The 55476-nt window shown below is 50.3% G+C and carries 55 protein-coding genes, 12 tRNA genes, 1 rRNA gene, 3 pseudogenes and 2 riboswitches (1 of these 73 only partly in view); of the genes and pseudogenes, 60 read left to right on the top strand and 11 right to left on the bottom strand.

The window, feature by feature from the left end:
* The 5 genes and pseudogenes from cdaA to ant(6) form a co-directional block, all read left to right on the top strand.
* Nucleotides 1–543, top strand: the 3' portion of a protein-coding gene (gene cdaA, locus QQZ12_RS16105; RefSeq protein WP_022738691.1) for a diadenylate cyclase CdaA. Its footprint begins 276 nt before the window's first position; only the last 543 of its 819 coding nucleotides appear in the window; the start codon falls outside the window, past its left edge; the stop codon is at nt 541–543.
* Nucleotides 536–1735 carry a CdaR family protein gene (locus tag QQZ12_RS16100; protein WP_102991354.1) on the top strand — a complete coding sequence of 400 codons (1200 nt, stop codon included), beginning with the start codon at nt 536–538 and terminating at the stop codon, nt 1733–1735. The genes cdaA and QQZ12_RS16100 overlap by 8 nt, the downstream gene beginning before the upstream one ends.
* A 31-nt stretch (nt 1736–1766) precedes the next feature.
* Complete coding sequence (gene glmM, locus QQZ12_RS16095) at nt 1767–3110, top strand: phosphoglucosamine mutase (protein WP_102991355.1); 1344 nt, start codon at nt 1767–1769, stop codon at nt 3108–3110.
* A gap of 374 nt (nt 3111–3484) precedes the next feature.
* Complete coding sequence (gene glmS, locus QQZ12_RS16090) at nt 3485–5311, top strand: glutamine--fructose-6-phosphate transaminase (isomerizing) (RefSeq protein ID WP_102991356.1); 1827 nt, start codon at nt 3485–3487, stop codon at nt 5309–5311.
* Between the two features lie 121 nt (nt 5312–5432).
* Nucleotides 5433–6288 (top strand): annotated as a pseudogene (ant(6), locus tag QQZ12_RS16085) (aminoglycoside 6-adenylyltransferase).
* A 46-nt stretch (nt 6289–6334) separates the two neighbouring features.
* On the opposite strand, the gene QQZ12_RS16080 reads toward ant(6), so the two are convergent.
* Nucleotides 6335–6940 (bottom strand): LysE family translocator, encoded by a 606-nt coding sequence (locus tag QQZ12_RS16080; RefSeq protein WP_181353111.1) that lies wholly within the window; start codon nt 6938–6940, stop codon nt 6335–6337.
* Nucleotides 6941–7225: 285 nt separating this feature from the next.
* A riboswitch (Lysine riboswitch) is annotated at nt 7226–7414 on the top strand.
* Between the two features lie 114 nt (nt 7415–7528).
* Here QQZ12_RS16080 and QQZ12_RS16075 point away from each other — a divergent pair.
* Nucleotides 7529–8974, top strand: a complete 1446-nt coding sequence (locus QQZ12_RS16075) for an amino acid permease (RefSeq protein WP_102991358.1) — start codon at nt 7529–7531, stop codon at nt 8972–8974.
* A 253-nt stretch (nt 8975–9227) separates the two neighbouring features.
* Here the strand turns inward: QQZ12_RS16075 and QQZ12_RS16070 are convergent, their stop codons facing one another.
* Entirely contained in the window at nt 9228–9683 is a 456-nt protein-coding gene (locus QQZ12_RS16070) for a DUF2269 family protein (RefSeq protein WP_102991359.1), read from the bottom strand.
* 52 nt (nt 9684–9735) lie between these two features.
* Entirely contained in the window at nt 9736–10023 is a 288-nt protein-coding gene (locus QQZ12_RS16065; protein WP_102991360.1) for an antibiotic biosynthesis monooxygenase family protein, read from the bottom strand.
* 187 nt (nt 10024–10210) lie between these two features.
* Between QQZ12_RS16065 and acpS the strand changes: the two genes are divergently transcribed.
* The 13 genes from acpS to QQZ12_RS16000 all read left to right on the top strand — a co-directional run bounded on the left by acpS (nt 10211) and on the right by QQZ12_RS16000 (nt 20201).
* Nucleotides 10211–10594, top strand: a complete 384-nt coding sequence (acpS, locus tag QQZ12_RS16060; RefSeq protein ID WP_054095631.1) for a holo-ACP synthase — start codon at nt 10211–10213, stop codon at nt 10592–10594.
* Nucleotides 10595–10789: 195 nt separating this feature from the next.
* The gene (locus QQZ12_RS16055) at nt 10790–11818 is read left to right on the top strand and encodes a LolA family protein (protein WP_054095632.1); all 1029 of its coding nucleotides are present in this window, start codon (nt 10790–10792) and stop codon (nt 11816–11818) included.
* A gap of 118 nt (nt 11819–11936) precedes the next feature.
* A complete protein-coding gene (locus tag QQZ12_RS16050; protein ID WP_054095633.1) occupies nt 11937–12365 on the top strand; it encodes a hypothetical protein in 429 nt (142 codons plus the stop codon).
* 4 nt (nt 12366–12369) lie between these two features.
* Entirely contained in the window at nt 12370–13578 is a 1209-nt protein-coding gene (alr, locus tag QQZ12_RS16045; protein WP_102993734.1) for an alanine racemase, read from the top strand.
* Between the two features lie 158 nt (nt 13579–13736).
* Nucleotides 13737–14033 carry a CopG family ribbon-helix-helix protein gene (locus tag QQZ12_RS16040; RefSeq protein ID WP_035952874.1) on the top strand — a complete coding sequence of 99 codons (297 nt, stop codon included), beginning with the start codon at nt 13737–13739 and terminating at the stop codon, nt 14031–14033.
* Between the two features lie 5 nt (nt 14034–14038).
* On the top strand, nt 14039–14389 hold the full coding sequence (locus QQZ12_RS16035; RefSeq protein WP_054095634.1) for a type II toxin-antitoxin system PemK/MazF family toxin: 351 nt from the start codon (nt 14039–14041) through the stop codon (nt 14387–14389).
* A 204-nt stretch (nt 14390–14593) separates the two neighbouring features.
* On the top strand, nt 14594–15598 hold the full coding sequence (locus QQZ12_RS16030) for a PP2C family protein-serine/threonine phosphatase (protein WP_102991361.1): 1005 nt from the start codon (nt 14594–14596) through the stop codon (nt 15596–15598).
* A 22-nt stretch (nt 15599–15620) separates the two neighbouring features.
* Entirely contained in the window at nt 15621–15956 is a 336-nt protein-coding gene (locus tag QQZ12_RS16025; protein WP_022738669.1) for an STAS domain-containing protein, read from the top strand.
* A complete protein-coding gene (rsbW, locus tag QQZ12_RS16020) occupies nt 15953–16438 on the top strand; it encodes an anti-sigma B factor RsbW (protein WP_022738667.1) in 486 nt (161 codons plus the stop codon). The genes QQZ12_RS16025 and rsbW overlap by 4 nt, the downstream gene beginning before the upstream one ends.
* Nucleotides 16404–17189, top strand: coding sequence for an RNA polymerase sigma factor SigB (gene sigB, locus QQZ12_RS16015; protein ID WP_102991362.1), 786 nt, complete (start codon nt 16404–16406; stop codon nt 17187–17189). The genes rsbW and sigB overlap by 35 nt, the downstream gene beginning before the upstream one ends.
* Nucleotides 17190–17200: 11 nt before the next feature.
* Nucleotides 17201–17398, top strand: coding sequence for a hypothetical protein (locus tag QQZ12_RS16010; protein ID WP_102991363.1), 198 nt, complete (start codon nt 17201–17203; stop codon nt 17396–17398).
* A gap of 137 nt (nt 17399–17535) precedes the next feature.
* Nucleotides 17536–19701: a Tex family protein gene (locus QQZ12_RS16005; RefSeq protein ID WP_102991364.1), complete on the top strand. Its 2166-nt coding sequence runs from the start codon at nt 17536–17538 to the stop codon at nt 19699–19701.
* Nucleotides 19702–19817: 116 nt separating this feature from the next.
* Nucleotides 19818–20201, top strand: a complete 384-nt coding sequence (locus QQZ12_RS16000) for a hypothetical protein (RefSeq protein ID WP_102991365.1) — start codon at nt 19818–19820, stop codon at nt 20199–20201.
* 83 nt (nt 20202–20284) lie between these two features.
* Here QQZ12_RS16000 and cmpA read toward each other — a convergent pair whose 3' ends face one another.
* Nucleotides 20285–20407: a cortex morphogenetic protein CmpA gene (cmpA, locus tag QQZ12_RS15995; protein WP_102991366.1), complete on the bottom strand. Its 123-nt coding sequence runs from the start codon at nt 20405–20407 to the stop codon at nt 20285–20287.
* A gap of 74 nt (nt 20408–20481) precedes the next feature.
* Between cmpA and QQZ12_RS15990 the strand changes: the two genes are divergently transcribed.
* From QQZ12_RS15990 to QQZ12_RS15980, 3 genes are read left to right on the top strand one after another with little or no spacing between them, the layout of a single operon-like run.
* Entirely contained in the window at nt 20482–20979 is a 498-nt protein-coding gene (locus QQZ12_RS15990) for a SprT family protein (protein ID WP_189319043.1), read from the top strand.
* Nucleotides 20966–21523, top strand: a complete 558-nt coding sequence (locus QQZ12_RS15985; RefSeq protein WP_102991367.1) for a thioredoxin family protein — start codon at nt 20966–20968, stop codon at nt 21521–21523. Before QQZ12_RS15990 ends, QQZ12_RS15985 begins: the two co-directional genes overlap by 14 nt.
* A 51-nt stretch (nt 21524–21574) precedes the next feature.
* Nucleotides 21575–22477 (top strand): NAD(P)-dependent oxidoreductase, encoded by a 903-nt coding sequence (locus QQZ12_RS15980; RefSeq protein ID WP_102991368.1) that lies wholly within the window; start codon nt 21575–21577, stop codon nt 22475–22477.
* 60 nt (nt 22478–22537) lie between these two features.
* On the opposite strand, the gene QQZ12_RS15975 is transcribed toward QQZ12_RS15980, so the two are convergent.
* The gene (locus QQZ12_RS15975) at nt 22538–23572 is read right to left on the bottom strand and encodes a ThiF family adenylyltransferase (protein ID WP_431606318.1); all 1035 of its coding nucleotides are present in this window, start codon (nt 23570–23572) and stop codon (nt 22538–22540) included.
* A gap of 112 nt (nt 23573–23684) precedes the next feature.
* Between QQZ12_RS15975 and QQZ12_RS15970 the strand changes: the two genes are divergently transcribed.
* From QQZ12_RS15970 to QQZ12_RS15920, 11 genes are all read left to right on the top strand, one after another.
* Nucleotides 23685–24008 carry a hypothetical protein gene (locus QQZ12_RS15970; RefSeq protein ID WP_102991369.1) on the top strand — a complete coding sequence of 108 codons (324 nt, stop codon included), beginning with the start codon at nt 23685–23687 and terminating at the stop codon, nt 24006–24008.
* A gap of 218 nt (nt 24009–24226) precedes the next feature.
* Nucleotides 24227–24928, top strand: coding sequence for a Bax inhibitor-1/YccA family protein (locus tag QQZ12_RS15965; protein ID WP_189318951.1), 702 nt, complete (start codon nt 24227–24229; stop codon nt 24926–24928).
* A 271-nt stretch (nt 24929–25199) separates the two neighbouring features.
* Nucleotides 25200–25274 (top strand) — tRNA-Asn (locus tag QQZ12_RS15960).
* 4 nt (nt 25275–25278) lie between these two features.
* Nucleotides 25279–25371: transfer RNA gene (locus tag QQZ12_RS15955), tRNA-Ser, on the top strand.
* A gap of 12 nt (nt 25372–25383) precedes the next feature.
* Nucleotides 25384–25460: transfer RNA gene (locus tag QQZ12_RS15950), tRNA-Glu, on the top strand.
* A gap of 4 nt (nt 25461–25464) precedes the next feature.
* Nucleotides 25465–25540: transfer RNA gene (locus QQZ12_RS15945), tRNA-Val, on the top strand.
* A gap of 8 nt (nt 25541–25548) precedes the next feature.
* Nucleotides 25549–25625 (top strand) — tRNA-Asp (locus QQZ12_RS15940).
* A 9-nt stretch (nt 25626–25634) separates the two neighbouring features.
* Nucleotides 25635–25710, top strand: a tRNA-His gene (locus QQZ12_RS15935).
* A gap of 3 nt (nt 25711–25713) precedes the next feature.
* Nucleotides 25714–25788 (top strand) — tRNA-Gln (locus tag QQZ12_RS15930).
* Nucleotides 25789–25798: 10 nt separating this feature from the next.
* Nucleotides 25799–25874, top strand: a tRNA-Lys gene (locus tag QQZ12_RS15925).
* 213 nt (nt 25875–26087) lie between these two features.
* Nucleotides 26088–26582, top strand: coding sequence for an SgrR family transcriptional regulator (locus tag QQZ12_RS15920; protein WP_181353109.1), 495 nt, complete (start codon nt 26088–26090; stop codon nt 26580–26582).
* A gap of 93 nt (nt 26583–26675) precedes the next feature.
* On the opposite strand, the gene QQZ12_RS15915 is transcribed toward QQZ12_RS15920, so the two are convergent.
* On the bottom strand, nt 26676–27656 hold the full coding sequence (locus QQZ12_RS15915) for a glycerophosphodiester phosphodiesterase family protein (protein WP_102991372.1): 981 nt from the start codon (nt 27654–27656) through the stop codon (nt 26676–26678).
* Nucleotides 27657–27884: 228 nt separating this feature from the next.
* Nucleotides 27885–29558, bottom strand: a complete 1674-nt coding sequence (locus tag QQZ12_RS15910; protein WP_284724661.1) for a glycosyl hydrolase family 18 protein — start codon at nt 29556–29558, stop codon at nt 27885–27887.
* Nucleotides 29559–30064: 506 nt separating this feature from the next.
* Between QQZ12_RS15910 and QQZ12_RS15905 the strand changes: the two genes are divergently transcribed.
* From QQZ12_RS15905 to QQZ12_RS15855, 11 genes are all read left to right on the top strand, one after another.
* Nucleotides 30065–30148, top strand: a tRNA-Leu gene (locus tag QQZ12_RS15905).
* A 13-nt stretch (nt 30149–30161) separates the two neighbouring features.
* Nucleotides 30162–30247, top strand: a tRNA-Leu gene (locus QQZ12_RS15900).
* Between the two features lie 15 nt (nt 30248–30262).
* Nucleotides 30263–30339 (top strand) — tRNA-Pro (locus tag QQZ12_RS15895).
* Nucleotides 30340–30367: 28 nt separating this feature from the next.
* Nucleotides 30368–30438: transfer RNA gene (locus QQZ12_RS15890), tRNA-Gly, on the top strand.
* A gap of 209 nt (nt 30439–30647) precedes the next feature.
* Entirely contained in the window at nt 30648–31106 is a 459-nt protein-coding gene (tsaE, locus tag QQZ12_RS15885) for a tRNA (adenosine(37)-N6)-threonylcarbamoyltransferase complex ATPase subunit type 1 TsaE (RefSeq protein ID WP_102991373.1), read from the top strand.
* The gene (gene tsaB / locus QQZ12_RS15880) at nt 31103–31828 is read left to right on the top strand and encodes a tRNA (adenosine(37)-N6)-threonylcarbamoyltransferase complex dimerization subunit type 1 TsaB (protein WP_102991374.1); all 726 of its coding nucleotides are present in this window, start codon (nt 31103–31105) and stop codon (nt 31826–31828) included. Before tsaE ends, tsaB begins: the two co-directional genes overlap by 4 nt.
* The gene (rimI, locus tag QQZ12_RS15875) at nt 31821–32321 is read left to right on the top strand and encodes a ribosomal protein S18-alanine N-acetyltransferase (protein WP_102991375.1); all 501 of its coding nucleotides are present in this window, start codon (nt 31821–31823) and stop codon (nt 32319–32321) included. The genes tsaB and rimI overlap by 8 nt, the downstream gene beginning before the upstream one ends.
* Entirely contained in the window at nt 32290–33303 is a 1014-nt protein-coding gene (tsaD, locus tag QQZ12_RS15870) for a tRNA (adenosine(37)-N6)-threonylcarbamoyltransferase complex transferase subunit TsaD (RefSeq protein WP_102993738.1), read from the top strand. The genes rimI and tsaD overlap by 32 nt, the downstream gene beginning before the upstream one ends.
* Before the next feature lie 258 nt (nt 33304–33561).
* Nucleotides 33562–34314 carry a 5-oxoprolinase subunit PxpB gene (gene pxpB / locus QQZ12_RS15865; RefSeq protein WP_102991376.1) on the top strand — a complete coding sequence of 251 codons (753 nt, stop codon included), beginning with the start codon at nt 33562–33564 and terminating at the stop codon, nt 34312–34314.
* Entirely contained in the window at nt 34298–35068 is a 771-nt protein-coding gene (locus tag QQZ12_RS15860) for a LamB/YcsF family protein (protein ID WP_284724660.1), read from the top strand. The genes pxpB and QQZ12_RS15860 overlap by 17 nt, the downstream gene beginning before the upstream one ends.
* Nucleotides 35065–36009 (top strand): 5-oxoprolinase subunit C family protein, encoded by a 945-nt coding sequence (locus tag QQZ12_RS15855; RefSeq protein ID WP_102991378.1) that lies wholly within the window; start codon nt 35065–35067, stop codon nt 36007–36009. The genes QQZ12_RS15860 and QQZ12_RS15855 overlap by 4 nt, the downstream gene beginning before the upstream one ends.
* A 54-nt stretch (nt 36010–36063) precedes the next feature.
* Here the strand turns inward: QQZ12_RS15855 and QQZ12_RS15850 are convergent, their stop codons facing one another.
* Complete coding sequence (locus tag QQZ12_RS15850; protein ID WP_223248090.1) at nt 36064–37983, bottom strand: ABC-F family ATP-binding cassette domain-containing protein; 1920 nt, start codon at nt 37981–37983, stop codon at nt 36064–36066.
* A gap of 157 nt (nt 37984–38140) precedes the next feature.
* Here QQZ12_RS15850 and QQZ12_RS15845 point away from each other — a divergent pair, with 157 nt between their 5' ends.
* From QQZ12_RS15845 to QQZ12_RS15810, 8 genes are all read left to right on the top strand, one after another.
* Nucleotides 38141–38716 (top strand): 5-formyltetrahydrofolate cyclo-ligase, encoded by a 576-nt coding sequence (locus tag QQZ12_RS15845; RefSeq protein WP_189318952.1) that lies wholly within the window; start codon nt 38141–38143, stop codon nt 38714–38716.
* Nucleotides 38717–38855: 139 nt separating this feature from the next.
* Nucleotides 38856–39521, top strand: coding sequence for a redox-sensing transcriptional repressor Rex (locus QQZ12_RS15840; protein WP_022738638.1), 666 nt, complete (start codon nt 38856–38858; stop codon nt 39519–39521).
* Between the two features lie 33 nt (nt 39522–39554).
* Entirely contained in the window at nt 39555–40298 is a 744-nt protein-coding gene (gene tatC, locus QQZ12_RS15835; RefSeq protein ID WP_284724659.1) for a twin-arginine translocase subunit TatC, read from the top strand.
* A 120-nt stretch (nt 40299–40418) separates the two neighbouring features.
* Entirely contained in the window at nt 40419–40766 is a 348-nt protein-coding gene (locus QQZ12_RS15830) for a hypothetical protein (RefSeq protein WP_102991381.1), read from the top strand.
* 294 nt (nt 40767–41060) lie between these two features.
* Nucleotides 41061–41345 carry a co-chaperone GroES gene (gene groES / locus QQZ12_RS15825; protein WP_022738634.1) on the top strand — a complete coding sequence of 95 codons (285 nt, stop codon included), beginning with the start codon at nt 41061–41063 and terminating at the stop codon, nt 41343–41345.
* 67 nt (nt 41346–41412) lie between these two features.
* Nucleotides 41413–43050 carry a chaperonin GroEL gene (gene groL, locus QQZ12_RS15820; RefSeq protein ID WP_102991383.1) on the top strand — a complete coding sequence of 546 codons (1638 nt, stop codon included), beginning with the start codon at nt 41413–41415 and terminating at the stop codon, nt 43048–43050.
* A 327-nt stretch (nt 43051–43377) separates the two neighbouring features.
* Nucleotides 43378–43764 (top strand): MarR family winged helix-turn-helix transcriptional regulator, encoded by a 387-nt coding sequence (locus QQZ12_RS15815; protein WP_154986548.1) that lies wholly within the window; start codon nt 43378–43380, stop codon nt 43762–43764.
* Nucleotides 43736–44929: an MFS transporter gene (locus QQZ12_RS15810; RefSeq protein WP_284724658.1), complete on the top strand. Its 1194-nt coding sequence runs from the start codon at nt 43736–43738 to the stop codon at nt 44927–44929. The genes QQZ12_RS15815 and QQZ12_RS15810 overlap by 29 nt, the downstream gene beginning before the upstream one ends.
* On the opposite strand, the gene QQZ12_RS15805 is transcribed toward QQZ12_RS15810, so the two are convergent.
* Nucleotides 44907–45152, bottom strand: a complete 246-nt coding sequence (locus QQZ12_RS15805) for a hypothetical protein (protein WP_284724657.1) — start codon at nt 45150–45152, stop codon at nt 44907–44909. The two genes, QQZ12_RS15810 and QQZ12_RS15805, sit on opposite strands and share 23 nt — an antisense overlap.
* Before the next feature lie 44 nt (nt 45153–45196).
* On the opposite strand from QQZ12_RS15805, the gene QQZ12_RS15800 reads away from it, so the two are divergent.
* The gene (locus QQZ12_RS15800) at nt 45197–46225 is read left to right on the top strand and encodes a murein hydrolase activator EnvC family protein (RefSeq protein WP_284724656.1); all 1029 of its coding nucleotides are present in this window, start codon (nt 45197–45199) and stop codon (nt 46223–46225) included.
* A 363-nt stretch (nt 46226–46588) separates the two neighbouring features.
* Here QQZ12_RS15800 and QQZ12_RS15795 read toward each other — a convergent pair.
* Nucleotides 46589–47287: pseudogene (locus tag QQZ12_RS15795) on the bottom strand (phosphotransferase enzyme family protein); the annotation flags it as partial.
* A 246-nt stretch (nt 47288–47533) separates the two neighbouring features.
* On the opposite strand from QQZ12_RS15795, the gene QQZ12_RS15790 reads away from it, so the two are divergent.
* A complete protein-coding gene (locus tag QQZ12_RS15790) occupies nt 47534–48433 on the top strand; it encodes a cation diffusion facilitator family transporter (protein ID WP_102991388.1) in 900 nt (299 codons plus the stop codon).
* A 114-nt stretch (nt 48434–48547) separates the two neighbouring features.
* Here QQZ12_RS15790 and namA read toward each other — a convergent pair whose 3' ends face one another.
* Nucleotides 48548–49567: an NADPH dehydrogenase NamA gene (namA, locus tag QQZ12_RS15785; protein WP_102991389.1), complete on the bottom strand. Its 1020-nt coding sequence runs from the start codon at nt 49565–49567 to the stop codon at nt 48548–48550.
* A 149-nt stretch (nt 49568–49716) separates the two neighbouring features.
* Here namA and QQZ12_RS15780 point away from each other — a divergent pair, with 149 nt between their 5' ends.
* From QQZ12_RS15780 to QQZ12_RS15755, 6 genes and pseudogenes are all read left to right on the top strand, one after another.
* Nucleotides 49717–49890 carry a hypothetical protein gene (locus tag QQZ12_RS15780; protein ID WP_181353106.1) on the top strand — a complete coding sequence of 58 codons (174 nt, stop codon included), beginning with the start codon at nt 49717–49719 and terminating at the stop codon, nt 49888–49890.
* A 282-nt stretch (nt 49891–50172) separates the two neighbouring features.
* Nucleotides 50173–50382, top strand: a pseudogene (locus tag QQZ12_RS17135) (AAA family ATPase); the annotation flags it as partial.
* Between the two features lie 113 nt (nt 50383–50495).
* A riboswitch (purine riboswitch) is annotated at nt 50496–50597 on the top strand.
* A 127-nt stretch (nt 50598–50724) separates the two neighbouring features.
* The gene (gene guaA, locus QQZ12_RS15770; protein WP_102993740.1) at nt 50725–52263 is read left to right on the top strand and encodes a glutamine-hydrolyzing GMP synthase; all 1539 of its coding nucleotides are present in this window, start codon (nt 50725–50727) and stop codon (nt 52261–52263) included.
* Nucleotides 52264–52284: 21 nt separating this feature from the next.
* On the top strand, nt 52285–53613 hold the full coding sequence (locus QQZ12_RS15765) for an NCS2 family permease (RefSeq protein WP_102991391.1): 1329 nt from the start codon (nt 52285–52287) through the stop codon (nt 53611–53613).
* A gap of 245 nt (nt 53614–53858) precedes the next feature.
* Nucleotides 53859–54995, top strand: a complete 1137-nt coding sequence (locus QQZ12_RS15760) for a hypothetical protein (RefSeq protein ID WP_102991392.1) — start codon at nt 53859–53861, stop codon at nt 54993–54995.
* Nucleotides 54996–55305: 310 nt separating this feature from the next.
* A 16S ribosomal RNA gene (locus QQZ12_RS15755) occupies nt 55306–55476 on the top strand; the annotation flags it as partial.

The raw sequence follows: 55476 nt of genomic DNA, 5'->3' as shown, positions 1-55476 counted from the left end.
GGTGGCATTTTTGGCCGCACCAGTCAGATTGAAGATCAGATGGCGGCGATGGTGGTGGGTGAAGTCTCCCGTGCTGTTTCTTTTTTGTCTAAGCGGAAAATTGGCGGGCTCATCGCCATTGAACGGCAGACCGGCTTAAGTGATTATATTGAAACCGGCACGGTAATCGAGGCAAAATTGAGTTCGGAACTGCTGAAAAATATCTTTTTTCCAAACACGCCCTTGCATGATGGAGCGGTGGTGATTCGTCATGATCGGCTCATGGCTGCGGGATGTTATTTGCCATTATCTGAAAATCCTTTCATCAGTAAAGAGCTTGGCACCCGCCACCGCGCAGGGATCGGCTTGAGCGAAATTTCTGATGCGGTGATGGTGATTGTCTCTGAGGAAACGGGGCAAATTTCCTTGGCGTTAATGGGGCAATTGGAAAGGGATATCAGTGAAGAACAGTTAGTGTCCCGTTTATATGAAGAGCTGAAACCACCTGAAAAAAGTCCGGTCTTTTGGCTGCGCAGGGAGAAGGAGGCAAAACGGCATGAATAACTGGGTGCAAAATGATATGTTGTTGCGCGTGGTTTCAGTAGCCTTGGCGGTCATGCTGTGGGGTTCTGTTACCGATGCGACCTTCACTGCTCCTACGGATGGAGACCGCACGCAGATTCGGGACATTTCAGTTGCCGTGAAATATGACAAAAACCGCTATGAATTGGTGGAGCAGCCGCAAAAGGTGATGCTGACTCTGTATGGCAATGATGCTCAGCTGGAGCGCTTCCCTAGTACATACCAAGTGTTTGTCGATGCGAGAAATGTGGGAGCAGGAACACATTCGTTGCCGGTGCGGGTGGAGGGGTTGCCCAAGGGGATTACCAAACAGGTGGAACCGAAAGAAGTAGAGGTTCATCTGGAAGAAAAAGTGCAAAAAGAGATGATGGTGCGGGCGGAGTTTGTCGGTGATGTGCCAGATGGGTTCAAAGTGAGCCAACCGATTATCAACCCTTCCAAGGTATTGGTTCGCGGATCGGAGTCTACTCTCGAACGAGTCACATCGGTGAAGGTCATGATTCATTTAAACAAACAAGAACAATCGTTTGACAAACAGTTACGGGTTCAGGCTTACGGCGAATCAGGCGTTCTGCAGCAGGTGGATGTGAATCCCGAAGCGGTTCATGTGCAAGTGCCGATCAATATCCCCAATAAAGAAGTACCACTTCAAGTGGGAGTGGAAAAGGGACCGCCGCCCGGTTACGCAGTGGAGGAAATTACCACCAATGTGAACAAAGTGACTGTATACGGCCCGGAAGATTATCTGGAAGACTTGCAGGTTTATAGCGGGCCTAAGCTGGATTTGAGCAAAGTGAAACGGGATCAGACGATTCTGGCTCCCATTCCTGTTCAGGATGGCGCCATAAAAGTGGAACCCAAACAGGTAGAAATCTATGTTAAAATGGTTCGTGCTGAGACTAAAATATTTAAAGAGATTCCCATAGAGCTGACCGGTCTCAGGGAAGGGGCCACAGCGGAAATCATCTCACCGGCGGGTGGTAAACTGAACGTCACCCTTTCCGGATCGCCTGCACAACTGGCAAAATTGAATCATACAGACATAAAAACGCTGGTCGATGTATCCAATTTACCTGTAGGGACTCATGAAGTGCCGATCCAATTCATATTGCCTTCATATGTCGAGGTGGTTGGGCAACCAGAACCAAAAGCAAAAATCAAAATTGCTGAATAAGGGTTTGGTTTGTTAACGAGGAGGAGAAAACATGGGTAAATATTTTGGAACCGATGGGGTTAGGGGAGTAGCCAATCAACAGTTAACTCCGGAATTGGCTTTCCGCCTGGGACGTTGTGGTGCCTATGTGTTGACAAAAGGAAAACAGCGTCCCAAGATCGTCATCGGTCGTGACACTCGCCTGTCGGGCGAAATGCTGGAAGCTTCCCTGATGGCTGGCATGCTGTCGATGGGTTGCGATGTCGTCCGTTTGGGAGTGGTGAGCACCCCGGGCGTGGCATTTCTCACGCGTCATTTGGAGGCGGATGCTGGTGTGATGATTTCCGCTTCCCATAATCCGTTTGAAGATAACGGCATCAAATTTTTTGGTGCGGATGGTTATAAATTGCTGGATGAAGTCGAAGCCGAAATCGAGCAATTGTTGGACGCAAAAGAGGATGAGTTACCGCGTCCAGCAGGCGACCAAATCGGGCGTATTACGGATGACCGCGATGCGGTGAAGGCGTATTTGGAGCACTTGAAGTCGACCATCGACACTGATTTGTGTGGTATGCACATTGTGGTGGACTGTGCGAATGGTGCGGCTTATGAATTGGCGCCGCATCTTTTGCGTGATTTGGGAGCGGATGTGACGGCGATGAGTGTCCATCCGGACGGGACCAACATCAATGTGGACTGCGGTTCGACCCATCCGGAACGGTTGCGCCAAGAGGTGTTGAACAAACAAGCACATCTTGGCTTGGCGTTTGACGGTGATGCTGACCGCCTCATTGCTGTGGATGAAAAAGGCAACCTGATCGATGGGGACATGATCATGTCCATCTGCGCCGGGTATATGAAAGAAAAAGGCGAGTTGAACGGAAATACCGTTGTTACCACCGTCATGAGCAATATCGGCTTTTTCAAAGCCATGGATGAGTTAGGTATTAAGACCGAGCGCACAAAAGTGGGAGACCGATACGTGATGGAGAAGATGCGAGAGGGCGGATACAACCTGGGTGGAGAACAATCCGGCCACATCATTTTCTTGAATCACAACACCACGGGTGACGGGATGTTGACAGCAGTCCAATTGTTGCGCGTGGTGAAGGATAAAGCCCAAACCCTCAGCGATTTGGCCCGTGTCATGAAGCAATATCCGCAAGTGTTGGTTAATGTGCGCGTGCATTCCAAAGAAGGTTGGGAGCAAAACGAAGCGATTCAAAATAGCATTCGCGAAGTGGAAAAGCAGCTGGGCAACGATGGCCGCGTATTGGTGCGGGCATCGGGAACCGAACCGCTTATCCGTGTGATGGCGGAAGGTCCAGATGAACAAATTGTGAAAAATCATGTGGAGAAAATAGCTGATGTCGTTAGGAATCAGCTGGGTTCGTAAGATAAATGCATTATTAGGCGGCATTTTGGCGGAAATGCCGCCCTTTACATTTTGTTTCTTTTGGAATAACATGAATACATCCCTTTGTTTTTATGTTCAATGCATGGACATAGAAACAAAGGCCTTTGATTTTATGTTGTCAAGCGCCAGGACTGTGGCATGGACGTAGCGCCGCAGTTGACGAGGTGGAGGCATATCGAATTTTCGGCGGATACCTCCCGGCTTCGCATCAGAGCCGCGGAACTGAGGGACAAACCAATGGGGTGACTCATTGTACAAAACTCTCGGTATGATGCGTGAACGGACTTAGGGAACAATAAATAGAGAATTGATGCAACACCATCAAACCATTCTTTTAGGGGGTACAATTTAATATGTGCGGAATCGTGGGTTACATTGGTGAAAAGCAGGCTCAGTCCATTTTGCTGGAAGGACTCAGCAAGCTTGAGTACCGTGGGTATGACTCTGCAGGGTTGGCTGTATACAATGGCGAGACGATCAAGGTCAATAAAGCCAAAGGCCGACTGGCCAATCTGGAAGAGCGGTTGGCTGTAGAATCCCTGCCAGGCGTGCTGGGGATCGGACACACTCGTTGGGCAACCCATGGAAAGCCATCTGATGAGAACTCGCATCCTCATGTGGACATGGCGGGACGGTTTGCCATTGTTCACAACGGGATTATCGAGAATTACATCGAGCTGAAAGAAGAGCTGATGGCAAAAGGGCATGTTTTCACCTCTGAAACGGACACCGAGGTCGTGGCAAAGCTTTTGGCCGAACTGTGGGACGGTGATCTCGTCTCCACCGTGCAAAAAGCAGTTGCCCGTTTGGAAGGGGCCTACGCACTTGGCGTAATCAGCGAGTATGAGCCAGATAAGCTGGTTGCGGTCCGCTATGCAAGCCCGCTGGTTGTGGGAGTGGGCGACGGGGAGAATTTCATCGCTTCGGATATTCCGGCGATCTTAAAACACACCCGTGATGTGTACATCTTGGAAGATGGCGAAATGGCCATCTTGAAGCCGGATAGCGTGACGTTGATGCGCGTCGATGGCACGCCGGTTGAGCGGGAAACGATGAAAGTAAACTGGGATATCGCCACTGCGGAAAAAGGCGGATATGACCACTTCATGATGAAAGAGATCCATGAGCAACCCAAAGCGATTCGCGATACGTTGAGTGGACGGGTAAAAGACGGAGTGGTTGACCTGTCGCAAGAGATTAGCTTGACGAAGGAGCAGATCAAAGGCATTGAGAAAATCCACTTTGTCGCTTGCGGTACGGCTTACCATGCGGGATTGGTTGGCAAGACGGTATTGGAAGAGTTGGCTCGCATCCCGGTTGAATGTGATGTAGCATCTGAGTACCGCTACCGCAACCCGATTATCACGGATAAAACCCTGGTGGTAGTGGTGAGCCAGTCTGGTGAGACGGCTGATACGCTGGCGGCGTTGCGTGAGGCCAAAAAACAAGGCGCACGCGTCATCGCGATCACCAATGTGGTCGGTTCCAGCGTGGCCCGTGAAGCCGATGATGTGATCATCACTTGGGCAGGACCGGAGATTGCGGTCGCTTCAACCAAAGCATACACATCGCAATTGATTGCCATCTACCTGTTGGGCCTCTATTTGGCTCAAGTGCGGGGACCGAAAACAGCGGAGCAATTGAGTGAGATCGTCAACCACTTGATGGCTCTTTCCACTCAGGCGGAAGATGTGCTCAAGCAAGAAAAACAGATTGCCCAGTTTGCTCGCAGCATGGCGAAAAACGAGCATCTTTTCTTCTTGGGCCGGGGCTTGGATTATGCCGTAGCGCTGGAAGGCTCGCTCAAGCTGAAGGAGATTTCTTACATTCATTCTGAAGCGTATGCCGCAGGTGAGTTGAAGCACGGTACCTTGGCGTTGATTGAGGAAGGCATTCCGGTGGTGGCACTCGCAACGCAACATGCGGTGTATGATAAAATGGTAAGCAACATTCAAGAGGTGAAAGCACGCGGAGCCCATGTGCTGGGACTTGCGACAGAAGGGGACAGCGAGTTGCGGAAAACGGTGGATGAAGTGATCCACATCCCCAAAACGATTGACCTCTTGACACCGGTGCTGACAGTGATCCCGTTGCAATTGTTCGCCTACTACGCTTGCGTGGAGCGCGGTTACGATGTGGATAAACCACGTAACCTGGCGAAAAGTGTGACGGTCGAATAATAGAAAATGATGAATCAATGCACCCCTTCAGATATGAATATCTGAAGGGGTGTTTTTTTATGGAGATCGAACATGCTGTGTTATGTTGGCATCATGATAACGATGAGCAAGGGGGAGCACCATGAGAAGCGAACAAGAAATGATGCAGATGCTGATCGATTTTGCTGTACATGACCAGCGCATCCGCTTGGTCACGCTGGAAGGTTTGCGCACCAACAAGAACATTCGACCGGATAAATTTCAGGATTATGATATCTCCTATTTCGTCACCGATCTTGACTCATTTAAAGAGAATGATTTGTGGCTGGATGCATTCGGTCATCGTCTGTTTATGCAAAAGCCAGAAGACATGGAGCTTTTCCCGCCGGAGTTGGGCAATTGGTTTTCGTATCTCATCTTATTTGATGATGGCATTAAGCTAGATCTCACCCTGATTCCGTTGGCAGAAGTGGAAGAGTATTTTGCCGATAGCGACGGCTTGGTGCAAGTCCTCCTTGATAAAGATGGTCTGGTCAAACAGGAAGTGGTGGCCAGCGACAGGCAATATTGGATTAAAAAACCGACCGCAAGGGAGTTTGATGATTGTTGCAATGAGTATTGGTGGGTTTCCACATATATTGTGAAAGGTGTGGCGAGAAAGGAAATCCTGTTTGCTATCGACCACTTAAATGAGAATGGAAAACCCAATTTGATTGCGGATGATGTCTTGGCATATTGGGTCTGAGCAAGGTTTTTCTTTCAGTTTGGGGAAAAATTATAAATTTATAGAGCGCTATCTGCCCGAACAAGATTGTCAAAAGTTGTTGTCCACCTATTCTGAGAACAGTTACGAAAACATGTGGCAATCGCTATTCACTTGTCACGAGCTGTTTAGAAAATATGCCAAAGCCGTGTCAAAAAACCTTGGATATCCTTATCCCAATTATGATGAAGTGATTACCAAGTATACAGAGGAAATCTATCATTCTTTGAACTGATCGCGTTGATAAAGGGGTTCATCTTGAGCGAGTGGATCGTTGAGGCTTATCCGCTGAAAATGAAGTGGCTTACACCCCGGATGAGGAAGCTGGCGCCATAGACGGCTAAGAGCAGGCTCGCTCCCCTCATGAAGATTTGTAGGAGGGTGGGTTTGACAAAATGACGGCAATGGCTAACCGCAAAGGAGAGCAAGGAGTTCCACAGACAGGAGCCGAGCAGAAGCCAAGCAAAAGCGGACCAGATGAAGTCAATGGATTGTTGACTGATGCTGCTGTAGATGCCAAGCCAGGACAACAGGTCGCTGGGATTGATCAAGCCAAGACAAAATCCTTTCATCATCGCTGAAACCGGATCGGGAAAGGAAACGGAAAGCAACGAGATCGTCATGTTGGAACGCAGGCCCAATTGAATGAGGAAAAGGCCGCCGATGATGGAGAAGATGGCACGTACCCATTCATGCGCAAGCCAATCTGACAACCCATACAACAGAATCAGCATGAAAAACAGATTGGAAAAAACGTCACCCAATCCCACTAGCCATGACAAATAAAATCCCCGATTCATGCCGAGTTTGATCATCTCCAGATTGGCCGGTCCGACAGGGGTGGACAAGGCCAAACCCAGCAGCAAGAAATGAAACCAACTTTCCATCGGCGTTTCTCCCATCCGCTTCGCTTGATTGAACTACTACATGGTATGCTTTTACGTGCCGGGACTTGCCTTTAATAGTATCCTCAGAAAACAGGATGCAAGCTTGGTAAGCTTTCAATGCCGCTTTTTCACTTGCGGAACAAATAAGCGAGACGTCTGGTTGAGTTAATTAAATGGTTTTAGTATGTTTTACCTGTATATTAACATTGAAAAATGACTAAGGTTAGCTTATACTCGTTACATACGAACCAGAAATCGAATAGGTAAACCCTCATCGGATCTCTTCGGTGAGGTAGAGGTCGCGGTTTTTATGAGTAGTTGATTGGAGACACAGAGAAGTCGGCGAAAATCAATGAAAGGAAAGACCGCCGAAGCTTCATTGTGTTCTCTGATCAGTGAGGCTGGGGCTGTGCTCGAATAGGGGCAGCACTGTCACATTTGCCTGCCAAGCAAATGTGTTGCGCTATCTTGCGGGGATTTGGTGTGAGTATGGTAATATGCCGTCCAAATCAGGTGCATCGTCATTGGGCGGTATTTTTATTATCCTGACCACCTCGCCATACTATAACAGTAGAGAGGTGTTTTTTCATGAGCAGAGGAAAATCGGGTGGCGATTTGAAACGCGACTTAAAAGCCAGGCATCTGATGATGATTGCCATCGGCGGCTCCATCGGGACAGGGGTCTTTTTGGCCAGCGGCTCCGCGATTCAACAAGCGGGCCCTGGAGGGGCGTTGGTCGCATACATGGCCATTGGTATGATGGTGTACTTCTTGATGACCAGCCTGGGGGAGTTGGCCACCTATATGCCAGTCTCCGGCTCCTTCAGCACATATGCCAGCCGTTTTGTTGACCCGGCCTTCGGTTTCGCTTTGGGTTGGAATTATTGGTACAATTGGGCGATCACCATTGCAGTGGAATTGTCGGCAGGCTCGATTATCATGAAATATTGGTTCCCTGATTCGCCTGCCATCTTATGGAGTGCGTTGTTTCTGGTGCTGATGTTCGCCTTGAATGCGTTATCGGTCAAAGGATATGGTGAATCGGAGTATTGGTTTTCCTTCATCAAAGTGGCAACAGTTATCATTTTTATTGTGGTCGGTTTGTTGATGATTGTCGGCATTCTGGGTGGACAAGCCGTCGGCACCAAGAACTGGACGGTGGGAGAGGCACCATTTAGCGGCGGGTTGATGGGGATCATCAGCGTATTTATGATTGCTGGTTTTTCATTCCAAGGGACGGAACTGGTCGGCGTGGCCGCGGGAGAGAGTGAGAACCCAAGCAAAAACGTGCCGCGGGCGATTCGGCAAGTGTTTTGGCGGATCTTGTTGTTCTATGGTTTGGCGATTTTGGTGATTGGCACGATTCTCCCGTATACGCATCCGAACTTAGCCGGCGGAGATGTAGATGCTATCGCCAAAAGCCCGTTCACACTGGTGTTTGAACGCGCTGGTTTCGCCTTTGCCGCTTCCGTGATGAATGCGGTGATATTGACGTCTGTTTTGTCCGCTGGCAACTCGGGGATGTACGCTTCCACAAGGATGTTGTGGATGTTGGCTAAAGAAGGGAAGGCGCCGAAGATTTTTGCCAGACTGACGAAAAATGGCGTACCGATTTATGCTTTGTTGGCTACGGCGTTGATCGGGGGATTGGCTTTCCTCGCTTCGTTGGTTGGGGAAGGGACGATCTACATTTGGTTGCTGAACGCTTCCGGCTTGACCGGGTTTATCGCATGGCTGGGAATTGCGATCAGTCACTACCGTTTCCGCCGCGCCTATGTGCGTCAAGGAAGGGACTTGGCCGACCTGCCATACAAAGCCAAATGGTTCCCGTTTGGGCCGTTGTTTGCTTTCACCCTCTGCTTGATCGTAATTGTGGGACAAAACTACCAAGCATTGTTGGGACAAACGATTGACTGGTATGGGCTGTTGGTTTCATATATCGGTATTCCTGTGTTCTTGGCCTTTTATCTCGGTTATAAATGGACGAAGAAAACCAAGCTCATTCCATTGGAAAAATGCGTGTTGGATGATTGATTAGACCAGCTACACACGACAGGATGATGATAACAACCCCGGTGCGAACGACGAGTTCCGCTGGGGTTTTTTTGTAAGCGGACTAGGGAGGAGAGGGTTGTAGGAACGAAAGGGATGGCAAAGGGATCGACGCAAGAATGATAGAACCTTCCTTGATTGATATTGCGTATATAGAGGAATGACTGGACGTCTGCCCTGTTTCTAGCAGCAAATAAAAGCTTCATGACCAAATGGCCATGAAGCTTTTGCTGGCTTATGCCAATTTGACGGTGGCGAAGAAGATCAGCACCGCCATCAGCAATAGTGAAATATTGAGCAACATGATGTAACGCTTGATGATGGACTGCGCCTTTGCGCTCTCGATGCCGCTGGCTTGCACTTGGTTCAGCGCCTTGCGGCCGTAAATGACGACAAACAAGATGAACAAAAGGACAACCACGCTACCGAAACGCTCTTTGACGATCAGCCACAGCGGCTTCTCGCCGTCTACTTGCATCAGCATGTACATACCAGTGATCAGGGACAACACTGCACTGGGCATAAACATGGTCATATTCCAGCGTTGGGCGCGATTCAATGCGTGCGACATGGTGTCGAGGTTGTTGGAGCGAGTCGCGTCACGCAACACCATGGCCATCAGGCTGATGCCGCCAAACCAAGTGGCGACGAACAGAACATGCAAAAATTTAACAACTAATCCTGCAGTCATGAAGAAAGTCACTCCTTGTAAGTCATTTGGTATTGAATGAGCGCGGGTAAGGTTATGTTATCCTTACATGATAACTGCTCAGCTCAGGCCGGTTGGCTTCACCGGTACGTCCGCCGTGAGCGCGCTTAAAGTGGTCGCTTTCCACCCATGCGCGATAATCTTCTTTGGATTTGAAAACGGTTTCCACAAGGACATGGGAACCATCTTCCGCCTCCAACAAACGAAACGAGACGAAACCGGGAACCCTGCTCATCGATTCGGGCGCGTTGCTGAAACGTTCCCGCAACATCGCCAGATGCTCAGGGGATGTGATGTTGATGCGGTTATTCACCTGATACATGGAGAAGCCTCCTCATCAAACCATATTCCTTATCTACTATACCATTAATTTACCGTTGGGAAGACCGTAAAAAAACGGATGTCAACTCCACAGGGCGGTTGGTGATCTCTTTTTCGTTGTGTTATGCTCTTTTTGATAATCAGCGGGCTATTTGCTGTGGGCTTGCTCTGATTGAGAGGTGAAGCAAGTGATTTGGGGGATTGGAACCGACATCGTCGAGTTGGAACGCATTGAGCGATTGGGTTGTGAACGGCTGGCCAGTCGTATCTTGACTGCGGAGGAATGGGCGAGAATGCCTGAACAGCCACGTCGCTGTTTGGAATATGTTGCGGGGCGGTTTGCCGCCAAAGAAGCGATTTCCAAAGCATTGGGGACGGGGATTGGCGGTGTTTGTTCGTTTCAGGATATTGAAGTGGTGAATGACGGACATGGGAAGCCATTTGTCATTTTGTCGGAGGCGGTGGTTCAGCGCGTGTTCCCAGAAGGGACGGCCACTGTGCATTTGTCTATTTCGCACAGCACGCATTACGCGCTAGCAATGGCTGTGGTCGAGCGGGTGGATAAAGCATAACTGTCCATAGGGGGACATACATATATAACGCGGTTAGGAGGGACAAACAGCCGCGGGAGAATGTTGCCGAGAGGGCGGGAATGCTGCCATCACTCCGTCGATCCATATATGTGTTGCAATGTGTAGCTTCTTCCAGAAAAACGGTCCCCTGCTAACCGACACATTTCCCGGGAAATTGACGAAAGGGAGGATCTTATGTGTCGGAAAGTCTGGCTAAGTCTGATAGTCATTGCATTGGCATTGAGCATGGCCGGATGCGGCGTCAAAGACGCTAAGGAAGTCGTGAGCGACTTATCCAAGCGTTCGGAAGAGATGGAGTCTTATGTTAGCCATGGGAAAATGACGATCCGCTCTGGCAAAGAACCGCAACTATACGATATAGAGGTGTGGTACAAGAAGCCGCATTTTTTCCGCGTGGCGATCAAAAACATGAAAAAAGGGATTACCCAGATCTTGTTGCGCAATGAAGAAGGGGTGTATGTGCTGACGCCGCACCTCAAAAAGAGTTTCCGGTTCCAAAGTGACTGGCCTTATTCGGGTGGGCAGGTTTATCTTTATCAAACAGTCATTCAAAGCATTATCGATGATAATGAGCGCACTTTTCGCGCCGGGAAAAAACAATACCAATTTGAAGTGGTTGCCAAATATCCTTTTAACCAACATGCTAACAAGCAGCGGATCTGGTTGGATCACAAGTTGAACCCCCATAAAGTGGCGGTGTTGAGCGAATCGAACGAAGAGTTGATCAAGGTGGAGTTTGACCGGTTTAAAGAAGGCGCATCCTTTGACAAAGACGCGTTTGACATGAAACGCAACTTGGAGAAATTACCCCAGGATTCCAAAACTTCGTTGGCAGCGATGGCCAAACCTTCTGCCAAACAAAAAGAGATTGAAGCCGTATTGCCTGAATACATTCCCCAGGGAACCCGCCTGCAAAGCGAGCGAACCATTCAAACGCCACAAGGGCCGGTGGTGGTGATGCGTTTCAAAGGAGACAAATCATTCACGCTGACTGAGCGGCATCCACAAGCGTTGGAAGCAGGATTACCCCTGATGGGCAAACCGGTGGAATTGGCGGAGACCGTGGGCGTGTTGCTGGAGATGGGAGAACGGAAGCGGCTCACATGGACGGAAGGCGGCGTCGATTATGAATTAATTGGCAATCTGTCTTTGGATGAGCTCGTGCAAATCGCAAACTCTACGTACAATCAGTCATCCAAATAATGAAACAAATGGACTGCCGCCTGGAGGTCGTCCATTTTTTTGTCCGTATATCCGCCGAATCTCTGGTATAATACAGATTAGTTGTGGAAATGACTTGCTAAAAGGATGAGGTTAAAGGATGGCGAAACAGGCACTGATCGTGGAGAAATCCAAGTACCCAACGTTGCTGTACCGGAAAAACGGCGTGCTCAAATTGCTGGAGTCGGGATTTTTTGCAATCGGCTTGTTGCTCGTGTTAAGCGTTTTTCCGTTTCGGAGCCCGGGATTTGTTGTCGGGATGGTTCTTTCGGCGGTGTTTGCGATGCTCATCGTGCCCATTTTGTACTTGATATGGGCGAAACCAAGCTATGAACTGTACCAAGATCGTTTGCTGGCCAAAGTGGGAACCAAAGAGGAAACCATTTGGCTCCATGAGATAGAGAAAGAGTATGATTTGCCTTATATGATCAGAGTCAAAGGGAAAAGATTCCCTTTGTTGGTCAGTGACGCATTTTTAAAAGAACTCAATATCCAGTTGGAAGTGGTGCGACGTGGTTGGAAAAAGTGATAGGATGATTCATGGCCGGGATGCATGGATTGAAGTGGATCTTGACGCCATCATGCACAATATCAAAGAGTTTCGGCGCTACCTGCCACAACGCACCCGAGTGATGGCCGTTGTCAAAGCCAATGGCTACGGCCATGGTGCTGTGCCGGTGGCTCGTGCGGCGCTGGAAGCGGGTGCGAGCCATTTGGCGGTCGCGTTTGTCGATGAAGGAGTGGAACTTCGTCAGGCAGGCATTAACGCCCCGATTTTGGTGTTGGGATACACGCCCCCACATGCCGTCGGCTACGCCTTGCGAAATGGGTTGACGCTGACTGTATACCGCTCCGAAATATTAGAGGCGGTGGAACAGGAAGCGGTTCGCTTGGGAGTTACGGCACGGGTGCATGTCAAAGTGGATACCGGAATGGGCCGGTTGGGAGTGTTGCCTGAGGAGGTTTCCCCCCTTCTGGCGCAAGCGGAGGGCCTTGGCCATGTGGAAGTGGAAGGCATCTTCACCCACTATGCCACGGCAGATGAAGAAGAGGATGCTTATGCGCGTTTTCAATTGCAGCGCTTCACCGATGTGGTCAACCAAGTGCGAAAGCGGCACAACATACCGCTGGTGCACATCGCCAACAGCGCAGGAGCGATCCAATTGCCTGAGGGCGCGTTTGACATGGTGCGGATCGGCATCAGCATGTATGGCTTTTATCCGTCCGCGGAGGTGAAGCGGGATGCGGTGGACTTGCGGCCGGCGCTATCGCTGAAATGCCGTGTCGCCCATGTGAAAAAACCACCGCGGGGCACGGGCGTAAGCTATGGAAATACGTACACCGTTTCGGGTCAAGAATGGATCGCTGTCTTGCCCATCGGTTATGCGGATGGTATCAACCGTCATCTTTCCAATGCGGGCCACGTGCTGGTAAAGGGAAAGCGTGTGCCTATCGTCGGTAGAATTTGCATGGACCAGTTGATGATCCAGGTGACAGACGCGATGCCTGTACAAGTGGGAGATGAAGTGGTCATCTACGGCCAACAAGGCGGGGAGAAAATTACCGTGGATGAAGTGGCGAGTTTTTTGAAGACGATCTCATATGAAGTGGTTTGTGCCTTGAGTCATCGATTGCCCCGTTTTTATATAAAAAACGGAGAGATTGTTGACTTTATAAACCGTTTGCAATACAATCCACCAAGACAGTGGGACAATCAACTGGACAAGGGTGAACAATTTTAGTATTACAATTGAAAGGGAAGGAATTTAAATGGATGGCACGAATACATTTAACTATGCCTGTTGAATCCTTCTCTATCGCGCTTATATAGCTTATTAATAAGTATATTTTTGCAACATCCACGACATAATGGTAGTATTGATGGGAAATGCTTACGGTGATGATTGGTTGGGGGTGCTTCATTTTGTCCGGAACAAAGAGAATTATGATCAGCCTGCCAACAAATTTGCTTCAAGAAGTAGATGGTATGGTGGCGAGGGATAATTCCAATCGCAGCGAATTTATTCGTCAGGCGATGAAAATGTATCTCCAAGAGCGGAAAAAACGTCTCATCCGCGAAATGATGCAAAGAGGCTATATGGAAATGGCTCGCATCAATCTCAACATCGCTTCTGAAGCATTTGTAGCGGAAGAAGAGGCTGAAGATACTTTGGATCGATTAGTTAGCGGGGTGTAATTGATTTGATTGTCAAGCGTGGCGATGTCTATTTCGCAGATCTTTCCCCTGTGGTCGGATCCGAACAGGGTGGGGTTCGACCTGTCTTAGTGATACAAAATGATATTGGGAACCGATTTAGCCCCACCGTTATCGTCGCCGCGATTACAGCCCAAATCCAAAAAGCCAAGTTACCTACGCATGTAGAAATCGATGCCAAAGCGTACGGATTTGATCGTGACTCGGTCATTTTGCTTGAACAAATTCGGACCATCGATAAACAGAGATTGACAGATAAGATCACCCATCTTGATGATGAGATGATGAATCGAGTCAATGAAGCGTTGATGATTAGCTTGGGTATGATTGATTTTTGATGGAGATTGGAGAATGGTGAATGGGCCATTCTCTTTTTTTGTTGAACTTGTTTAATTCTGTTCCCTTCTGTGATATTTTAAATTTAAAATGTAAAATGAGGATGGCCTTTCTATGCCTTCCTCATAGAAAGGCGATAATGTTGCCGTATTGCTTTCGAATATTGGAGCAATTTAAGCGCAGGCTCCAGCAAGGAGAACTAACACATGGATATTCATCTGAAAAAACTATATGAGAAGCTGCTCGCTTCCTATATGACCGAGCCTAAGGAAGACCATCTTTACAGCGCGCAACAGCTAAGCAAATGGTTCATAGAAAAACGCGTTTCGCCGGAAGAAGTGATTAATGTCCATATCGGATCGGTCAAGCGAATGGTACCGGAGCTGCCCAAAGAAGTGAAAGCCACGTTGGAGATGCTGTTGGAAGTCATGGTGGGGTACGGTGTCGCTTATCAGGAACGGGAACAGCTGATGAGCCGGCAACGCGAGTTGGAAGATGAGATCGAAGTTGCAGCGGGTCTGCAACAAACGCTACTACCTGAGGCCACCCCTTCGCTTCCTGGTGTGGACATCGGGGTGATTAGTGTGGCGTCCAAGCAGATGAGCGGAGATTACTACAATTTTGTCGACCATGGGATGCAACAGTTGGGAGTGGGCATTGCCGATATTGTCGGGAAAGGGATTCCCGCGGCTTTGTGTATGTCGATGATTAAGTACACAATGGACCGGCTGGATGCCAAATCCCTTTCCCCGGGGGAGATTTTGCGCGACTTAAACACAATTGTGGAACGCAATGTTTTGCCAAGCATGTTTATCACGATGATCTACGGGGTATATGATTCGTTGAACCACCAGTTTCGTTACGCAACGGCTGGTCATGAGCCCGGGCTGATTTATTCCGCCAGGGAAGATTGCTTCACCAGTTTGGAGACCAAAGGAATGGTTCTGGGTGTGTTGCGGGACAATGAATATCCCGAGTACGTGGCCGACTTGGAGCCGAACGATGCGATTATCCTGTTCACCGACGGAGTGACGGAGGCAAGGGTCGACGGCAAGTTCATCGAAAGGGAAACGATCAAAAGCATGATTCGTGATCATATACACCTGCCCGCCCAACAAGCGGTGGAAGCCATTCATCAGAAATTATACGAAATGACTAACTATATAATGAGAGACGATCAAACCATTTTGATGATCAAGCGCGTCGGCTGATCGAGGCAGGAGGGGAAGAGTAATGAATTTGAGCGTTCAAGAAAAAATAGAGAACGAAAAAGAGATCACCTATGTGGTTTCAGGGGAAATTGATGTGTATACCGCACCCAAACTACGGGAAAAACTGTTACCGCGCTGTCAGGGCGGAACCACGATTACGATCGACTTTACTGATGTGGAATATATCGATAGCACGGGTCTGAGTGTGTTGATCGGTGCATACAAGGCGCAGGGTCAAACGGGTGGCAAACTGATTTTGAAAGGCATGAACGCGCGGCTGCAACGCATTTTCCGCATCACCAACCTGAACGTAATTATGCTCAATGAAGAAAAAGTGCAGGAGGATGGCCGACAATGAGTGGTAAACCCTTAGATTTGGTGAATTTGACAATTCCTGCGAAGCCGGACTATGTGGGCATAGCCCGGTTGGCTGTCTCTGGAATTGCCAATCGCATGGGTTTCTCATATGACGATATCGAAGATCTGAAATTGGCAGTTTCCGAAGCGTGTACCAATGCCGTGGATCATGCTTATTGCGGCGGCGATGGGGAGATCGAGGTCAGTTGCAATATTTTCTCAAACCGGTTGGAAATCGAAGTGGTTGACCGTGGAAACAGCTTTAATATCGAAGAGATTGAAAAGCGTACTGGGCCGATCGAAGTCGGGCCGACCATGAACGCGCTTCGCGAAAGAGGGTTGGGCGTCTTTCTGATGCGATCTTTGATGGATCATGTGGATATCAAAGGGGATAATGGCGTAATTGTGACGATGACCAAGTATATCCGAAAGGGCGTGGTGGAGTCACATGTCGAGTCGTCCACATCCTTCACTAACCGATGAACAGGTGTACAACCTGATAGCAAGATTCCAAGAGGATGGGGATGCAGAGGCTCAAGCGATTTTAGTCGCGCATTACCGTGATCTAGTGGAAACATTGGCCTTTAAGTTCGCCCATGGATCAGAGCCGTACGAAGATCTCGTTCAGGTCGGAATGATCGGGCTGATCGCTTCATTGAAGCGCTTTGATCCCGATTATGGCCGGAGTTTTGAAAGCTTTGCCGTGCCGACGATCGTGGGTGAAATCAAGCGCCATATCCGGGACAAGACATGGAGTGTGCATGTTCCACGGCGCATCAAGGAGTTGGGGCCGCGCATCAAGGCGGCGGTCGAAGAATTGACGACACAATTGCAACGTTCCCCCCGGGTGCAGGAGATTGCGGAGTATCTCGGCGTCTCAGAAGAAGAGGTGTTGGAGACGATGGAGATGGGGCGGAGTTACAACGCCGTTTCCGTCGATAGCCCGATTGAAGCCGCCAATGATGGCAGCCAAATCACCCTGCTCGATCTGGTGGGTACAGAAGATGGCGGATATGAACAAATTGACCGCAAGATGTTGTTGGACAAAATCTTTGCTGTGCTGACTGAAAGGGAACAAGAGATCCTGCGTCTCACCTTTTTTGAGAATCTCAGCCAAAAACAGGTGGGGGATCAACTGGGAATTTCCCAAATGCATGTCTCGCGCCTGCAACGAAGGGCGTTGGCGAAGTTGCGACAAGCGATTCGCATGGAGCCGTCGGAAGTGATTGGATAATAGGGGAAGGTGTGTCGGATCGTGAGCAACAGGCGATTCGGCACACCTTTTGTTTTATCCGCTCTCCATCAACTAGGGTGTGTCTGGCAAAGCAAGTTGGTAGGGAAGAAGCGGCGGAAAAACCGTTTCTCGAGGAGCGCCAATGCACAAGTGAAGCGAATGAGAAAATGGTTTTGGAGCCGCTGGCCTATTCATCAGACACGCTCTAGCCAAGCGGAGCAGAGTAAATGTCAAACCTTTCACATAAAATTCTCCGTCACGGTGCCAGAATTTCGTTATCTTTATATATTGGGGAATCATTTTCCTCGTGAGGTTGTTGTGATGGTTGAGGAAAGAAGGGTTGAATATGGATCAGCAACAGATGTTTCAACTGATCGCTACTGAAACGGCTGTTAAGCCGACGCAGGTGAAAGCAGCAGTTGAATTGATTGAAGAAGGCAACACCATCCCCTTTATCGCGCGCTATCGCAAAGAGCGCACAGGGGAACTGGATGAAGAGCAATTGCGGGCGATTGAAGAACGCTACCATTATCTCACCCAATTGAACCAACGCAAAGAAGAAGTGATTCGGCTCATTGACGAACAAGGGAAACTAACGGATGAATTGACGCAAAAAATCATGCAGTCAACTAAGTTGCAAGAGGTGGAGGACTTATATCTGCCTTTCCGCCCCAAACGGAAGACTCGGGCGTCCATTGCCCGTGAAAAAGGATTGGAGCCGTTGGCACGCTTGATGGCGGAGTCCTCTCAGGCAGAGCCCGTTCAAGCGGCTGCCGATTCGTACGTGGATGCGGAGAAGGGTGTGGACTCAGCTGACGCCGCGTTGCAAGGTGCCATGGATATCTTGGCGGAAGAGCTTTCCGAAGACGCGGATATCCGCAAATGGGTGCGTGAATATACGTGGAAACACGGCATGTTGGTGTCCAAGGCTAAAGACGCGGAAGCCCGCACCGTTTATGAAATGTATTACGATTATAGTGAGCCTGTACATAAAATGCCGCCGCATCGGATTTTGGCGGTGAACCGCGGGGAGCGGGAAGAAGTCCTCAAAGTGAAGATTGAAGTGGATGAGGAGAAGATTTTCCTGCGATTGGCCAAGTGGTTTGCCGTTCCAGCTCACGCATACTTGACCCAAGTGGTGCAAGATAGCTACAAACGCCTGATTGCGCCTTCCATCGAACGGGAAGTGCGGGCGCAGATGACAGAGCAGGCGGAGGAACAGGCGATCCGTATTTTCTCCGAGAATTTGCGTCCATTGCTGTTGCAACCGCCGGTTCGGGGCAAAATGGTGCTGGGCGTCGATCCGGCGTACCGCACTGGTTGCAAATGGGCGGTGGTGGATGATACGGGAAAAATGTTGGAAGTGGGTGTGATCTACCCGACGCCGCCCCAGAAGAAAGTTGCTGAGGCCAAAGCGGAAGTGCTCGCTCTCTTGGATAAGTATCCGATCGATATCATCGCGATTGGTAACGGTACCGCTTCCCGTGAAACCGAAGCTTTCATCGCCGATGTGATCAAAGAGGCGAAACGGCCGGTGTATTATATTATCGTCAATGAAGCGGGTGCCAGTGTTTACTCTGCTTCTAAAATTGCCAAAGAGGAATTTCCTGATCTGGACGCGGCTCGCCGAAGCGCGGTATCGATTGCCCGGCGCCTGCAAGATCCATTGGCTGAATTGGTTAAGATCGATCCGAAATCGGTGGGTGTCGGCCAATATCAGCATGATGTGTCACAGAAACACTTGAGTGAAAGCTTGACGCACGTGGTGGAATCTGCGGTGAACTACGTCGGGGTAGATGTAAACACGGCTTCCCCGTCGCTATTGTCTTATGTGTCGGGAATCAGCGCCACCGTTGCCAAAAACATAGTGAAGCGGCGGGAAGAAGTGGGGCGTTTTACTAAGCGGACTGATCTGAAAGAGGTACCACGCCTTGGAGCGAAGACGTATGAACAGTGTATCGGCTTTATGCGGATTCATGATGGTGAGAATCCTTTAGACCAAACGCCGATTCATCCGGAGTCTTATGCAGTGGTGGGACGCTTGTTCTCCGAATTAGGTTTGGAGTTGGAACAGATCGGCAGTGACGCTTGCAAGGAGCGTCTCAAACAAGTAGATGTAGAGAGCATGGCTGAGCGGTTGGCATGCGGCGTGCCAACATTGAAGGATATTATCGAAGCGCTCTTGCGTCCAGGCCGCGACCCACGGGATGAACTGCCCAAACCGCTTCTGCGATCTGATGTGTTGAAGCTGGAAGACTTACATGTGGGGATGCAGCTACAGGGAACCGTTCGTAATGTGGTCGATTTCGGCGCCTTTGTGGACATTGGCTTGAAGAATGATGGGTTGGTTCACATTTCCCGTTTAAGCGAACGGTTTGTCAAGAATCCGATGGATGTGGTGACTGTCGGGGATATTGTTGACGTGTGGGTGTACAATGTGGATGTGGAGCGAGAACGGGTCGGGCTCAGCATGATCCCGGTCAAACCTGAAAACGACAACGAAGAAAAATGATACCGGAAAAAGCTACCGATGTGCCTGATGCACCGGTAGCTTTTTTGTCATGGGGCAGACTAAGGGCACCATTGCCCAGATGGGGAATGCAAATCTTGACAAAAGGTGGGTTGGTGATGCGTTTAAGTTTTGTTCCTGTTTGCGCCTTTGCGGCCGCGTTGGTGATCATCCTTAGCCTATTTCCTTTCGGTGCGGTTGCTGAAGCGCGCGTTACGCATTCGTTGCGGTTGGATGCGAATACCCCTTCCGTTTGGAGCGGGTGGGAATCCCTTCCTGCAGGGGACCTTCGCGTCTCGATTCACAATGAGGGGCCGGGTCCAGTGACTTTTTATGTCTTTATACACTGTGACCATTTGCAATGCCCCACGCTGGTGAATGGCCAGGTGAATGCGGGAGAGAGAGTGCGGATAGATGTGGCGCACCCAGCCGGAAAGTATATGTTTAAACTGGATAACGATTCGCAGTCGGCTTCGCGCGCGATAGGCGTCTTCAGTCAATGAAAAAGCCGTGTCCCCCATGACTTCCCCCAGCCTTTCAGGTAAGCTGGAGGAGGGCTTCGCCTTTTGGCCCGTCCCACAGATAATCAACTAATCCGTTTTCCTTGATTGCACCGGTAGTGGAACCAGCAGTGGTTCAACCATTGGATGAGCCGGCGGTCTTTCATGGAAAAGGCATGCATCAGTTGTTTGATCAACCAGCTGGGCATTCCTTCTTCCTCCCTTGACGAAAATCACGGATAGGGTAATGTATGTTGAAAACGAGCGGTTTGTGTCAGGAGAGATGGCATTGACGGATTCGGAATTGCAGGCCTGGGTGGAATCGATCTCATTGGCCTGCTTCGGCAAACCTTTTTTGCATGAAGCCCGGTTTAATCCGCGTTTGAAAACCACTGGCGGGCGTTATCATCTCGGGGATCATCGGATTGAAATGAATCCCAAGCATTTGATTCATGGGCGAGAGGTTTTTGGTAAAATTGTTTTGCATGAATTGTGCCACTACCACTTGCATCTGGAGGGAAAAGGATACCGGCATCGCGATCGTGACTTCAGGCAGTTGCTTGCTGCGGTTGGCGGCCTGAGATATGCGCCAAGGCTACCAGGACATACGAAGCCGAAGTATGTGGTGCATTGCTTGGCGTGCGGCCGTCATGCCTTCCGACAACGCCTGATGCAAGTGGATCGGTATCGTTGCGCCCAGTGCGGCGGCAGATTGAAGCTGGAACACGTGGTAGCAGAACAGTTAAACAAAGGAGATGGATGCCTTGATGACACTGAATGACTGGTTTGCGAAAGGCATGACCTTTGACACATATGTGAACAGCATGCAGGTGAATCGTGACGAGTTGCTGTCCTTGTATGAGCAAGTCACCCTCACTGACGAGGAAGTAGCGGCATTGGCCAAAAGACGAACCGAACCCTGGCGGGTGATCGTGCTGACTGCCGACTGGTGCGGGGATGCCCTCTTATGCGTGCCCATTGTGAAACGGATCGCCGAAAGCGCGGGAATGGAGATGCGTTTCTTGATTCGCGACGAGAATCTGGAATTGATGGATCAGTATTTGACCAATGGTACATCGCGGTCGATTCCCATTTTCATCTTCATTGACGAAGTAGGGAAAGAGCGGGCAGTCTGGGGACCGCGCTCCCCTGAAGTGCAGGCGATGGTTGACCAAATGCGTAGCGGATTGCCACCCAAGGATGACCCGCGCTTTGAAGCGGAGCAACGCGCAATGTACAAAGGGTTTCGCGAACGCTTGCTCAGTGACCGCAGTTTGTGGCAATCGGTGGTTAACAGTGTGTTTGGCCGGTTGAGCGAAGCGTGAGCGGAGCTTGCCAGCCGCATCCGTAGCGTTTGAAGAGGAAGGGGCAGGAGAATGGAAGGACTGAAAATCGGATTTATCGGCTTGGGGATCATGGGAAAATCGATGGCGCGCAATTTGCACCGAGCAGGTTTCGAAGTAACTGTTTGGAACCGGACAGCCGCCAAGATGGACGAGGCTAAGGCCGAATGGGGCGCCCACCTCGCGGATTCGCCCAAGGATGTGGCGGCGCAAAGCGATGTAGTGATCACCATGGTTGGCGATACCCCAGATGTGCGGGAAGTGGTGACTGGTGAAGAAGGAGTTTTGGCTGGCGCACGGCCAGGGACGGTTTTGATTGATATGAGCACCATTTCGCCCGAGGCGACGCGTGAGTTGGCAGAATTAGCGGCCGAACAAGGTGTGGCCATGCTAGATGCGCCTGTCAGTGGCGGGGATGTAGGAGCGCGCAATGGTACGCTTTCGATCATGGTCGGAGGAGAAGAAAAAGTGCTGGAGAAGGTGCGCCCGGTCTTAGAAGCGATGGGCAAGACGATTGTTCACTGCGGTCCGATTGGTGCTGGTCAGACAGTGAAGGCCTGCAATCAGATTTTGTGCGGACTAAACTTGCTGGGCATGGTAGAGGCGTTGGCCTTTGCCAAGAAAAGCGGTGTAGACCTAGAGAAAATGATTCAAGTCACTTCGCAAGGGGCGGGTGGTTCATGGGCCCTCGCCAACTATGGGCCGCGTGTAGTCAAAGGAGATCTAGATCCAGGCTTTTCTGTGCGTTTCCAACAAAAAGATTTGCGGATTGTGCTCGCTGAAGCGGAGCGGATGGAACTTCCGTTGTTAGGGACGGCCACCGTGCAACAATTGTTGCGTGCTGTGCAAGCACACGGCGGTAACGAGGATGGCACGCAAGCGTTGGTTCGGGTGATGGAACAATTGGGGAATGTGGAGATCACGCCAAAGCAATAGTGCGCTTTTTAGCCGATGGTGAACAACAAGGCTCCGGGTATTCCGGAGCCTTGTTGTTATTTAAAAACCGATATATTTGGCAACCAAGTTTTTAGCCAAAGCGGTGTCGGTGGTGCCTTGTACGAGGATGCGTCCATCCGGGAACACGGCTAGGCGGTGTTGTTCATCAATCTGCACCCTTAGCATAAAGGGGTTGCGTTCCGTTTCCCCGACATGGCGTAGGCGTTCAGCCAAGCTGTCCAAATCTAACTTCACTTGACCCAAGGAGATTTGAACGGATTGGCGTCCGCACATGGAGATTTCTTGCGCCTCTTTTTCCACCGGATCGAGATAATCCCATTGTCGCTTGGCACAACAGGGGCATTGGTCGTTTTTTTGCGCTGACACCTGAAGCGCCTGGGCCTGATTGTGCCACAAATCGATATGACGCATCCGCGTTTCCAAGGCTTCCTCTGCCCCACATAGTAGCTTTAGGGCTTCTGTCGCTTGGTAAGCGGCGATGACATGGATGATTGGGCCGATCACCCCGGCCGTGTCGCATGTTTCTGTGGTACCGGGCGCGGGGGCATCCGGAAACAAACAGCGCAAGCAGGGGGTCACCCCAGGACGGATCGTGTAACTCATGCCGCGCGCACTCACGGCACCGCCATAAATCCAAGGGACGCCATGCTTGACACTAAAATCGTTCACCAGATAGCGTACCTGGAAGTTATCTGAGCCGTCCAAGATCAGATCGACTCCGGATAACAATGACTCTGCGTTTTTCCATGTCAGATCAGTGACGTGGGCTTCCAGAGTCAGCGTGGAGTTAATCGCCCGCAATTTGCGTTCGGCGGCGACGGCTTTGGGCATGAAGTTTTGGGCATCTGCTTCGTCAAACAGCATTTGCCGTTGCAGATTGCTCTCTTCAACGAAGTCGCGGTCAATCAGGCGCAACATGCCCACTCCGGCGCGAGCCATATGGTTGGCCAAGGCTGTGCCCAGAGCCCCCAAGCCGACAATCGCTACCCGGGCCCGTCCCAACTTTTCCTGGCCGCTCGGGCCGATGGGGGCGAACAAAATTTGGCGCGAATAACGGTTCATGTCTATGTTCATCAGTGAGTACGCCTCCTTCAACCCAAATTATAGCGGATTTTGAAAGCTGGCGGATGTGGAATGAATTTCTGGCTTGTGGGGAAGGGTTAAAGGATGAGGAGGTAGGGAGCAAATGGAAAAAAAGACGTACTACGTGACTGTTGATATCGGGCCGCGAGCGGGCGAGATCCGGGAAACTCTCGATGTGAATGACCCTAATTACGATTTTGAAATTGAAGCGACACCGGAAGAGATTAATCGTTTGGAGCAGATGTTCAACCAGGTGGAAGACACCGATTTTTCTACATTTGTGTTGGCGCATATCCCTTTTTTGGATAATGAACGGAAAGAAAATGTGACCGAAGACAAACAAATTGAGAAGATCTACCGCACCATTTATGAATTGGGGACGCCGGAAACCAAAGAGCGGATGCGGAGCGCCGGGTTAGTGCGTTGACATCTAGGTGGCCGGTTGCAAGCGTATATCAGCAACTTTCGAAATTACTTATAAGCAAAAGATCGAAAATTAGCATCGAAAGCGGTTTCGACCACTTTGCCTAAGCGGGTTCCCCTTCGCAAGCGAACATGCTTTTTGATATACTTAGGCTGTGCATGCTTCTGGTTTTGGGAGCTGGGCACTAAAAAATAAAAAGTATGTTCGGAGGGAACGTACCGATGAATCAAACGCAGTTTAACAACGGTGCAGGTAGCGCTGTCGCCTCGCGGACAAACACCATGCTACCTCGCGTGTTTTTGTTGATGTTCATGGGTTTGACCATGACCGCCATCATCGCGTATGTATTGGGAACAAATCAAGATGTGGTTCAATCGCTCCTGCAAAACTCGGGGATCTTCTGGGGGATCTGGGTTGTGCAATTGGTATTGGTGATCGGATTGTCGGCCTTGATTCACCGCATCCCAGCCTTTGTGGCCAATATCGCCTTTTTCGTGTATGCAGCGGTAACTGGAGTCAGCTTTTCGGTACTGATGGTGTTTTTCAGCTTGGATAGCATCGCTGGGGCGTTTTTCATCGCCGCGGGCATGTTTGGCATCAGCGCATTGGTTGGTTATACCACGAAGATGGACCTATCCAAGATTGGCTTTTTGGCGCTAATGTTGGTGTTGGGCCTGATTTTGGCATCGCTGGTCAACATCTTCTTCCTGAAGAGCAGCATGATCGAATTGATCATCTCTTATGCTATGGTGATCTTGTTCACGATTGTCACTGCATTTGATATGCAGACCATCAAGCACATGAGCGAGATGGACATGGACGAAGAAAACGTAAACAAGTATGCGATCTATGGCGCGTTGATGTTGTACATCGACTTCATCATGATCTTCAGAAACTTGCTTACCATTTTGAACGATGATTAATATGCGGCCCCCTGCAAGCCCTTGTAGGGGGAGTTTTTGTATGGCAAAAAGGATTCCACTCGTAGGGGCACTATGCCAATTAAAGCATAAAATTTTTTAAAGAACTTTGGTGCAAAAGCTCTTGACTCCGGTTGTTCTCCATGTTAAATTATTAATTGTCACTGCTCCCTGATGCAGTGGAAACAGAGAAAAACAAAGAACCATAAAAAGTTCTTGCAAATTGAAATCAAATGCGATATAATAAATCACGTCGCTGATAATTTTAAAATATTCCTCAGTAGCTCAATGGCAGAGCAACCGGCTGTTAACCGGTAGGTTGTAGGTTCGAGTCCTACCTGAGGAGCCAACGCGGAGAGATACTCAAGAGGCCGAAGAGGACGGTTTGCTAAACCGTTAGGGGGCTACTAAGCCCCGCGAGGGTTCGAATCCCTCTCTCTCCGCCATTTATATGCCTTGGCCCGTTGGTGAAGCGGTTTAACACACTAGCCTTTCACGCTAGCATGCAGGGGTTCGAATCCCCTACGGGTCACCAATATGGACGCTTAGCTCAGCTGGGAGAGCATCTGCCTTACAAGCAGAGGGTCGGCGGTTCGATCCCGTCAGCGTCCACCATATTTTGTGGAGCTGTGGTGTAGAGGCCTAACATGCCTGCCTGTCACGCAGGAGATCGCGGGTTCGAATCCCGTCAGCTCCGCCATTTTTCTTGGCGGCCGTGGCGAAGTGGTTAACGCACCGGATTGTGGCTCCGGCATTCGAGGGTTCGATTCCCTCCGGTCGCCCCACTTTGGGGGATAGCCAAGCGGTAAGGCAACGGACTTTGACTCCGTCATGCGTAGGTTCGATCCCTACTCCCCCAGCCATTTTTTTTGCGAGCCATTAGCTCAGTTGGTAGAGCACCTGACTTTTAATCAGGGTGTCGAAGGTTCGAGTCCTTCATGGCTCACCACAACACATTGTGCAGTTGGGCATAACTGCATGCAGACAGGGGTTCAAAATGGGAACGCCTTTTTTTATGCCCATCAACGCCTTATTGTCGGGTTCCGACAGTGGGGCGTTTTTTTTGAATAGATCCTTTGGTGTGCCGAGTCTTTATGCGTAGGTCATAACGATCAGTGTTGCATCATCCACTGTCGAATGGTAGGGATTGCGGGGTGATTTTGTGAAAACGGCGGAGCATTATTTGGAATTGAGGTATCGGCTACGGAATGTGGCCAATCATTGCTCCATCTATGTCAGTTTGGATGAATTGGCGTCCATTCTCTATTGTTCTACACGGAATGTAAAACGCATCCTTAGCAATATGCAAGAAGACGGGCTGATCTATTGGAAGCCGGGGGGCGGTCGTGGGCACCGATCCAAACTGCTGTTCAGGTGTTCGTTGGAAGAAGCGCTAACCACCCATATTGATGCTTTGTTGCATCGGGGAGCATTTAAAGAAGCGATTCGTTGGCTTAAACGGGAAGGCATTCCCGCCCGGGTGCGGGAGCGTTGTTATCGCGAAGTGTTAGCGGCGCTGAGCTTTCCACGCATCCATGTTAGGGAGGTAGAAGGACTGGACCGAACATGGCCATCGGGCATTGCGCCGGCGATGGTTTCCACGAATACGGGAAGGTGGCTGTTTGTGGATGGTCGTGACGGCGATAATAGAAAATAAAAAAAGAGAAAGCCCGGCACTGGTCTGCCGGGCTTTTTGTGTCTAATTTCCTTTAGATACCCAGCTCCCCTGGACAACGTGATGGTGGAAATATCACTGCGTCTGCCGCTGGATGAGTGGGGCGATGCGGTCGATGCGGTTGGTCCAGATGCCACCTGCGTAGTTTTCTGGCAAATGGTTGAGGTCTTCGGCGGTGTCAAAACCGGCGGAAAAACCACCACCATCCCGGACGAGAATGGTTCGTGTGCCCGCCTCGTTCATCCGGGCTAAGAAACGGTGGGGCCAACCCCACAACCATGGCGCGGCGTAATCGGGAACATGGAGTTGCGTGTGTTTGCATGCGTCTGGTACGACACCGGTCCAACCGATGGCCATGTAAGGAAGCAGACATTTTTTCAGTGAGGCTTTGGACATGGTGCGCAGATGGGGAAGTTGCCGTTCCAGAGCGGCGATGGGTTCATCCCCACCATATACGGTGATCCGGGACAAGCGGTCAGTGGGCAAGGCGGCGAGCCGACGGGCTAGCTGAGTTCCTTCCGCAGGGTCGTTGCTCTTCACATGTATCAGCAACTCCTGCTTGGGAAACGCAGCTAGCACTTCGTCAAGCGAAGGCATTAGCCCCACTCCTTTGCCGCGGAATGGAAACGTTTTGCCGCCGTCAGCGGTGTATCCGTAACCGATATCCAACTTCTTCAGTTCAGACAGAGTATACTCACGCGTCACACCAGTAGCATTTGTCCGGCAATCGAGTGTCCAGTCATGAAAAACAGCAAACTGGCCATCTTTGGTGGGGTGAACATCCAATTCCACCATATCGGCTCCGGCGGCAAACGCCGCTCGCATGGATGGGAGCGTATTTTCGAGGTAGGGGTGTTCAGGTGGATGAATTCGCTCCGCTGTGCAAGTGTCATTGGTCAGCCCCGTCATGTCGAATGTTTGCCCAAGTCCCCGGTGCGCCAGCAACATGGGTTTTTGAGCGGGTGGGTTGGTGAAGAGCGAGCTGTTGTTGAAATATACGAAAACGATCAAGCCCAGCACCACCCAGAATCGCTTTTTTTTGAATAGTCGCTTCATCTTTGGTAGCCCTCCATTTCGCGGTAATCTATTAAATGGAGCAATATGATTGCGGTGTGGAATGAATGTTTTCACTTCCCATTTTACTGGCGGAGGGGGAAAGAAAAAGGGAATTTCAGACGTTCTATGTCCCCGTTTTTGCGCGCTAGAGGCCTAGAGGAGCGACATCAGGGTGGAGGGGACAAAAAAAGCGGCTGTTCTACGTCCAGCCGCCTAGTTGTTATTTATTTATTTTAGGTCGTTGTACAATTTGTTGAGCAATGTTTGGTTGCGGTCACTTGACAACTCCCAGAACATGGCACCAGCCAAGCCTTTGGATTTGAGGTAAGCGGTTTTGTGGCCGAAGGATTCCGCATCATCATAGGAAATGAACACCTTGTTGGTCGGATTGTACAGATAGGGCACTTTGGAGACCGAATTCCAGTAGCGGGTGTAACCGTTTTTATTGATATAGTTGTTTTCTAGGTCAGAGAAGTCCAACACGCCATTTTCCCATGTTCCTTGGGAAGGGCCATTACAGGTTTGGAATTGGCCGTTGTTGGTAGCAGGGCAATCTTTCCAACCACGCCCGTAGAATGGCATGCCCAGCACCAATTTGGAGGCGGGAACACCTTTATTCAGGAAGCCGTTTACAGCAGCGTCAATATTGTAAGTGTCGCGCTTTGGATGGGGATCACTGGGGTCCGCATAGAGCGGAGCATTATGTCCATTGGCGTTTTCCCACGCGCCACGGAAATCATAGGTCATGATGTTGATCCAATCAACATAGTTTTTCACTTTGTCCATTTCAGTATTGTCGTTGTAGTAGCTGGGGCTGGCGCCTGCAGCGATGGTCAAAAAATAATGTTTGCCATCAGCTTGTCCGGCCGCGTCCAGTTTTTCCCGCACTTTTGCAAGGAGCAAGGTAAAGTTTTGCTTATCCTCGGGACGTCCGGGATTTAAACCGCCGCCCACGGGGTACTCCCAGTCAAGATCCACGCCGTCAAAACCGTATTGTCTGATGAAACGGACCGCGCTGTCGGCGAAGCGGGTGCGCGATGCATCAGTGAGGGCTGCATCGGAGAATCCGCCGGACCAAGTCCAACCGCCAACGGAAATCAATGTTTTCAAGTGGGGATATTTCTGCTTCAACTTAGTCAATTGATTGAAATTGCCGCGCTTACAGCCGGGATCCCAGCAATCGCCGGGGAACGCTTTATCCGTGTCGGCGTAAGTGTCTCCAACGACGATTTCGCCGTTGGCGATGTTAGCAAAGGCGTAATTGAGGTGTGTGATTTTAGAAGCGTCGATATCTGCTACTTGATAGTTTCGTGCATAGGTGGACCAACTGGTATAGTAGGCTACGATCTTGTGTGAGCTGGGGTTGGGATTTGGATTGGTGCCGTTTGCTTTGGTTTTCACTGTCACCGCGTTGCTCGGATCGGATACGTTGCCGGCTTTGTCTTTGGCTTTGACTGTATAGGTGTAAGCGGTGTCCGCGGTTAAACCGGTATCGGTGTAAGTGGTGGCGGTGGCAGTGCCCGCTTTGGTGTTGCCGCGGTAAATCTCATATTGGGTTACACCGACATTGTCAGTGGAAGCGTTCCAAGAGAGAGAGATGGAGGATGCCGTTTGAGCGGTTGAGACGAGATTGGATGGTGCAGTAGGCCGTTGCGTGTCGTCTCCAGCGCCATCAGTCAACTTCCACAGCGCGGGGGCGTTGGGAGGCTCCCAACCAGCAAGGGAAGTATGGGATTGTAAGCATTGGTAAACGCTTCCTTGATAAGTCACAACATCGCCTACTTTATAAGCGGTGTTCGGTTGCCATTCACTGGCCGCAAAGGCCCCTGGTGGCACAAGGGCAACGAGCAGCAACAGAACCATGGCGATACAAAGGAATTTGCCTGCTGATCTTCTTCTCATGATGTCACTCCTTTGGTTGTGAGATGGGCAGGATGGATTGTGATGACCATTGCAAAGGATATAGATGACTGATTGTATAGACAACTATACGTGATTCGATTTTTATTATATAATATTCTAATTATTTAATCAATAATATTGTGTGATTCTCATTTTTGCATTTAAAAATTAGACTGATAACTGAACTTGTACACAGATCATGCGAAGCAAGAGCCGCTGGTTTTTTTCACGAAAGACAACGTTCTTCCTAGTGTCTGATGAATAGGCCAGCGGCTCCAAAACCATTTTCTCCTTCGCTTCACTTGTGCATCGGCGCTCCTCGAGCAAAGGTTTTTCCGCCGCTTCTTTTCCACCAACTTGATTTGCCAGACACGCCCTAATCAGGATAAAGACATAATATTCGATCTTAAAAAAACCTGTTGACTTTGTGCACTATCCATGTTAAATTTATTCTTGTCGATTGAGAGCGACATTGTTTGTAAGCTTAAATAAAACCTATTTTGTGAGCGGGTGTGGCGGAATTGGCAGACGCACTAGATTTAGGTTCTAGCGCCTCTGGCGTGGGGGTTCAAGTCCCTCCACCCGCACCATGGACTTACACATGCGGTCGTGGTGGAACTGGCAGACACGCTATCTTGAGGGGGTAGTGGTCCCTGACCGTGCGAGTTCGAGTCTCGCCGACCGCACCATTTTCATTATAACTTCGGGGTGTGGCTCAGCTTGGTAGAGCGCCTCGTTCGGGACGAGGAGGTCGCAGGTTCAAATCCTGTCACCCCGACCAAGTCAATTGAAACAGCACGATAGTGTACGCGGGTGTAGTTCAGTGGTAGAACATCGGCCTTCCAAGCCGAATGCGAGGGTTCGATTCCCTTCACCCGCTCTAAAGAATGAACGAGGGACCGTGGCATAAGCTGCGGTCCTTTGTTTATTGCATAGTTGACCATTATGGTGGGAAAAGCTGTGAACAGATCGAAGGATGCGGGCAAAGTGAGATGTTTGGTAAACTGTGTGTGAGTGTGTTGCCGTTGATAGTGGGCTTTCTTCTAATAGAAAGGTTGGGAGAGCCAATTTCTGAAGTTGGGTGATCGTATGGAAAAGGTATGCGTACTGACCACGAAATCGGAACAAATGACCCGAGCGCTGGCGGTTCGGCTGGCCGGATTGCTCCGCGCCGGTGATGTTTTGGCTTTGGAAGGGGACTTGGGCGCTGGAAAAACGGCGTTTGCCAAAGGGATCGCCGAAGGACTCGCTGTCCAGGAAGAGGTAGACAGCCCCACCTTCACGATCATTAAAGAGTATGAAGGCACGCTTCCGCTTTATCATATGGATGTGTACCGGTTGGATGGCGTGGAAGAAATAGGGCTGGACGATTATTTTTACGGCGACGGCGTGTGTGTGGTCGAATGGGCTTCACGCGTGGAGCCTTGGTTGCCGGAAGAGACGCTGTGGCTCAACTTCTCCGTCCGTGGCGATGGATCGAGGGAGATTGCTTGCTACTCCAGCCATGCGCGGTGGGAATCGGTCTGTAAGGAGTTGGGTGTTGAATGAAGTTATTGGCGATGGACACATCTACGTTGGTGTTGGGTGTGGCCGTTTACGATGCGGAATCGGATCGGGTATTGGGCGAAGTGATGACCAATCTGCATAAAAACCATTCGGTGCGCTTGATGCCTGCGGTGGATCGGTTGCTTGCTGATCTGGAGCTGTCGATTGAGGAAATTGGTGCGTTGGCGGTCACCGCCGGACCAGGCTCCTATACGGGAATTCGCATTGGCGTGACGACGGCGAAGACGATGGCTTGGGCGCGCCAGTTGCCGCTGTACAGCGAATCGAGCTTGACGGTGCTGGCGATGAATGGGTTGAACTACCCCGGTCTGGTGGTGCCGATGTTTGATGCGCGGAGGCAACGGGCATACACGGGCGTATACCGTGGGCAACGGGGAGTGCCGACCGAAGTCTTGCCCCAGCAAGTGATGGAAGTGAGCGCGTTATTGGACTGGTTGAGGGAGCGGGAAGAACCGGTTCTGTTCTTGGGAGATGATGTGGCCAAGTTTCGTGAAAGCATCCGAGAGGCACTGGGTGAGCGAGCCGTGTGGGGCAATGCTGCGGATCACATTCCGCGTGCTGCGCAATTGGCGTGGTTGTGCGGACAGAAATGGAAGGCGCATCAACCACCAGAGCACGCCGATTTTACGCCGAATTATTTGCAAATCACCGAAGCGGAAGCCAATTGGTTGAAAAAGAGGGGAAAGGCAGAGGCGAATGAGTGAGAAACGTGAGGGGGCCGTCACTTTCCGGCCGATGGAGTTGTTGGATTTGACGCGCATCGCTGAAGTGGAAAACCTCTCCTTTCCCACCCCTTGGCCCAGAAAAGCATTTTATAATGAGCTGGTGCTCAACCAGTTTGCCTACTATACGGTGGTATGTGTCGACGGGGAGATTGTGGGTTATTGCGGGTTTTGGCTGATTTTGGATGAAGCGCACATCACCAATGTAGCCATCCATCCAGATTACCGTGGGCGGGGATTGGGAAAACGGCTGTTGCTTCATGTGATGCAGTTGGCGCGGGAGCTGGGGGCCACTTCCATGACATTGGAAGTGCGGGTTTCCAACCATGTGGCCCAGGCGCTGTATGAACAGTTGGGTTTTGTCCGCTCAGGAGTGAGAAAAGCGTATTACACCGATAATAAAGAAGATGCCATAATCATGTGGGTGACATTGCATGAACAAGATGAACAATCAACCTCTCATATTGGGAATTGAAACAAGCTGTGACGAAACATCGGCTGCGGTGGTTCGCGGAGGAACCGAATGCCTGTCCAATGTGATTTCGTCGCAGATGGATGTACACAAGAAATTTGGCGGGGTCGTGCCGGAGGTGGCTTCGCGTCGGCATGTTGAGCGCATCACCTTGATTATTCAGAAGTCCTTGGAAGAGGCGAAGGTGAAGATGGAGGAAATTGATGCGATTGCGGTGACGCAGGGCCCCGGATTGGTGGGTGCTTTGCTCATCGGTGTGACTGCGGCCAAAGCCCTGGCGTATGCTACTGGGAAGCCACTGGTGCCGGTTCACCACATTGCGGGGCACATTTACGCCAATCATTTGGTGGAACCACTCACCTTTCCGCTGGTTGCCCTTGTTGTATCGGGCGGGCATACGGAGCTGATCCACATGGATCGTCACAACCATTTCCGCCGTCTGGGCAAAACCCGGGATGACGCCGCTGGGGAAGCTTTTGACAAAGTGGCTCGCCTCATGAAGTTGCCGTATCCGGGAGGCCCGCAGATTGACCGATTAGCGGCGCAAGGGGAGCCCACCTACGATTTGCCGCGGGCTTGGCTGGAGCCGGGGTCGTTTGATTTTAGCTTCAGCGGGTTGAAATCGGCGGTGATGAATTTGATGCACAATGCTAGCCAACGCGGAGAAGAGATTCGGTATGTTGATTTGGCGGCCAGTTTTCAGGAGGCGGCGCTAGACGTGTTGGTGGAGAAATCGATTCGCGCCGTAAAGGAAACCGGCGTAGATCAACTGGTGTTGGCTGGTGGGGTGTCGGCGAACAGCGCCTTGCGCATTCGCCTTTTAGAACGATGCAAAGAAGAGGGCATCCGGCTGGCGATCCCGCCGTTGGAGTTGTGCACGGACAACGCGGCGATGATTGCCGCGGCGGGAACATATCAGTTTTTGGACGGCGAACTAGCTGATTTGGAGCTTAATGCGGATGCCAATTTGCCATTAATAAAATAAACGCAAGGTAAGGGATGAGAAGAGTTACTGCTGGGGAGGGCGGTAACTCTTTTTGTGTATAAATTGTGGATGAATTTGTGGATAACCAGTCGTTTGCGCACTTCTTGTGATTAAGTTGTGAATAACTTGTGAATGATTGCGGAAATTTCGCTCGCATGACCTGTTGGAAGTTCTTTGAGCTGAATGATTCATTTGTCAAGTGAGTTAGTGTATTATAAATAGAAAGAATATAACAATGATTTGGAATAGGAGACATCCATGATGCATGTGCGCTTGCTGGGTGATCAAGGGTTGCTATTTGAGCTGGATGGGGAAGGCGCCCGCCAACACCATGAGCAACTGGTCTTCCTGTGCGAGATGTTGGAGCGGCAGAGACCTCCGGGGATCGTGGAATGGATTCCCGGTTTTGCCGGGGTAGCGGTGGTGTATGATCCTGTGCGCACCTCAGCCAAGGCGGTGGAGAGATGGATGCGTCGTCAGGCCGCTAAGTGGCGTCCTGACAAGGAGAAGGTTGCCCGGCGGGTGGTGGAGATTCCTGTAGCTTATGGCGGAGAATGGGGGCCAGATCTAGCCGATGTGGCCAGGTTGAATCACCTGAGTGAAGACGAGGTAATCTGGCTCCACACGGCGCCGACCTATTGGGTGCAGATGATCGGTTTTGTTCCGGGATTTGCATACTTGGGAGGCATGTCTGCCCGCATTGCTACACCGCGGTTGGCTACGCCCAGACCCCGCATCGAGGCGGGAGCGGTCGGAATCGCTGGAAGGCAGACCGGGATTTATCCGCTGGCGACTTCCGGGGGTTGGCGAATCATCGGCCGGACCCCCTTGCCGCTTTTTCAACCAAACAGTGCCGCTCCCAGTCTGCTGAACATGGGGGACTACCTCCGCTTCCGACCTTGTGGGCTGGAGGAATTCTGTGCGCTTCAAGCGGCTAGCCAAACTGGGAACCCGCCGGTAAAGGTGACTTGGGAGCATGGAGGGGGGATGTCCGGTGAAGGGGAGCATTGATATAAATGTTGACTTGGGAGAGGGTTTTGGACGGTATCGGCTGGGGGAGGATGAGGCTTTGTTGCCGTGGGTCACGTCTGCCAATATTGCCTGTGGATACCATGCGGGTGATCCGCAAGTCATGGGGCGGGCAGTTGTGCTAGCCAAAACGCACAAAGTGGCGGTGGGGGCGCATCCAGGGTTGCCTGACTTGCTTGGTTTTGGGCGGCGGGAGATGCATGTGAGTTCTTCGGATGTCTATCACATGACTGTGTACCAAGTGGGCGCGTTGTTGGCATTCACTCGCGCGCATCAGGTTCGTTTGCATCATGTGAAGCCGCATGGAGCACTGTACAACATGGCGGAGCGAGATCCAGCATTGGCGGAGGCATTGGCGCAGGCGGTTGTTGACATTGATCCTACTCTGGTCTTGTATGCCTTGGCAGGGGGCTTGTTGGCGAAAGCTGGACGGGAGCAAGGGTTGACTGTTGCCGAAGAAGTGTTTGCCGACCGCACTTACCAAGCCGATGGGAAATTGACGCCCCGCACCAATCCGCAGGCGGTGATCACTGACCCTGCGGAAGCCGTGGCACAGGTTCTCACCATGATAAAGGAAGGGGTGGTGGAGACGCTAGATGGCGGCAAACACCCGATCAATGCGGACACGGTTTGCTTGCATGGGGATCATCCACACGCGCCCGCATTGGCCCAGGCGTTGCGCCGACGGTTGCAAGCGGAGGGCATCATTGTCAAGCCGGTGGGGGAAGTCCGATGATCCGCGTGCTGTCCCCCGGGTTGCTGACAACGGTGCAAGACCTTGGACGCCCAGGATTTCAGCGGTTTGGGGTGAGTGTCGGCGGGGCGCTAGATGCGGTGGCTCTTCAGCTAGGGAATATTCTGGTCGGGAACCCACCGGAAGCGGCGGGATTGGAAATGACGCTACAAGGCCCGGTGCTTGAGGCGGAAACCGATCTTTTGATCGCTATCACTGGTGCTGATCTAGGGGCGCGACTCGCGGGTAAGCCAGTGCCGTTGTGGAAGAGTTTGTGGTGGCGCAAGGGAGAGCAGTTAACAGTGCGGGGGAAACCCTTTGGTGCGCGCGCATATTTGTCAGTGGCTGGGGGAGTGGATGTGCCAAGCCTATTGGGCAGCCGATCCACTTATCTCACCGCCGGAATGGGGGGATGGCGGGGACGCCCTCTGCGCCGGGGCGATCGATTGCCAATCGGCTCTTCCCGTGGCCAGGTGGCCACAGAAGGACGCCTGTTGCCCCCTTCGTGCCGGCCTGTTTACCGGCAAGGCGCTCCGATCAGGGTTATCCTAGGCCCGCATCAAGATGCATTCACAACGGAGGCCTTGGAGGCTTTTTTCAATACTCCCTATACGGTGACGCCACAAATGAATCGGATGGGGGTTAAGTTGGACGGTGTTCCCTTGACCCATGTGAAAGGCGCAGACATCTTGTCTGGCGCGGTGACCTGCGGTTCCATTCAAGTGCCCGCCGACGGTCAGCCCATCCTTTTGTTGGCCGAACGGCAAACCACGGGGGGATATGCACAGATCGCTACGGTGAGCACTGTCGATCTCCCTCAGATTGCCCAAGCGTTACCGGGTGACCGTATGCGCTTTCAAGCCGTCACCTTGGACGAAGCGCAACGATGCCTGCGGAGACAAAGGCAATTTCTGCGTTTACTCCGGGTGCATGTAGGGTTATAAACAATGGAGCGGATGTCACTTTGACACCCGCTCCTATCAATCGGGAATTGGTGATTACTCCGCCCATTCCGCCCATTCATCGGTCTTTTGTTCCAAGTCCGCTTCCAGCGAACGCAATTCATTTTGTAAAGAGGCGCTCTGCTCCGGATCGCTGAACACTTCCGGCTTGCACAGCTCGTCGTGAATGGCGGCGATCTTGTCTTCCAGTTGTGCGATCTCTTTCTCCAACTGGTCGATCATTTGTTGCCGTTTCTTCCGTTGGCGTTTTTCTTCTTTCTCGCGTTGGCGGTAAGCCTCCGCTTGTTTGGCCTTTGCGTCGTCATCCGCTTTGGTGGCAGGCTGTTCTTTTTTCTCCAATGCTTCTAACGCCTTTTTTTCAAGATAGCGTTCATAGTCTCCCACATAATCTTTCATCCCGTCTGGGGTCAATTCCCAGATCCTCGTCGCCAGGCGATTGATGAAGTACCGGTCGTGGGAGACGAACAACAGGGTGCCCGGATAATCTTCCAACGCTTCTTCTAGCCGTTCTTTGCTTACCATGTCCAAGTGGTTGGTCGGCTCGTCCATCAGCAGGAAATTGGCTTGGTTTAAAAGGCGTTTGCATAGGGAAAGACGGGCTTTTTCGCCGCCGCTTAACGCGCCCACTGGTTTAAACACATCATCACCGCTGAACAGAAATTGCCCTAGATAAGAGCGGATGGTGGTCTGATCCAAGTTGGGGTAATCATCCCACAGCTCGTCAATGACTTGCTTGTCGGGGTGCAACTCTTTCTGCTCCTGATCATAATAATCCAACTCCACTTGCACGCCCCATTTCAGGTTGCCCGCAAGGGGTTGAAGCTTGCCTGCGATGGTTTTCAAGAGGGTGGATTTGCCCATTCCGTTGGGTCCGAGCAAGGCAATGTGCTCACCGCGCTCGATCTGGAAAGAAAGCCCGCTCATTAGCGGTTGGTCGTAGCCGATGGCCAAATCGGTGGCCGCTAGGACTTCCTTGCCGCTTGTCACGGCGGTTTCAAAGCGGATGGCTGCTTCTCGGCGCTGGTCTGCGGGTCGCTCGAGCCGTTCGATCTTTTCCAACGCTTTGCGTCGGCTTTGCGCCCGCTTGGTGGTGGAGGCGCGGGCGATATTCTTTTGGATAAACTCCTCCATCTTTTTAATCTCGGCTTGTTGACTTTCATACCGTTTGAGCTCTTGCAACCGTTTTTCCTCTTTTAATTGTACGTACTTGGTGTAATTGCCGACATAGCGGGTGAGGTGGTGATGTTCCAGCTCATAGATCACAGTGACCAACCGGTCGAGGAAATACCGGTCGTGTGAGACGATGAGGAGCGAACCGCTATAGTTGCTCAATGTTTGTTCCAGCCAAGTGACTGCCTGCATATCCAGGTAGTTGGTCGGCTCGTCCAAAATCAACAGATCTGGTTCTTCCAACAACATTTTAGCCAGAGCCAAGCGGGTTTTTTGCCCTCCGCTCAGTTCATTGACCTGAGTTCGCTTCCAATCGAAATCACCCAATCCCAATCCGTGCAAGGCTCCACGAATGCGGGCTTCAAACGCATAACCGCCTTTCTCTTCAAAGGTTTCTTGTAATTTGGTGTAACGTTCGGTGATTTTTTGGTAAAGGCCAGCGTCGGAGTAAACCTGTTCTAGGCCCATTTCGTGTTCGAGGGCGCGCATTTGCTTCTCCAGATCCAACAGATCGGCAAAGACGGATAAAAGCTCGTTCCAGATGGTTTCCTCTGAGGAGAAGCCGGTGTTTTGCGCAAGATAGCCCAAGCGCGTTTTTTTGGACACCTGGATTTCCCCGTGATCGGGGGCGGTTTCACCGATGATGATTTTGAGCAAAGTGGATTTGCCCGCGCCGTTGGGTCCGATCAGCCCAATCCGTTCATGCTCGTTCACCTGTATGTGGACATCCTCGAGCACCGTGGTTCCGCCGTAAGATTTATGAATATGTTTTGCTTGCAATAGCATGATGTCACCTCGTTCATTCATTCACTTCCCAGTGTAATAAAGACGCGGAACGAGAGCAAACGAGCTCGCTGGCGGAAGTGGGAGCGTCAGATAACAAGAAAAAATGTTTTCTGGTAAAATAATGAGGATTAACATAAAATTGAAGGATGAAGCTCTCATGTCCAACAAAGAAACGTTGCGCAAGCGACAACTGGAGCGCAGGAACCAGCTTGCTCCCGAATATATGAAAGAAAGTTCAGAACGCATCTGCCAGCGTTTGATCGATCATCCCGTGTTTCAACAGTCTACCATGATTGGTTTTTACATGCCATTTCGAAATGAAGTGGATGTGCAGATGGCGATGGAAACCGCGCTTCAGCAAGGCAAACGAGTGGCCTTGCCGAAAGTGATCAGGGAAACCCGCCGGATGAGTTGGTATGAAGTCAGCAGTTTGCAGGAGTGTGTAGCAGGGGCTTACGGCATTTTTGAGCCGCCGGCAATTTTGGAACGGCAGGTAGCAGACACAAGGCTGGAAGCGGTGATTGTGCCTGGAGTCGCCTTTGATCTCGCCGGGTATCGGCTGGGTTATGGAGGGGGTTATTATGATCGGTTGTTCGAGCGGCAAGCCAAGGCTTGGCGCATCGGTGTCGCTTTTGAAGAGCAGATTGTGCCAACCGTTTATCCTGAACCTCATGATCAACCATTGCACCTGCTGATCAGTTCCGGGAGGGAGATGTCATTTGCGCGGGCCTGATCCGTTGTGGATGGAAAGCCCCGCCAAAATGGCGAAAATGAATAAACGGGGCCCATGTATGCCATGAGTGATTGTGTTATATTGGACATGCACATTTCTTGTTCGGAAATTCACAAATCTGGAGGTGTGGGGAAACAACATGGCTGAACAAAAGATCCCTCAGGTGACAGCCAAACGTTTGCCTTTGTATTACCGTTACTTGGAGAAATTACACGCGATCGGTAAGCAGCGCGTCTCTTCATCCGATTTGAGTGATGCGCTACAGATCGATCCAGCGACGATTCGCCGCGACTTTTCATATCTTGGTGAACTAGGGAAAAAAGGATATGGCTATAATGTGACTTATTTGCTCCAGTTTTTGCGCGACTTTCTGAAGCAGGACGAGGTGACCAACGTTGTTTTGATCGGCGTGGGCAACCTGGGGACGGCCTTGTTGCGGTATAATTTTTACCGTAGTCACAATACCAAACTTGTGGCCGGGTTTGATCAGGACCCGCGCAAAGTGGGTACAGACATCGATGGCATCCCCGTCTACTCGATGGATCGGCTCAAAGAAGTGATCGCCTTGCATCATGTGGAAGTGGCGATTTTGACGGTACCCGTCAATGTGGCCCAAGCGACGGCGGACTTCTTGTTTGAAGCGGGCATTCGCGGCATTCTCAACTTTACGCCGGCTCGGTTGACGGCCCCGCCCACTGTCCGGATTCACAATATCGATTTGACGATTGAGTTGCAAACCTTGATTTATTTCCTGAAAAACTTTCCGGATGACGAGAACGTTGAGGTGTCTGATGAAAAGGAGTAACCTGTAATTTAATGTCAAGGGAGTCGTCTTGAAATGAAGAATGATGAGTTGCAGCCGCTGTCTGATCATTTGGGAGAGTTGCGGCGCAGGATCATATGGTGTTTGGTGTTTTTTGTGATAGCGCTGGTGATCAGCCTGTTTTATTCCATGCCGATTTTCCGCTACATAGTGAGCGACTTGTTCCCAAAACAGGCCATTAACACGATGGGACTACAAGACGGCATGAGAATCTATATGAATATTTCCTTCATCATGGCGTTCATCGTGACGTTGCCTTTTCTCATGTACCATGCATGGAGATTCGTCCAACCGGGCCTGAACCCCCGCGAACAGCGGGCAGCTTTGTTGTACATCCCCGTGTCGGTCGGGTTGTTCCTGCTTGGCATCGCATTTGGTTATTTTGTCATCATCCCTTATTTGATTGATTTTCTGAAGAACATTAACCAGCTGATGGGACTCGGCACACTCTTGGCGGCCAAAGAAACCTTCAATTTTCTGTTTGGGGTGATTTTGCCGCTGGGTATCTTTTTCGAACTGCCGATCATCATTCTGTTTTTGACCCGCATCCGGATCATCACGCCGCAGTTGTTGGCTAAGATGAGAAGATACGCTTATTTCATCATGGTGGTGATCGCAGCGGTGATCACGCCGCCCGATTTTTTAAGCAACATCCTTGTGGCCATCCCCTTGATCGTTTTGTATGAGGTGGGGATTTGGCTATCAGTTGGCTTGGTGAGAAAGATGGAGCGGGAAGAGGCGGACGATAACGCTGTGTAAAACGCCATTGTTGGCGGGCTACCTAAAGTGGCCCGCTCAAACGGCGTTTTTTTTACATAACCTTCATCGGTTGGGGCACACTTCACCATGAGAAAGATTTCTCATGTTGGAGGTAAGAGCATGAACTATTGGAGAAGAGACCGTAGCTCTAGTTGTGCTTTGCTGTGGTTGGTGATGATTGGCGCGCTGGCGTGGTTGTTGGCGCCTTCCCTCCGCAGGCTGTGGAACAGAGCGCAGGGACAGGGGATGGCCGTCACCATGTCTAATTTGGCGTCGCAAACCAAAACGCAGATGGGGCAGTACATTGACTTAACGAAGTTCATAAAGCGGAAGTCAAAATCAGAGGCCCAGCCGTCCGCAACAAGGCAGCCGAATCATATGGCGCCAGAGATGGCGGACATGGGCGATTTGACGGATCAAAACGCGTTCGACGATCATTTTGAGCCGCCGGAGCGCGGACAAGAGTGAGGGAAGCGGCAAACACCGGTTGCCTATATGGAGAGGATGGGCGGCCAGTGTTTTATATTAGGGTCACCATGCGGCAAGCAGGCAACTCGGCGAATAATGAGGGGGATACCAGACCCGGCCAGCGCTTGATATGCGTGAGGAAGGAACAATATTTATTTGATTTTTTTTGTGGTGGATACTTGAAAAATGAAATCGAGATGAATATCATTATAATTGATGTTAGCACTCATCGAGGTCGAGTGCTAACAACATGAAACTATTTCATACCACCTCATACGAAGGAGGGTTATTACGATGATCAAACCATTGGGTGATCGTGTCGTTTTAGAAGCAGTTGAGAAAGAAGAAAAAACCGCTAGCGGAATCGTATTGCCAGAAACCGCCAAAGAAAAGCCACAAGAAGGGCGGATCGTGGCAGTAGGCGCAGGCCGCGTGGATGAGAAAGGGAACCGCATCGCATTGGAGGTTAAAGAAGGCGACCTCGTCATCTTCTCCAAATATGCCGGCACCGAAGTGAAGTATGGTGAGAAAGAATATCTCATCCTTCGTGAAAGCGACATTCTCGCTGTTGTGGAGTAATGAAGGACATCTGAGCGTTGCTTTAACATAAATTAAATACCCTACATACGAAAGGGGACGGAAGATTATGGCGAAAGATATCAAATTCAGTGAAGACGCGCGTCGCGCGATGCTGCGCGGGGTAGATGCTCTGGCTAACGCAGTAAAAGTAACCATCGGCCCAAAAGGTCGCAATGTGGTATTGGAGAGAAAATTCGGTTCTCCGCTCATCACCAATGACGGTGTGACCATCGCGAAAGAAATCGAATTGGAAGACCCATTCGAAAACATGGGTGCGCAACTGGTTAAAGAAGTTGCAACCAAAACCAACGACGTGGCTGGGGACGGTACCACCACCGCAACTGTGTTGGCACAAGCGATCATTCGCGAAGGCCTCAAAAACGTGGCTGCTGGCGCTAACCCAATGGTTCTGCGCAAAGGGATTGAAAAAGCAGTAAGTGCTGCTGTGACCGAAATCAAAAAGATTGCAAAACCGATCGAAGGCAAAGATTCCATCGCACAAGTAGCTGCCATCTCTGCTAACGACGAAGAGACGGGTGCATTGATTGCCGAAGCGATGGAAAGAGTGGGCAATGACGGCGTTATCACCGTGGAAGAGTCCAAAGGATTCAACACTGAGCTGGAAGTTGTGGAAGGGATGCAATTTGACCGCGGTTACATCTCTCCATACATGATCACTGACACCGACAAAATGGAAGCAGTGTTGGATGAGCCGTACATCTTGATCACCGACAAGAAGATCAGCAACATCCAAGACGTGCTGCCAGTATTGGAGAAAGTCGTACAACAAGGCCGTCCGCTGTTGATCATCGCTGAAGATGTAGAAGGCGAAGCATTGGCGACTCTCGTAGTGAACAAACTGCGTGGTACCTTCACCGCTGTTGCCGTTAAAGCACCAGGCTTCGGCGATCGCCGCAAAGCGATGCTCGAAGATATTGCGATCCTGACCGGCGGTCAAGTGATCACCGAAGACTTGGGATTGGATCTCAAATCCACGGGTATCGAATCCCTCGGTCGCGCACGTCAAGTTCGCGTAAACAAAGAAAACACCATCGTGGTGGATGGTTTCGGCGAGCAATCCGACATCCAAGCGCGCATCAAACAAATCCGTCAACAACTGGAAGAAACCACTTCCGAGTTCGACAAAGAAAAACTGCAAGAGCGTCTGGCTAAATTGGCTGGTGGCGTAGCAGTGATCAAAGTTGGTGCAGCTACCGAAACCGAATTGAAAGAGAAAAAACTGCGCATTGAAGACGCGTTGAACGCTACTCGTGCGGCAGTAGAAGAAGGCATCGTATCTGGTGGCGGTACCGCGTTGGTGAATGTAATCCGTGCGGTAGAAGACCTCGAAGCAAGCTTGCCGGTTGGCGACGAAAAAACGGGTGTAAGCATCATCAAACGCGCTCTGGAAGAGCCAGTACGTCAAATCGCTCACAACTCCGGACTGGAAGGTTCCGTCATTGTAGAGCGCCTCAAAAAAGAAGAAGTGGGCATTGGTTTCAACGCACTCACCGGCGAATGGGTAAACATGATCCAAGTGGGTGTTGTAGACCCAGCCAAAGTAACCCGCTCCGCACTGCAAAACGCAGCTTCCGTAGCAGCTATGTTCCTGACCACCGAAGCGGTTGTTGCTGACAAACCGGAAGAAAACAAAGCTCAAGCTCCAGACATGAATGGCATGGGCGGAATGGGCGGCATGATGTAATAAGCATCATAAAGCCTTTCGGCATGGGGGATAGTAGAATAAAGGTTCATGTTGCTCATCATCAGCAAACAATGATCACTTTATTCACAATAACCACCCCAACAATGAAGGTCTTTCATCAGTGTAAAACTGGTGGAAGGCCTTCTCTTTTATATGGATCGTTAAAGGGAGGTGCTTGACATTTTTTTCAAAACGGCATATAGTTACCTTGGGTAATAGTTTCCTATGTTAACCATTTCTCCATAGGAGGGAGCACCAACAGTGGAGGGGTTTTTTCAACGATATTTAAGGCTGTATCGGCCGCTTATCACTAGGCTGAATGAATTAATGAGCACTTATCAGCTTTCTTATTCTTTATGGCAAGTGATTTTTTATATAAAAAACCATGGACCATCGACGCTTGTAGATATTTCAAATCAATATCAAGTTGAAAAGCCAACCATTACGAGGAGAGTTCAACGTTTGGAAGAGCTGAAAATAGTGAAGCAAATTCCAGGCAAAGACAGGCGGGAAAAGATCATTCAGTTAACCGAATTAGGAGAAGAGATTTACAAAGAATGCAGAAAAAAAATAACGGAATTGGAACATCGCGTAATGGAAGGGATCGATAAAGAAGATCAAATAATTATGTTTCAAACATTGCCCAAAGTGCAGGCGAACATCATGAAACGAGAGGGGAGCAACATTGAGCAAAGCGAAATTGTGGACAAATAATTTTATCATTGTGTCTAGCATCAACTTTTTGCTGACGCTGGTTTTTTATTTGCTAGTCGTAATTATAGGTGTTTATGCGGTAGATGAATATCATGCCACTGCAAGCCAGGCCGGTCTGGTTACAGGGATTTTTATTGTAGGGACGCTAATTGGGCGTCTTTTTATTGGTCGTAAAATTGATTCAATTGGCTACAAAAGAACGTTGTTTATTGGATTGGGTCTCTATATTTTAACGATATCGTTATATTTCATCCATCTGGGTATCACCTTTCTTATTATCACTCGTTTCGTGCATGGGATTGCATTAGGCATCGCAAGCACGGCAACCGGAACGATTGTGGCTCAAATCATCCCCGCTACGCGAAAAGGAGAAGGCGTCGGTTATTACAGCATGAGCACGACATTGGCCACAGCGATCGGGCCGTTTATTGGACTGTATATGAATCAGCATGCAAGCGCGCAAATGATCTTTAGTCTCTGCCTGGCTCTAGGCATCATCAGTTTGCTCACGGCATTTTTTGTACATGCCCCGGCATTAGAAAGTGCCACAAAAAAGGCTGAGCTGACAGAGTTCAAACCCTTTCAATTGATTGAACCGAAGGCGGTTCCCATATCATGGGTTACGCTAGTCATTGCCTTTTGTTACTCCAGTGTTCTTTCGTTTATTAACTTCTATGCCATTGAAATGGACCTAGTTAGTGCAGCTAGTTTCTTCTTTCTTGTCTATTCTATCGCTGTATTGATTTCACGCCCATTTACGGGTCGGTTAATGGACGTGAAAGGAGCCAACTATGTCATGTACCCGGCTTTTATTCTCTTTGCAGCCGGCATGTTGCTTTTAGGTTTAGCCCATAGCAGTTTCAATTTGTTGTTGGGGGGCGCACTGGTAGGACTTGGATTTGGGAATATGCAGTCATGCACTCAGGCGATTGCTGTAAAGTTGACGCCTCCTGAACGCATGGGGCTGGCAACGTCGACCTTCTTTATCTTTCTTGATGCTGGGCTAGGATTCGGCCCTTATCTATTGGGACTCTTCATTCCCACGATCAGCTATCGCTCGCTATATATCATCCTAGGCGTTGTCGTTTTGGCTTCTTCCGGTCTTTACTTTTTGCTGCACGGTAAGAAAGAAAAGACCTGCCTCAATGCTTTGGCTCGGCAATAAGTGAGACGATGATGCTATTTTCCGCAAGGTAGTCTCTAACAGTCGGTTGACTGGTGGGGGCTTTTTTGGCTTGTTTTTTCGTGATTTCAATAAATGGACAAATGAAGCGGGCAACCGTTGTGACAAGAGGGATTTGAGCAGGTGTCATCAGTGCCCTGCCATGATACAAAGTCATAAAAATGAAATTCATATCGAATGAAAGAATGAGACGGCCCTTACGCATTTTGTTAAAATGCTAATAGAATCACATGACGGAAGGAGAAGATGATGAGAAGAATCCTGCCTATCGGTTTCATCACTCTGGCGCTTGTGGTGTCGTCTTGGGGAATGCACGGCAGTCCAGCATTGGCGAACCCCTCGCAGTCAGACACGAAAAAGAAACTGGAAGATGTGAAAAACGAAGCGAAGGAAACGAAGGCGAGTTTGAAGGAAGTAGAAGCCAAGCTAGAACAGCATAAAAAAGATGTGTCGAAAGTAGATGAAAAGCTTTCAGCCTATCTGCAACAAATAGACGCATTGAACAAAAACCTGGCCGCCAATGAAAAAGAGAAGAAGGCGGTTGAACAGAAATTACGCAAGAAATTGCAACGCCTCTATCTGCAAGGCGAAAACGAATACTTAGCCCACATGTTGGCAGCGGAGTCATTTGCCGACTTTTTGAATCGATTCCAATTGATCCGCATCATTGTCAATCAGGATATGAACGACTTTCAGCATTATAATGATTTGAAGAAAAAATATGAAGAAGATAAAGCCAAAGTCGTCCAAGCCAAGGAGGAGCAAGAAAAGCTTCTCAAAGAATCAAAGCAACGCGTTGAGAAAATGTTGAAGGAGATGTCCAAGTACAAAGCCGAGTTGAAGGAACTCGAAAAGCAAGAGCAAAAGTTGATGGGAGAATTCAGCTTTGTCGGGGGCGGTGTCTTGGGATATCCATCCTCACGGGGCATGACCTTCTGGAACTACGGGCAAAACCGCGGTAGCCACATTCATGCTGGTGTAGATATTCCTCGGCCGATCGGCACGCCGATTTATGCGGCAGAAGACGGCGTGGTGAAGTCGGTGCGATATGATGCGGGCGGATATGGCTGGTATATCATTGTGCGCCATAATAATGGATTGGAGACGTTATACGCCCACATGTACAGCTATCAAGTGAAAGTGAGCACGGGGCAACGGGTCGCCCGGGGCCAAGTGATCGGGGCGGTGGGAAATGCCGGCCGTTCCTCAGGACCTCACTTGCACTTTGAAGTGCATAAAAACGGACAGGCTGTCAACCCCAAACCATATATCTCATAAATTCGCTAACACTGCCGGCCAAAGCCGGCGGTTTTTTTATGCTGGAGGGCATGCAAAAACGCTGTCAGGTGTTTACCTGACAGCGTTTTTTCTCGCATCGCTGGGTAATCACATGGTGGGATACGCGAGGCGGTCCATCCGCTCTTTGTATTCTTTGATTCGCGTTTCCTGTTCTTGTGCGTCCGCATCACGGTGCAAGTGAATCATCCGGTGCAAGTAGACAAAGTACAGCCGGAATTCCACGAAGAAGTCCAATTGCTGGCGCCAATCGTCTTCCAAGATGTTTTCGAGGAAGTAGCCCGACATGAACTCATGGGTGAACAGTTGCTTAAAAGCGTCATGGTCTGATTCCGGGATCGTTTCTAAGGCGTGGAATAGCACAATGGCGATATCGTATGTAAACCAGTGATATTTGACACGGTTGAAATCAACCACGATGGGATTGCCTGTATTGCTGATCAAGATGCTGTTATGATGGAAATCATTATTGATCAACCCATAGGATCTGCTTGTTTTGGAGAATTGGTGTACCCTTTGCATCATCGATGACCAGCGGTCAGCGACCGGACGGTCGATGAAGGACCAATCTCTATGATATATCTCACCTTCGTCCCATTCCTCAAAAGTAGTGGCCTGTTCTTTTTGCAAGAAGCGTTGAGAAAGGGAATGCATCTTGCCCATCACTTGGCCCATCCGGCGCAACAGATTGGGGCTCCAATCATTGAGGCGGGAGGCTTCCAACAGTTTCCCTTCCCCTTTGCTGAAAGAGATCGCGCAACATGGGATGGGAAGCTCGATAATGGTTTCAATCGATTGACCGCGCGTCGATAAGATTTGCTTAGGGATAGCGATGCCATGCGAACGCAAAAAATTCACCCATTTTAACTCTGAGTGAAGTTGACTTTTATCTTTGGTGGCGATGGGCATCAGCTTGAGTACACACGCCTCACCATCCCGTTCGTACTCAAACACGTTGTTATAAAAGCCCCCGAGCGGCTTGATTGTTTCGGGTGTTCCCTTAAACCTACGACATGCTTCTTCTACCAGTTCTTTTTTCCACATGGATTTAACCCACCTATCTCGGTTCAATCATCATCTGTCTTTCTTCATGATAACATTGTTATCTTATTCTTTCTATTATAGGGAGTTCGCAAAAAAAAAGGGTGGGACAGCTGGGTGAATTGTTGCCCGGAGCCAACATTAATGGGAGTTGTCAGCTTTTCTAAATGGGGTAAAAAACGTTTCTCTAGACTAAGAAGGGACCCCTTCCTTATCATATAGTGGGTTGAAGAAGGAAGGGGGACAAAAATGGTAAAGCTACCTGAGGCCAAGCAAGCGGCAGAAGCGCAAAAAGGAGCCTGGCTCAGCATTTTTTCCTACCTCATCTTAAGTGCGGTCAAGTGTTGGGTCGGCGTGACGGAACATTCCCAAGCGGTGTTCGCTGACGGATTGAATAATGTTTCGGACATATTGTTGTCGGTGGCGATTCTGATTGGGTTGCGGGTGGCCGTCCAACCAGCGGATAGCAATCATCCATTTGGCCATAGCAAAGCTGAGACGGTAGCCACATTGGTGGCGGCATCATGCATGGTGCTGGTGGCCTTGGAAGTGTGGATTGGTGCGGTTGAGGCAGTGTTGCACCCGCGCTCGGGGCAGATTGGCAACGCCGCACTTGCCGTATCGCTGATCTCGGCCGTGGTCATGTTGCTTGTATCCAGCGTCAACTTCGCGTTAAGCAAGAAAACGAACAGCGAAGCACTGCAAGCAGCTGCCCACGACAACCGTTCAGATGCATTAGTCAGTTTGGGGGCGGCGGTGGGGATCATCGGCGCCAACTTAGGATGGATGTGGATGGACCCATTGGCCGCGTTTGCAGTGGGCCTGTTGATCTTGCGCACGGGATACCAAGTGGGGAAGCCGGCGATTGATATGTTGATGGATGGGTTTGACGCGGAAAAAACAGAGCGAATTCAAGCACGGGTTGTTCAAATCGCGGGCATTCGCGAGGTTAAAGCGTTACGTGCACGCCATCAAGGCATGCATGTGTTTGTGGAGTTGACTGTGGGCGTGGATGCCCATTTATCAGTTGAGGAAAGCCACCGTTTGACGGAAGAGGTGGAGGAGGCGTTGATCGGTTTTGAGCAAATTGCCCATGTTCATGTGCATGTGGAACCGGCTGATCCACCGCAGAAGTTGACTTCTATATGATGGGGGAGGTTCGTGTCTATTGCGTTGCTGGTAGCTTCGGGTGGTTGAGAAGAATGCCCCCTCCTACTGCAAACCGCCCAGGAACCAATAGCTTGGTTCTTGGGCGGTTTGCGGTTAAAATCCACGTTTGTATTGTTTAGGACCCAAATATTCTACGCCGAGTTTTTTGGCGGCATGAATGGTCCAATAGGGGTCACGCAACAGAACCCGAGCCAAAAAGACAAGATCGGCCCGGCCATTGGCAATAATCTCTTCTGCTTGTTCTGGGGTGGTGATCAGGCCGACAGCCCCGGTGGAAATCCCGGCTTCGCGCTTGATTGTTTCGGCGTAAGAGACTTGATATCCAGGGAAGATGCGATCCGGTGGTTGAGGGGTCGTGCCGCCAGAGGAGACATCCACCAGATCAACACCCCACGCTTTCATCATCCGTGCCAGCGCGACACTGTCCGCCAATTGGATGCCATCAGGGTGATAGTCCACAGCAGAAATGCGTACATAAAGGGGACGAGAGGTTCCCCATTCCGCTTTGACGGCTTGGATGACTTCTTTGAGCAGTCGTGCTCTGCCATTCAGGTCGCCCCCGTACTCATCGGTTCTTTTGTTGGACAGTGGCGACAAAAATTGATTGAGCAAATAGCCATGGGCGGCATGGATCTCAATGATGTCAAAGCCGATCTCTGAAGCGCGTCGCGCCGCTTGGGCGAACGCTTCAATCACTTGGGCGATTTCCTCTTTTCCCATCTCCAGCGGTGTTTTGTCTCCTTCACTAAACGGAATCGCACTGGGGGCGATGATCGGTTCATCCACGTTCGCTTTCCGGCCGGCATGGGCCAATTGGATAGCCGTTTTGCTACCTTGAGAATGGGCAAACGAAACAATCCGTTTTAATCCTTCCATCTGCTCATCAGACCACAACCCCAAATCATTCATGCTGATGCGGCCCCGGGGTTCCACCGCGGTTGCCTCTACCATCAGCAATCCCACTTTTCCGGCCGCTCTTGTGCCATAATGGACAATGTGCCAGTCAGTTACCTTTCCGTCGTCTCCAGCGGAGTACATGCACATGGGGGAACAAACAACACGGTTGGGCAAAGTGACTTCCTTTTGAGTAAAAGGTTGAAATAAAAACGACATTCCATCATCCCCGCCTTTTGAATATGTATTAACTTATCTTTCTACATTATATTACCTTTATTCCATTCCGTGAAACATAAAATTTTCCTTCTTTCAACAGGGCACGGCTACGAGTGTGACTGGCAAGCAAGGGGGTGGGAAATACCCGAGTGAAGCAAATGAGAAAACGGTTTTGGAGCCACTTGTCTAGGGTGTGTCTCGCAAATCAAGTTGGTGGGGAAGAAGCGGCGGAAAAACCTTTTCTCGAGGAGTGCCTCGCCACGCGTGAAGCGAATGAGAAAATGGTTTTGGAGCCGCTGGCCTATTCATCAGACACGCCCTAGTTACCAGGCGTGCCCTATTCACTTAGTAATATGTTCTAGCAGGTGAAGGGAACCGTATCGAGAGCGGATCAGGTTTGTATATAATAATATTATGATTTTGTTTAAGAGTCTTTTTGATACAGATGGACATGCGGATCGCCCTGCGTGTGCTAGCACCAACTGAAAGTTGGTTTCAAATATCGAAAATGGAGGGAATCGATGACAACAGAAGAGACGAGTGGCTTTGTTTGGGATGAAGGACATTCACAGGTAAATCAATTGATTGAAAATATAGAAAAAGTGATGGTAGGCAAACGGGAAGTGATTGGGCTCAGCATGGCCGCCCCGTTGGCCAAGGGGCATGTCTTGCTTGAAGATGTGCCGGGCGTGGGCAAAACGATGTTGGTCAAAGCGTTGGCCCGTTCACTTGGTTGCTGGTTCCGGCGGATTCAATTCACCCCTGACCAGACAGATCGAGAGATTGCCTCGTTCATTCGTTGGTATGAACAACGGAGATATGGGGCAAACGAAGAAGGAAAGGCGATGGTGTTGCGTTGGCGAACATTGTGGAAAATCATGGGTGGACGGATGCGATCTTGACCGCCTATGGACGGCTTGATATGATGAAATTTAGTTGTTCGCCCACCCGTATATGTTTAGGAATAAGGCCTGAACGTCTCTACCCGGCTACCGAAAATAGCTGGACTACGGTTGATGGGGCGCCGGGAAGCCTTATATTTTCTTCATGACGAAGGAATCGGGGGACCGGGGTCCATATCGCCGGGAGCGGCGGTGTGGGTTACCCGGGTTTTTTTGTACCTACCTAAAGTTTCATGACAAAAGAGGGGTTATATGATGGAGAAGCCATTAGAACGCGTTGTTGTGCTCGATTTCGGAGGGCAGTATAACCAATTGATCGCCCGCCGCATCCGCGATTTGGGTGTGTTCAGTGAATTGTTGCCACCCACGACCACCGCGGCCGAGTTGAAACAAATCAATCCAAAAGGCATTGTTTTCTCAGGTGGCCCAAACAGTGTGTATGACGAGAATTCACCAAAGTGCGACCCGGAGATTTTTAATTTGGGGATTCCCGTATTCGGAATTTGCTACGGCATGCAAATGATCGCCCACCATTTTGGTGCGAACGTATCCCGCGCCAGCAAGCGCGAGTACGGCAAAGCGGAGATGGAGATTGTGTCCGATAGCGCCTTGTTTAAAGGCTTGGATACAAAACAAACGGTGTGGATGAGCCACAGCGATGTGGTTGTGGAGCCACCGGCCAACTTCCAAGTGGATGGGAAAACGCATTCTGCACCGGTCGCCGCGATGAGCAATCCAGCTGAGAACATCTACGCAGTGCAATTCCACCCTGAAGTGCAACACTCAGTGAACGGGAATGAAATGATCAAGCACTTCTTGTACGATGTGTGCGGATGCTCAGGTGATTGGAGCATGGGAACATTCATCGAAGACAGCGTGAGAGCGATTCGCGAGCAAGTTGGCGACAAAAAAGTGTTGTGCGCGTTGAGCGGAGGCGTTGACTCGTCTGTCGTTGCGGCGCTGATTCACAAAGCGGTAGGAGATCAACTCACTTGCATGTTTGTCGATCATGGCCTCTTGCGTAAAGGCGAAGCGGAGAGCGTGGTTGAAACCTTCGGCAAAAACTTCAAAATGAACTTGGTTAAAATCGACGCCCGTGAGCGTTTCTTGTCCAAGCTGGCTGGTGTTTCCGACCCGGAACAAAAACGGAAAATCATCGGTGTTGAATTTATCCGGGTATTTGAAGAAGAGTCGGCTAAATTTGGCGATCATGAATTCTTGGGTCAAGGTACGTTGTACACTGACATCATTGAATCGGGTACTGCCACCGCGCACACGATTAAGTCCCACCACAATGTAGGTGGGCTGCCAGAGGATATGAAAATGCAGTTGGTAGAACCGCTCAACACCTTGTTCAAAGATGAAGTCCGCAAAGTGGGTGAAGAGTTAGGCTTGCCTGCGGACATCGTGTGGCGTCAGCCTTTCCCAGGTCCAGGACTGGCGATTCGCGTTATCGGTGAAGTGACGGAAGCCAAGTTGGAGATCGTGCGCGAGTCGGATGCGATCCTGCGCGAAGAGATCAAAAAAGCCGGACTCGACCGTGAGATTTGGCAATACTTCACGGCACTACCTGACTTCAAAAGCGTGGGCGTGATGGGAGACGTGCGCACTTACGCTTATACGGTAGGTATCCGTGCAGTGACCTCGATCGACGGCATGACCGCGGATTGGGCTCGTATCCCTTATGATGTACTTGAGAAAATTTCCACCCGCATTGTCAATGAAGTGGATGGCGTAAACCGTGTCGTTTATGACGTGACTTCTAAGCCGCCTTCAACCATTGAATGGGAATAACAGAGAATCAGGTGATCTCACATGTCCAAGTTTGCAACAGGGTTGGCCCGTTACTTTGACTTTGCTGGACACCAAACCAACTTGCGGACAGAGATCCTTGCCGGGGTTACTACTTTTTTCACGATGGCGTACATCTTGTTGGTGGCGCCATCAATCCTTGGCAAGACCGGGATGGATCTGGGCGCGGTTTTTGTGGCCACAGGTTTGTCCGCGTGTATCGGTACCTTCCTGATGGGCGTCGTGGCGAATTATCCCATTGCCCTGGCCCCGGGGATTGGGTTGATTTCTTATTTTGCGTTCGCTGTCGTACTCGGGATGAATGTGCCATGGACGCAAGCGCTGGGCGCCGTGTTTTTGTCTGGCACTGTGTTTTTTGTGTTGACAGTCACCAAAATCAGGGAACTGATTATTAATGCCATTCCGACCGGGTTGAAATATGCCGTGTCGTCAGGTATTGGACTTTTTATCGCTTTTATCGGTCTCAAAAATGCTCAAATCATTCTTCCCGCGGAAGCGACTTATGTAATGATCAACCCCGACTTGACTAAAAAACCAGAGATTTTGTTAACACTGTTCGGTTTGCTGATCACATCTGTGATGATGGTGCGCCGGGTAAAGGGAGCCATTTTCATCGGGATGCTGGCCACGGCTGTAGTCGGCATGATGACGGGATTGATCAAGGTACCGGACAAGCTGTTTGCAATGCCGCCCAGCATGGCACCTACTTTCTTGAAATTGGATGTAATGGGTGCTTTGGAATTGGGCTTTGTCACGATCGTGTTTGCTTTCTTGTTTGTTGATCTTTTTGACAATGCTGGCACGCTGGTGGGAGTGGCTAGCCAGGCCGGGCTGATGAAAGACAACAAACTGCCGCGCGCCGGACGGGCCTTGATCACCGACTCGATTGCGACGGTGTTGGGGGCGTTGTTTGGTACGTCTACAGTCACTTCGTACATTGAGTCATCAGCGGGAGTGGCTTCGGGAGGACGGACGGGCATGACCTCAGTCACGACCGCGCTTTGTTTTGCGGCGGCGCTGTTTTTTTTCCCGATCGTACAGACGCTCGCTTCAGTGGCCGCGATCACGTCACCGGCGTTGATCATCGTGGGTGTGCTGATGGCCGGCAACTTGAGCAAGATTGAGTGGGACTCCTTGTCTGAAGCGATTCCAGCCTTTATCACTTTGATCATGATGCCACTCAGTTTCAGCATCGCGACTGGCATTGCCGCTGGCTTTATCCTGTATCCATTGTGCAAGGTCGTGGCAGGAGAAGGCAAACACGTCCACCCCGTCGTGTATGTGTTGGGGGTTATTTTCATCTTGCGATTCATGTTTCTGGGGAGTGTCTGAATGAGCTCCGACCGGAAGGTGCGAAAGACGCATAAAGCCCTGCGTACGTCAACGTGACGAAGCGCAGGGTTTTTTTGTCTGCGAATTAGTTGGACGTGGAGACACGACCATCTATCCGTCATCTTTACGGATAGTCCACTTTGGAATAGAAGGAGTTGTCAAAACCAAGTCGGCCAGTGTGCGAAAGTAGGGTTAAAACCAGCGTAGAATTGCCATCTTATAGATAAAGATGGAGGTGGGCTAGAATGCGACGCAAGGTGTTATGGATAGGATTGTGTGTAGGGATCGCGCTACTTGTTGGTTGGTGCGCACAGGGTGCGGAAGCAGCTGAACGATCTGTATCGGGGATGGCAAAGGAGATCGGAGAGATCCGGCAATTGTTCGCACAAAAGGAGCAGGCACTCAAAGAAAAAAATTGGCTTATGTACCGAGCGACATTGGATGGGGAGAACAAAACATATCTCCATGAACAGAAGCGGTGGTTTCAAGATGCGGTGCGTGTGATCGAACCAGGATCATTTCGATTGCAACTGCTCAAAGTGAAGGCCGTTGGCCGGGGAACCGCCGTCGTCCAAGTAAAACAATCCTACCGGATGGGCAAAAAGGCCGTTTCTTTCAGCTATCCGCTGTCACTGAAAAAAAGGGGGGATGGTTGGAAGGATGCTGATCTGGCTTTTTCTGTGTTGAAGAATGAGCGAATCAGCGTGTATTATAGCGACCCTGTCCTCGAGCGGGAAGCGACATTGGCCATCAACACTTTGCAACAAGCCTATGAAGGGCTACATGGGCGTATGGGGTGGACGACCAAAGGGATTGAGGTGAAATTGTATCACCGCCCGGAGGTGTTCCGCCAATTTGTCAAACCGTCGTTGCCGGAATGGGCTGGTGGTTGGCATGAAGCCAATCAAGCGATCAAATTTATCGGCGGCTGGGGGGAAGACCGGTTGTTGGCCGCTGGTTTGGTACACGAGCTGACGCATCAGATGGTGAGCGAATTGTCTAATGACAATGCAGCGTATTGGTTGCAGGAAGGAGCTGCGATGTATTATGAAGCCCATTTGCTGCCTCGGTTGATGGTTGGCCATGAAACGAAGCGATTAAAGCGGCGGATGAGCTTGGCCGAACTAGAGCGGGCAAAGCTGGAAAAATTGCCGTCGGATCAAGCAGAACAGTATTATCTCAGTGCATATCTCGCTTACAAATCATTGGCCGAACGATGGGGGGATCGCGCCCTTGGTGCGGTGTTGCGGGAGTTGGGAAAATACCCATACCTCGATCTCGACAGCAGTGAAAAGCAACCAACACTCAACCAGCGGACGAGAAACGCATGGATGCGCGCGTTTGGCCGCGGCATTGAAAGGATGGTGGGAATGTCTGCTTAAGAATTGGGAGAGTGAAGATGAAGGCATCGGCAGAGACAGAAGCCAACAGAAGAAAAAGCCATTGACAAGGAATAGGATTCTTGTTATAGTTAGTTTCGTTGCTTGTCGCAACACAATTCCATGTTCCTTTCACTTAAATTGACCATAAAAGTTGTTGACAGGTGGAAGGAAGCGTGATAAGATGTTAAACGTCGCTACAAGAGCGACACTAAAAATGAAGTGTTCCTTGAAAACTAAAGAGTGACAACGTGACCTGTTAATTCATTGAGTATAGACTCAAACCTCAGTTTCACACCAAAGTGTGAAACCTTTAACGGAGAGTTTGATCCTGGCTCAGGATGAACGCTGGCGGCATGCCTAATACATGCAAGTCGTGCGGGGGTCTTCGGACCCTAGCGGCGAACGGGTGAGTAACACGTGGGCAACCTGCCCGTAAGACTGGGATAACTCCGGGAAACCGGTGCTAATACCAGATAATCTC

It is taken from the genome of Laceyella tengchongensis, assembly GCF_900182735.1.
Lineage (GTDB): Bacteria > Bacillota > Bacilli > Thermoactinomycetales > Thermoactinomycetaceae > Laceyella > Laceyella tengchongensis.
This window is presented reverse-complemented; position numbering and strand designations above follow the sequence as displayed.

What these genes read in the sequence shown, in the direction of transcription:
- QQZ12_RS16100 (WP_102991354.1), top strand. Translation starts at nt 536, where the DNA reads ATGAATAACTGGGTGCAAAATGATATGTTGTTGCGCGTGGTTTCAGTA.
- glmM (WP_102991355.1), top strand. Translation starts at nt 1,767, where the DNA reads ATGGGTAAATATTTTGGAACCGATGGGGTTAGGGGAGTAGCCAATCAA.
- glmS (WP_102991356.1), top strand. Translation starts at nt 3,485, where the DNA reads ATGTGCGGAATCGTGGGTTACATTGGTGAAAAGCAGGCTCAGTCCATT.
- QQZ12_RS16080 (WP_181353111.1), bottom strand. Translation starts at nt 6,940, where the DNA reads ATGGAAAGTTGGTTTCATTTCTTGCTGCTGGGTTTGGCCTTGTCCACC.
- QQZ12_RS16075 (WP_102991358.1), top strand. Translation starts at nt 7,529, where the DNA reads ATGAGCAGAGGAAAATCGGGTGGCGATTTGAAACGCGACTTAAAAGCC.
- QQZ12_RS16070 (WP_102991359.1), bottom strand. Translation starts at nt 9,683, where the DNA reads ATGACTGCAGGATTAGTTGTTAAATTTTTGCATGTTCTGTTCGTCGCC.
- QQZ12_RS16065 (WP_102991360.1), bottom strand. Translation starts at nt 10,023, where the DNA reads ATGTATCAGGTGAATAACCGCATCAACATCACATCCCCTGAGCATCTG.
- QQZ12_RS16055 (WP_054095632.1), top strand. Translation starts at nt 10,790, where the DNA reads ATGTGTCGGAAAGTCTGGCTAAGTCTGATAGTCATTGCATTGGCATTG.
- QQZ12_RS16050 (WP_054095633.1), top strand. Translation starts at nt 11,937, where the DNA reads ATGGCGAAACAGGCACTGATCGTGGAGAAATCCAAGTACCCAACGTTG.
- alr (WP_102993734.1), top strand. Translation starts at nt 12,370, where the DNA reads ATGATTCATGGCCGGGATGCATGGATTGAAGTGGATCTTGACGCCATC.
- QQZ12_RS16040 (WP_035952874.1), top strand. Translation starts at nt 13,737, where the DNA reads ATGATTGGTTGGGGGTGCTTCATTTTGTCCGGAACAAAGAGAATTATG.
- QQZ12_RS16030 (WP_102991361.1), top strand. Translation starts at nt 14,594, where the DNA reads ATGGATATTCATCTGAAAAAACTATATGAGAAGCTGCTCGCTTCCTAT.
- QQZ12_RS16025 (WP_022738669.1), top strand. Translation starts at nt 15,621, where the DNA reads ATGAATTTGAGCGTTCAAGAAAAAATAGAGAACGAAAAAGAGATCACC.
- rsbW (WP_022738667.1), top strand. Translation starts at nt 15,953, where the DNA reads ATGAGTGGTAAACCCTTAGATTTGGTGAATTTGACAATTCCTGCGAAG.
- sigB (WP_102991362.1), top strand. Translation starts at nt 16,404, where the DNA reads ATGTCGAGTCGTCCACATCCTTCACTAACCGATGAACAGGTGTACAAC.
- QQZ12_RS16005 (WP_102991364.1), top strand. Translation starts at nt 17,536, where the DNA reads ATGGATCAGCAACAGATGTTTCAACTGATCGCTACTGAAACGGCTGTT.
- QQZ12_RS16000 (WP_102991365.1), top strand. Translation starts at nt 19,818, where the DNA reads ATGCGTTTAAGTTTTGTTCCTGTTTGCGCCTTTGCGGCCGCGTTGGTG.
- cmpA (WP_102991366.1), bottom strand. Translation starts at nt 20,407, where the DNA reads ATGCCCAGCTGGTTGATCAAACAACTGATGCATGCCTTTTCCATGAAA.
- QQZ12_RS15990 (WP_189319043.1), top strand. Translation starts at nt 20,482, where the DNA reads ATGGCATTGACGGATTCGGAATTGCAGGCCTGGGTGGAATCGATCTCA.
- QQZ12_RS15985 (WP_102991367.1), top strand. Translation starts at nt 20,966, where the DNA reads ATGACACTGAATGACTGGTTTGCGAAAGGCATGACCTTTGACACATAT.
- QQZ12_RS15980 (WP_102991368.1), top strand. Translation starts at nt 21,575, where the DNA reads ATGGAAGGACTGAAAATCGGATTTATCGGCTTGGGGATCATGGGAAAA.
- QQZ12_RS15975 (WP_431606318.1), bottom strand. Translation starts at nt 23,572, where the DNA reads ATGAACATAGACATGAACCGTTATTCGCGCCAAATTTTGTTCGCCCCC.
- QQZ12_RS15970 (WP_102991369.1), top strand. Translation starts at nt 23,685, where the DNA reads ATGGAAAAAAAGACGTACTACGTGACTGTTGATATCGGGCCGCGAGCG.
- QQZ12_RS15965 (WP_189318951.1), top strand. Translation starts at nt 24,227, where the DNA reads ATGAATCAAACGCAGTTTAACAACGGTGCAGGTAGCGCTGTCGCCTCG.
- QQZ12_RS15915 (WP_102991372.1), bottom strand. Translation starts at nt 27,656, where the DNA reads ATGAAGCGACTATTCAAAAAAAAGCGATTCTGGGTGGTGCTGGGCTTG.
- QQZ12_RS15910 (WP_284724661.1), bottom strand. Translation starts at nt 29,558, where the DNA reads ATGAGAAGAAGATCAGCAGGCAAATTCCTTTGTATCGCCATGGTTCTG.
- tsaE (WP_102991373.1), top strand. Translation starts at nt 30,648, where the DNA reads ATGGAAAAGGTATGCGTACTGACCACGAAATCGGAACAAATGACCCGA.
- tsaB (WP_102991374.1), top strand. Translation starts at nt 31,103, where the DNA reads ATGAAGTTATTGGCGATGGACACATCTACGTTGGTGTTGGGTGTGGCC.
- rimI (WP_102991375.1), top strand. Translation starts at nt 31,821, where the DNA reads ATGAGTGAGAAACGTGAGGGGGCCGTCACTTTCCGGCCGATGGAGTTG.
- tsaD (WP_102993738.1), top strand. Translation starts at nt 32,290, where the DNA reads ATGAACAATCAACCTCTCATATTGGGAATTGAAACAAGCTGTGACGAA.
- pxpB (WP_102991376.1), top strand. Translation starts at nt 33,562, where the DNA reads ATGATGCATGTGCGCTTGCTGGGTGATCAAGGGTTGCTATTTGAGCTG.
- QQZ12_RS15855 (WP_102991378.1), top strand. Translation starts at nt 35,065, where the DNA reads ATGATCCGCGTGCTGTCCCCCGGGTTGCTGACAACGGTGCAAGACCTT.
- QQZ12_RS15850 (WP_223248090.1), bottom strand. Translation starts at nt 37,983, where the DNA reads ATGCTATTGCAAGCAAAACATATTCATAAATCTTACGGCGGAACCACG.
- QQZ12_RS15845 (WP_189318952.1), top strand. Translation starts at nt 38,141, where the DNA reads ATGTCCAACAAAGAAACGTTGCGCAAGCGACAACTGGAGCGCAGGAAC.
- QQZ12_RS15840 (WP_022738638.1), top strand. Translation starts at nt 38,856, where the DNA reads ATGGCTGAACAAAAGATCCCTCAGGTGACAGCCAAACGTTTGCCTTTG.
- tatC (WP_284724659.1), top strand. Translation starts at nt 39,555, where the DNA reads ATGAAGAATGATGAGTTGCAGCCGCTGTCTGATCATTTGGGAGAGTTG.
- QQZ12_RS15830 (WP_102991381.1), top strand. Translation starts at nt 40,419, where the DNA reads ATGAACTATTGGAGAAGAGACCGTAGCTCTAGTTGTGCTTTGCTGTGG.
- groES (WP_022738634.1), top strand. Translation starts at nt 41,061, where the DNA reads ATGATCAAACCATTGGGTGATCGTGTCGTTTTAGAAGCAGTTGAGAAA.
- groL (WP_102991383.1), top strand. Translation starts at nt 41,413, where the DNA reads ATGGCGAAAGATATCAAATTCAGTGAAGACGCGCGTCGCGCGATGCTG.
- QQZ12_RS15815 (WP_154986548.1), top strand. Translation starts at nt 43,378, where the DNA reads ATGAGCACTTATCAGCTTTCTTATTCTTTATGGCAAGTGATTTTTTAT.
- QQZ12_RS15805 (WP_284724657.1), bottom strand. Translation starts at nt 45,152, where the DNA reads ATGCGTAAGGGCCGTCTCATTCTTTCATTCGATATGAATTTCATTTTT.
- QQZ12_RS15800 (WP_284724656.1), top strand. Translation starts at nt 45,197, where the DNA reads ATGAGAAGAATCCTGCCTATCGGTTTCATCACTCTGGCGCTTGTGGTG.
- QQZ12_RS15790 (WP_102991388.1), top strand. Translation starts at nt 47,534, where the DNA reads ATGGTAAAGCTACCTGAGGCCAAGCAAGCGGCAGAAGCGCAAAAAGGA.
- namA (WP_102991389.1), bottom strand. Translation starts at nt 49,567, where the DNA reads ATGTCGTTTTTATTTCAACCTTTTACTCAAAAGGAAGTCACTTTGCCC.
- guaA (WP_102993740.1), top strand. Translation starts at nt 50,725, where the DNA reads ATGGAGAAGCCATTAGAACGCGTTGTTGTGCTCGATTTCGGAGGGCAG.
- QQZ12_RS15765 (WP_102991391.1), top strand. Translation starts at nt 52,285, where the DNA reads ATGTCCAAGTTTGCAACAGGGTTGGCCCGTTACTTTGACTTTGCTGGA.
- QQZ12_RS15760 (WP_102991392.1), top strand. Translation starts at nt 53,859, where the DNA reads ATGCGACGCAAGGTGTTATGGATAGGATTGTGTGTAGGGATCGCGCTA.